The organism is Nostoc sp. S13 (assembly GCF_029379315.1).
Classification (GTDB): Bacteria; Cyanobacteriota; Cyanobacteriia; order Cyanobacteriales; family Nostocaceae; genus Nostoc.
In genome coordinates, this window is record NZ_JAQYWQ010000032.1 from 1 (window position 1) to 57,671 (window position 57,671).

The 57,671-nt window shown below is 40.8% G+C and carries 59 protein-coding genes, 1 tRNA gene and 1 pseudogene; 32 read left to right on the forward strand and 29 right to left on the reverse strand.

Features of this window, described 5'->3' with window-relative positions:
• The 6 genes from PUQ00_RS12555 to PUQ00_RS12580 form a co-directional block, all read left to right on the forward strand.
• A partial coding sequence (locus tag PUQ00_RS12555; RefSeq protein ID WP_300416611.1) for a serine protease occupies positions 1-433 on the forward strand: 433 nt, incomplete at its 5' end.
• 20 nt (positions 434-453) lie between these two features.
• Positions 454-1,554, forward strand: a complete 1,101-nt coding sequence (locus PUQ00_RS12560; protein ID WP_300416613.1) for a hypothetical protein — start codon at positions 454-456, stop codon at positions 1,552-1,554.
• Between the two features lie 324 nt (positions 1,555-1,878).
• Entirely contained in the window at positions 1,879-2,595 is a 717-nt protein-coding gene (locus tag PUQ00_RS12565; protein WP_300416616.1) for a class I SAM-dependent methyltransferase, read from the forward strand.
• 394 nt (positions 2,596-2,989) lie between these two features.
• Entirely contained in the window at positions 2,990-4,069 is a 1,080-nt protein-coding gene (locus tag PUQ00_RS12570; RefSeq protein WP_300416619.1) for a M4 family metallopeptidase, read from the forward strand.
• Positions 4,070-4,227: 158 nt separating this feature from the next.
• Positions 4,228-4,527 carry a protealysin inhibitor emfourin gene (locus PUQ00_RS12575; RefSeq protein WP_300416622.1) on the forward strand — a complete coding sequence of 100 codons (300 nt, stop codon included), beginning with the start codon at positions 4,228-4,230 and terminating at the stop codon, positions 4,525-4,527.
• Positions 4,528-4,603: 76 nt separating this feature from the next.
• The gene (locus tag PUQ00_RS12580) at positions 4,604-5,428 is read left to right on the forward strand and encodes an alpha/beta hydrolase (RefSeq protein WP_300416625.1); all 825 of its coding nucleotides are present in this window, start codon (positions 4,604-4,606) and stop codon (positions 5,426-5,428) included.
• A 73-nt stretch (positions 5,429-5,501) separates the two neighbouring features.
• Here the strand turns inward: PUQ00_RS12580 and PUQ00_RS12585 are convergent, their stop codons facing one another.
• Both PUQ00_RS12585 and PUQ00_RS12590 read right to left on the reverse strand, forming a co-directional pair.
• Positions 5,502-5,954: a RidA family protein gene (locus tag PUQ00_RS12585; RefSeq protein WP_300416628.1), complete on the reverse strand. Its 453-nt coding sequence runs from the start codon at positions 5,952-5,954 to the stop codon at positions 5,502-5,504.
• A gap of 157 nt (positions 5,955-6,111) precedes the next feature.
• Complete coding sequence (locus tag PUQ00_RS12590) at positions 6,112-7,584, reverse strand: amidohydrolase family protein (protein WP_300416631.1); 1,473 nt, start codon at positions 7,582-7,584, stop codon at positions 6,112-6,114.
• A 117-nt stretch (positions 7,585-7,701) separates the two neighbouring features.
• Here PUQ00_RS12590 and PUQ00_RS12595 point away from each other — a divergent pair, with 117 nt between their 5' ends.
• Positions 7,702-8,496, forward strand: coding sequence for an aspartyl/asparaginyl beta-hydroxylase domain-containing protein (locus tag PUQ00_RS12595; protein ID WP_300416634.1), 795 nt, complete (start codon positions 7,702-7,704; stop codon positions 8,494-8,496).
• Between the two features lie 320 nt (positions 8,497-8,816).
• On the opposite strand, the gene PUQ00_RS12600 is transcribed toward PUQ00_RS12595, so the two are convergent.
• From PUQ00_RS12600 to alr, 8 genes are all read right to left on the reverse strand, one after another.
• Positions 8,817-11,831, reverse strand: a complete 3,015-nt coding sequence (locus PUQ00_RS12600; protein WP_300416637.1) for a hybrid sensor histidine kinase/response regulator — start codon at positions 11,829-11,831, stop codon at positions 8,817-8,819.
• A gap of 117 nt (positions 11,832-11,948) precedes the next feature.
• On the reverse strand, positions 11,949-14,801 hold the full coding sequence (locus PUQ00_RS12605) for a methyl-accepting chemotaxis protein (protein WP_300416640.1): 2,853 nt from the start codon (positions 14,799-14,801) through the stop codon (positions 11,949-11,951).
• 62 nt (positions 14,802-14,863) lie between these two features.
• Positions 14,864-15,361 carry a chemotaxis protein CheW gene (locus tag PUQ00_RS12610; protein ID WP_300416642.1) on the reverse strand — a complete coding sequence of 166 codons (498 nt, stop codon included), beginning with the start codon at positions 15,359-15,361 and terminating at the stop codon, positions 14,864-14,866.
• A gap of 4 nt (positions 15,362-15,365) precedes the next feature.
• Positions 15,366-15,743 (reverse strand): response regulator, encoded by a 378-nt coding sequence (locus PUQ00_RS12615; protein ID WP_300416644.1) that lies wholly within the window; start codon positions 15,741-15,743, stop codon positions 15,366-15,368.
• 50 nt (positions 15,744-15,793) lie between these two features.
• Positions 15,794-16,180, reverse strand: coding sequence for a four helix bundle protein (locus PUQ00_RS12620; protein WP_300416646.1), 387 nt, complete (start codon positions 16,178-16,180; stop codon positions 15,794-15,796).
• 171 nt (positions 16,181-16,351) lie between these two features.
• Positions 16,352-17,419 carry a response regulator gene (locus PUQ00_RS12625; RefSeq protein ID WP_300416649.1) on the reverse strand — a complete coding sequence of 356 codons (1,068 nt, stop codon included), beginning with the start codon at positions 17,417-17,419 and terminating at the stop codon, positions 16,352-16,354.
• Positions 17,420-18,504: 1,085 nt separating this feature from the next.
• Positions 18,505-18,586 (reverse strand) — tRNA-Leu (locus PUQ00_RS12630).
• 161 nt (positions 18,587-18,747) lie between these two features.
• On the reverse strand, positions 18,748-19,935 hold the full coding sequence (gene alr, locus PUQ00_RS12635) for an alanine racemase (RefSeq protein WP_300416652.1): 1,188 nt from the start codon (positions 19,933-19,935) through the stop codon (positions 18,748-18,750).
• A gap of 526 nt (positions 19,936-20,461) precedes the next feature.
• Here alr and PUQ00_RS12640 point away from each other — a divergent pair.
• Positions 20,462-20,959, forward strand: coding sequence for an HNH endonuclease (locus tag PUQ00_RS12640; RefSeq protein ID WP_300416654.1), 498 nt, complete (start codon positions 20,462-20,464; stop codon positions 20,957-20,959).
• 663 nt (positions 20,960-21,622) lie between these two features.
• Complete coding sequence (locus tag PUQ00_RS12645; protein WP_300416657.1) at positions 21,623-22,903, forward strand: bifunctional oligoribonuclease/PAP phosphatase NrnA; 1,281 nt, start codon at positions 21,623-21,625, stop codon at positions 22,901-22,903.
• Positions 22,904-22,947: 44 nt separating this feature from the next.
• Here PUQ00_RS12645 and PUQ00_RS12650 read toward each other — a convergent pair whose 3' ends face one another.
• Positions 22,948-23,094, reverse strand: a complete 147-nt coding sequence (locus tag PUQ00_RS12650) for a hypothetical protein (protein WP_300416659.1) — start codon at positions 23,092-23,094, stop codon at positions 22,948-22,950.
• A 50-nt stretch (positions 23,095-23,144) separates the two neighbouring features.
• Here PUQ00_RS12650 and PUQ00_RS12655 point away from each other — a divergent pair, with 50 nt between their 5' ends.
• From PUQ00_RS12655 to PUQ00_RS12690, 7 genes and pseudogenes are all read left to right on the forward strand, one after another.
• A complete protein-coding gene (locus PUQ00_RS12655) occupies positions 23,145-23,483 on the forward strand; it encodes a DUF29 domain-containing protein (protein ID WP_300416660.1) in 339 nt (112 codons plus the stop codon).
• A gap of 109 nt (positions 23,484-23,592) precedes the next feature.
• On the forward strand, positions 23,593-23,757 hold the full coding sequence (locus tag PUQ00_RS12660; protein ID WP_300416663.1) for a DUF29 family protein: 165 nt from the start codon (positions 23,593-23,595) through the stop codon (positions 23,755-23,757).
• Positions 23,758-23,908: 151 nt separating this feature from the next.
• On the forward strand, positions 23,909-24,124 hold the full coding sequence (locus PUQ00_RS12665; RefSeq protein WP_300416666.1) for a hypothetical protein: 216 nt from the start codon (positions 23,909-23,911) through the stop codon (positions 24,122-24,124).
• Between the two features lie 59 nt (positions 24,125-24,183).
• Positions 24,184-24,588 (forward strand): annotated as a pseudogene (locus PUQ00_RS32800) (PIN domain-containing protein).
• 29 nt (positions 24,589-24,617) lie between these two features.
• Positions 24,618-24,884, forward strand: coding sequence for a hypothetical protein (locus PUQ00_RS12680; protein WP_300416674.1), 267 nt, complete (start codon positions 24,618-24,620; stop codon positions 24,882-24,884).
• Between the two features lie 102 nt (positions 24,885-24,986).
• Positions 24,987-25,523, forward strand: coding sequence for a phosphohistidine phosphatase SixA (gene sixA, locus PUQ00_RS12685; RefSeq protein WP_300416676.1), 537 nt, complete (start codon positions 24,987-24,989; stop codon positions 25,521-25,523).
• Positions 25,524-25,630: 107 nt separating this feature from the next.
• Positions 25,631-26,767, forward strand: coding sequence for a citrate synthase (locus PUQ00_RS12690; protein WP_300416678.1), 1,137 nt, complete (start codon positions 25,631-25,633; stop codon positions 26,765-26,767).
• Here the strand turns inward: PUQ00_RS12690 and PUQ00_RS12695 are convergent.
• Positions 26,739-26,867, reverse strand: coding sequence for a hypothetical protein (locus PUQ00_RS12695; protein ID WP_300416681.1), 129 nt, complete (start codon positions 26,865-26,867; stop codon positions 26,739-26,741). The genes PUQ00_RS12690 and PUQ00_RS12695 overlap by 29 nt on opposite strands.
• 275 nt (positions 26,868-27,142) lie before the next feature.
• On the opposite strand from PUQ00_RS12695, the gene nuoH reads away from it, so the two are divergent.
• From nuoH to PUQ00_RS12725, 6 genes are all read left to right on the forward strand, one after another.
• Positions 27,143-28,261: an NADH-quinone oxidoreductase subunit NuoH gene (gene nuoH / locus PUQ00_RS12700; RefSeq protein WP_300416684.1), complete on the forward strand. Its 1,119-nt coding sequence runs from the start codon at positions 27,143-27,145 to the stop codon at positions 28,259-28,261.
• Between the two features lie 94 nt (positions 28,262-28,355).
• A complete protein-coding gene (gene ndhI / locus PUQ00_RS12705; protein WP_300416687.1) occupies positions 28,356-28,940 on the forward strand; it encodes an NAD(P)H-quinone oxidoreductase subunit I in 585 nt (194 codons plus the stop codon).
• Positions 28,941-29,055: 115 nt separating this feature from the next.
• Entirely contained in the window at positions 29,056-29,670 is a 615-nt protein-coding gene (locus tag PUQ00_RS12710; protein WP_300416690.1) for an NADH-quinone oxidoreductase subunit J, read from the forward strand.
• A 59-nt stretch (positions 29,671-29,729) separates the two neighbouring features.
• Positions 29,730-30,035, forward strand: coding sequence for an NADH-quinone oxidoreductase subunit NuoK (nuoK, locus tag PUQ00_RS12715; protein ID WP_006199065.1), 306 nt, complete (start codon positions 29,730-29,732; stop codon positions 30,033-30,035).
• A 6-nt stretch (positions 30,036-30,041) separates the two neighbouring features.
• Positions 30,042-30,962, forward strand: coding sequence for an NAD(+) kinase (locus PUQ00_RS12720; protein WP_300416693.1), 921 nt, complete (start codon positions 30,042-30,044; stop codon positions 30,960-30,962).
• Between the two features lie 685 nt (positions 30,963-31,647).
• Positions 31,648-32,439, forward strand: a complete 792-nt coding sequence (locus PUQ00_RS12725) for a GNAT family N-acyltransferase (protein WP_300416696.1) — start codon at positions 31,648-31,650, stop codon at positions 32,437-32,439.
• 432 nt (positions 32,440-32,871) lie between these two features.
• Here the strand turns inward: PUQ00_RS12725 and PUQ00_RS12730 are convergent, their stop codons facing one another.
• Entirely contained in the window at positions 32,872-33,267 is a 396-nt protein-coding gene (locus PUQ00_RS12730) for a RidA family protein (protein ID WP_300416699.1), read from the reverse strand.
• A gap of 281 nt (positions 33,268-33,548) precedes the next feature.
• On the opposite strand from PUQ00_RS12730, the gene PUQ00_RS12735 reads away from it, so the two are divergent.
• Both PUQ00_RS12735 and PUQ00_RS12740 read left to right on the forward strand, forming a co-directional pair.
• Positions 33,549-35,174, forward strand: coding sequence for a glycosyltransferase family 39 protein (locus tag PUQ00_RS12735; RefSeq protein ID WP_300416702.1), 1,626 nt, complete (start codon positions 33,549-33,551; stop codon positions 35,172-35,174).
• A 306-nt stretch (positions 35,175-35,480) separates the two neighbouring features.
• The gene (locus PUQ00_RS12740; RefSeq protein ID WP_300416705.1) at positions 35,481-36,200 is read left to right on the forward strand and encodes a DUF4079 domain-containing protein; all 720 of its coding nucleotides are present in this window, start codon (positions 35,481-35,483) and stop codon (positions 36,198-36,200) included.
• Position 36,201: 1 nt separating this feature from the next.
• Here the strand turns inward: PUQ00_RS12740 and PUQ00_RS12745 are convergent, their stop codons facing one another.
• Entirely contained in the window at positions 36,202-36,627 is a 426-nt protein-coding gene (locus PUQ00_RS12745; RefSeq protein ID WP_300416708.1) for a hypothetical protein, read from the reverse strand.
• A gap of 76 nt (positions 36,628-36,703) precedes the next feature.
• A complete protein-coding gene (gene cobU / locus PUQ00_RS12750; protein WP_300416711.1) occupies positions 36,704-37,279 on the reverse strand; it encodes a bifunctional adenosylcobinamide kinase/adenosylcobinamide-phosphate guanylyltransferase in 576 nt (191 codons plus the stop codon).
• A 221-nt stretch (positions 37,280-37,500) separates the two neighbouring features.
• Between cobU and PUQ00_RS12755 the strand changes: the two genes are divergently transcribed.
• The 5 genes from PUQ00_RS12755 (at position 37,501) to PUQ00_RS12775 (ending at position 41,917) form a co-directional block, all read left to right on the forward strand.
• Positions 37,501-38,328 carry a hypothetical protein gene (locus PUQ00_RS12755; protein WP_300416714.1) on the forward strand — a complete coding sequence of 276 codons (828 nt, stop codon included), beginning with the start codon at positions 37,501-37,503 and terminating at the stop codon, positions 38,326-38,328.
• 267 nt (positions 38,329-38,595) lie between these two features.
• Complete coding sequence (locus tag PUQ00_RS12760) at positions 38,596-39,528, forward strand: glycosyltransferase family 2 protein (RefSeq protein ID WP_300416716.1); 933 nt, start codon at positions 38,596-38,598, stop codon at positions 39,526-39,528.
• A 16-nt stretch (positions 39,529-39,544) separates the two neighbouring features.
• Entirely contained in the window at positions 39,545-40,501 is a 957-nt protein-coding gene (locus PUQ00_RS12765) for a glycosyltransferase family 2 protein (RefSeq protein ID WP_300416718.1), read from the forward strand.
• Between the two features lie 270 nt (positions 40,502-40,771).
• A complete protein-coding gene (gene hpsU / locus PUQ00_RS12770) occupies positions 40,772-41,362 on the forward strand; it encodes a hormogonium polysaccharide biosynthesis acetyltransferase HpsU (RefSeq protein WP_300416720.1) in 591 nt (196 codons plus the stop codon).
• Between the two features lie 66 nt (positions 41,363-41,428).
• On the forward strand, positions 41,429-41,917 hold the full coding sequence (locus PUQ00_RS12775; protein WP_300416722.1) for a hypothetical protein: 489 nt from the start codon (positions 41,429-41,431) through the stop codon (positions 41,915-41,917).
• A gap of 277 nt (positions 41,918-42,194) precedes the next feature.
• On the opposite strand, the gene PUQ00_RS12780 is transcribed toward PUQ00_RS12775, so the two are convergent.
• Together PUQ00_RS12780 and PUQ00_RS12785 are read right to left on the reverse strand one after the other, a co-directional pair.
• Positions 42,195-42,590 (reverse strand): nuclear transport factor 2 family protein, encoded by a 396-nt coding sequence (locus PUQ00_RS12780; protein WP_300416725.1) that lies wholly within the window; start codon positions 42,588-42,590, stop codon positions 42,195-42,197.
• Positions 42,591-42,627: 37 nt separating this feature from the next.
• Entirely contained in the window at positions 42,628-43,635 is a 1,008-nt protein-coding gene (locus PUQ00_RS12785; protein WP_300416728.1) for a zinc-binding dehydrogenase, read from the reverse strand.
• A 794-nt stretch (positions 43,636-44,429) separates the two neighbouring features.
• Here PUQ00_RS12785 and PUQ00_RS12790 point away from each other — a divergent pair.
• Positions 44,430-45,152, forward strand: coding sequence for a class I SAM-dependent methyltransferase (locus PUQ00_RS12790; RefSeq protein ID WP_300416731.1), 723 nt, complete (start codon positions 44,430-44,432; stop codon positions 45,150-45,152).
• 8 nt (positions 45,153-45,160) lie between these two features.
• On the opposite strand, the gene PUQ00_RS12795 is transcribed toward PUQ00_RS12790, so the two are convergent.
• From PUQ00_RS12795 to PUQ00_RS12820, 6 genes are all read right to left on the reverse strand, one after another.
• Positions 45,161-45,583, reverse strand: coding sequence for a DUF202 domain-containing protein (locus PUQ00_RS12795; RefSeq protein ID WP_300416735.1), 423 nt, complete (start codon positions 45,581-45,583; stop codon positions 45,161-45,163).
• Positions 45,549-45,764 carry a hypothetical protein gene (locus tag PUQ00_RS12800; RefSeq protein WP_300416738.1) on the reverse strand — a complete coding sequence of 72 codons (216 nt, stop codon included), beginning with the start codon at positions 45,762-45,764 and terminating at the stop codon, positions 45,549-45,551. Before PUQ00_RS12800 ends, PUQ00_RS12795 begins: the two co-directional genes overlap by 35 nt.
• A 134-nt stretch (positions 45,765-45,898) precedes the next feature.
• Positions 45,899-46,204, reverse strand: coding sequence for a helix-turn-helix domain-containing protein (locus tag PUQ00_RS12805; RefSeq protein ID WP_335030387.1), 306 nt, complete (start codon positions 46,202-46,204; stop codon positions 45,899-45,901).
• Between the two features lie 204 nt (positions 46,205-46,408).
• Positions 46,409-47,071: a hypothetical protein gene (locus tag PUQ00_RS12810; RefSeq protein WP_300416741.1), complete on the reverse strand. Its 663-nt coding sequence runs from the start codon at positions 47,069-47,071 to the stop codon at positions 46,409-46,411.
• 79 nt (positions 47,072-47,150) lie between these two features.
• Positions 47,151-47,861, reverse strand: a complete 711-nt coding sequence (locus PUQ00_RS12815; protein ID WP_300416743.1) for a cadmium resistance transporter — start codon at positions 47,859-47,861, stop codon at positions 47,151-47,153.
• Entirely contained in the window at positions 47,858-48,061 is a 204-nt protein-coding gene (locus PUQ00_RS12820) for a histidine kinase (protein WP_300416746.1), read from the reverse strand. Before PUQ00_RS12820 ends, PUQ00_RS12815 begins: the two co-directional genes overlap by 4 nt.
• Before the next feature lie 149 nt (positions 48,062-48,210).
• Here PUQ00_RS12820 and PUQ00_RS12825 point away from each other — a divergent pair, with 149 nt between their 5' ends.
• Positions 48,211-49,203 (forward strand): LysR substrate-binding domain-containing protein, encoded by a 993-nt coding sequence (locus PUQ00_RS12825; protein ID WP_300416749.1) that lies wholly within the window; start codon positions 48,211-48,213, stop codon positions 49,201-49,203.
• A 201-nt stretch (positions 49,204-49,404) separates the two neighbouring features.
• On the opposite strand, the gene PUQ00_RS12830 is transcribed toward PUQ00_RS12825, so the two are convergent.
• From PUQ00_RS12830 to PUQ00_RS12850, 5 genes are all read right to left on the reverse strand, one after another.
• Positions 49,405-49,773 carry a pentapeptide repeat-containing protein gene (locus PUQ00_RS12830; protein ID WP_300416753.1) on the reverse strand — a complete coding sequence of 123 codons (369 nt, stop codon included), beginning with the start codon at positions 49,771-49,773 and terminating at the stop codon, positions 49,405-49,407.
• A complete protein-coding gene (locus PUQ00_RS12835) occupies positions 49,763-50,077 on the reverse strand; it encodes a hypothetical protein (RefSeq protein ID WP_300416756.1) in 315 nt (104 codons plus the stop codon). The genes PUQ00_RS12830 and PUQ00_RS12835 overlap by 11 nt, the downstream gene beginning before the upstream one ends.
• A 118-nt stretch (positions 50,078-50,195) precedes the next feature.
• On the reverse strand, positions 50,196-50,720 hold the full coding sequence (locus tag PUQ00_RS12840; RefSeq protein ID WP_300416759.1) for a hypothetical protein: 525 nt from the start codon (positions 50,718-50,720) through the stop codon (positions 50,196-50,198).
• A gap of 220 nt (positions 50,721-50,940) precedes the next feature.
• Positions 50,941-51,537 (reverse strand): hypothetical protein, encoded by a 597-nt coding sequence (locus PUQ00_RS12845; RefSeq protein WP_300416761.1) that lies wholly within the window; start codon positions 51,535-51,537, stop codon positions 50,941-50,943.
• A gap of 203 nt (positions 51,538-51,740) precedes the next feature.
• Positions 51,741-53,093 (reverse strand): OB-fold nucleic acid binding domain-containing protein, encoded by a 1,353-nt coding sequence (locus tag PUQ00_RS12850; protein ID WP_300416763.1) that lies wholly within the window; start codon positions 53,091-53,093, stop codon positions 51,741-51,743.
• Positions 53,094-53,752: 659 nt separating this feature from the next.
• On the opposite strand from PUQ00_RS12850, the gene PUQ00_RS12855 reads away from it, so the two are divergent.
• Positions 53,753-54,718, forward strand: a complete 966-nt coding sequence (locus tag PUQ00_RS12855; protein WP_300416766.1) for an SGNH/GDSL hydrolase family protein — start codon at positions 53,753-53,755, stop codon at positions 54,716-54,718.
• A 343-nt stretch (positions 54,719-55,061) separates the two neighbouring features.
• Here PUQ00_RS12855 and PUQ00_RS12860 read toward each other — a convergent pair whose 3' ends face one another.
• Positions 55,062-56,189: a response regulator gene (locus PUQ00_RS12860; protein ID WP_300416768.1), complete on the reverse strand. Its 1,128-nt coding sequence runs from the start codon at positions 56,187-56,189 to the stop codon at positions 55,062-55,064.
• Positions 56,190-57,671 lie beyond the last annotated feature (1,482 nt).

Below are 57,671 nucleotides of genomic sequence, written 5' to 3' on the forward strand. Positions count from 1 at the left end.
AAACCTCTCCGTATTCTCTCTTAGTCTTGTTCAGAAATCAAATAGGAGTCCTATAGATATGACTTTTGTTAGTGGTCATAATCGCCCTGACTACGCTTTAGTCAAAATAAGAGATAATCCTCTGCAACAAAAAGCTATTTGTAGCAATGAAACATTAGATAGCGGTCAAGATGTTCGTATTATCCATCATTCGCAAGGAAACCCGGTGATAATTTCCGACTTGGGACAAATTACGCAAGTAGGAGAAGATTACATTGACCATAATGTGAAAACTGATGACGGTTCCTCTGGCGCACCAATTTTTAATCGCCAATGGGAATTGATTGCAATTCATCAAGGAAATCCTGGTATAAGACGTTCTGTAACTCCAGATTCAACAGGAGGTATTCCCATTCGTGCTTTTTGGAATCAAATTTCACAGCATTTAGCTTGATGTGACAGAGGAATAATTTCATGAGATTTATCCAGAGTTTATCTGAAACTTTCAGCCGTGAGGCTCCAAAATATAAAACCCTTTCTCTACCGAAATATCGAGTTGATGTAGACTACGATGAAAAACCTATTTTTGCAGGTGAAGCCTATTGTCGGATCTGGCTAGTGGAAATGCGCTTGGCTAAAGATGTAGAATGGTTCAAGCAAAGATATCCGGTGGTTCATGCTGCTGTCCGCTTCAATCACGGTGGAAAATCCGTAATAATTCCCTATCTAGCTGCACCTGGACAATTAGAAAAATCAATAGCGGATAATCTGGATAAAATCATTCAGTGCAACTACCCTTTGACATCCTTATTTCCTTTCAATGATGGATTAGTTGAGTTACAAGCAGGTTTATTTAGCATAGTTAATAATGACTCCATCGGTAAATTTATTAAGACGATGGGCAGATTTTCTGAATTGCTACCTGTGCCACAACTTTCAAGTGTTATAAAGCTAGCAGAACCAGTATATCGGGGTATTGAAGATTTACTCGATATTGGTGAGCGTCGTTTAGAACTAGGCTACCAACAAACATTTTCTGAAGCTGATGGAGGTGGTAGTAATTCCCTGAAGGCAGGTTATTTTGCTGCAATTTTGGCGCAGGATAATAAGATAAACAGCGATAATCTTTGTATTGTAAATGATAGCCTCTGTTTTGGTTCACCTGGAACAACTAAAACTTTTGAGCGTGACGGCAAACCTTTAGAAGGCTATAGTTATATGCTTTTTCGTATAGAAAAGCGCAAACAGCAAGATTGGGAGTCATTAGAAACTATAAAAGAGCTAGTTACTCAAGCTCAAAATGCTATTTATTCAGGAGAATATGAGAAAGTAAAGAAATTTATTTTACCTGCTATTGAAATAGCTATTCTCCAAAGTCCTGATGTAACTAAAGCTGACCGAGGCAATATGAGATTAAAAATTGGAGAGGAATTGAAGGAACTTGGTTTGCAATCTACAAAAGTGCAAAAGCGATCGCTTTACTCAATTATGCAGCGACCTTTGCCACAGATTGACGCAGTGACAGAAGCTGAATTAGCTTCTCTAGAGCAGCTTTTCCAGCAAAGTGGTCAATAAAGTAGGCTCTAAATTTGTTGTGTAATATACTACAAATAGTCTGCACGGTCAGCGTCGAAACAATGCAGATTATTCAACAGATTGAGGTGTAATCGATTCGTGATTTTTCAAAAGCTCCTTAAGAGCCTGTGGCTGGAAATTACCTCATTGCGGCTCTGCCGCAAGTTAAGATAAGAGGTGGAGCCTCACATTAGGTATTTCTAGTCGGAGACTGGGAAGGAGACATATTATTTTAATACTAAAAGTTCCTTCCACCGATGTAGTATGTACCTCGTAATGATGGATGATTAATATTGATTAGTGTATCTATTTTTTCCAATCCCCATGCAAAATGTATTTCCCGGTGAGGTATTTGCCAACACTGCTGATTTTGACACTGGTATTCGCCAACTGTTACCGCGATACGATGAGATACTGGAAGTAATTATCCGTTGTGTACCTTCGACAAGTCAGCGGATCTTAGAATTAGGTTGTGGGACAGGGGAACTTAGTATCAAGATACTCAATCGCTTTTCAGATGCCCAAGTAATTGCCTTAGATTACTCACCTCGAATGCTGCAATTTGCCCAAGATAAAATCACAGCAGCTGGATATCAACAACGCTGGACTGCTATACAAGCAGACTTTGGCGACTGGGCAAATAATCCAGAGAAGTTGGATATTGGTAGTGAATTTGATGCTTGTGTTTCATCCTTGGCAATTCACCATCTTCAAGATGAGATGAAATTGAAGTTGTTTGAGCGAATTGCTGCTAGCCTCACTCAAGACGGTTGTTTTTGGAATGCAGATCCTACCTTACCAGAATCACCAGCTTTAGCAGAAGTTTACAAGGCGGCACGAGAGGAATGGGCAGTTAAACAGGAAATTAGTTTGATAGAGATTGGCGCTAAACGTGGCGCAAGTAGCACCCAAGGTTACTCCAGTCAAGACCAGCTAGCTAGTTTAGATGCTCATTTACAAATGTTGAGCAAAGCTGGATTTAAGACAGTTGCAGTACCTTGGAAATATTATGGTCTGGCGGTGTTTGGTGGCTGGCTGTGAAAATCTTAGGTTTTGGATGCCTGGATTTAGGATTTACCAGTATCCAATGGGTATTTATAGGATTAATAGCTTGATAGTTACAAAACAGCAATAAATAAGATTATTTCCCTTGATAAGAACTAATATATAAACGCATTAGGTCTGTAAAAGAGGTCTTGTTAACTCACGCAAGAATTTTGTCTGAGACTTGCGGTAATTAAGCTCTCCTTGTGTTTTTAGGCAATATTTCTAGATCAAAAGTACCCCATAAGAGTACTATCCATCCTCCATAGACCTATCCGAAAATACAAAGTAGCAAATTTTCTTTAGAAAACAAACCAGGTACACGCGATTTGGATTCGTTTTTCTGCTCCTTTGTTTGCCATCACTTAGTTTCAAAAGGAGAATATCTTGGATGGCTCGAAATAAAAAGAAATCATCTGGGTTCAAGTATGAGCATCCACTTGACTCTAGATGCCCTATTTGTTGTATTGTCCCGCCCCATATGCTAAAAAATGTTGTGGTGAATGGCAATCCCCAGCAGCGTACTTGGGCTTTTCATACATTAAATATTTCAGCACAATTTCTGGGACGGAGAAACGTCGTAGGTAATATCTCGTTTGCGCCTTCTCCGGGTGAAAAGCGCCGCACCATCTACGATGCCAAAAATGGGCAGCAACTCCCTGGTACGCTGGTGCGTGCTGAAGGGGATGCTGCCAGCAGTGATGTAGCAGTTAATGAAGCCTACGATGCTGCTGGTGCTACTTATGACTTGTTTCATGAGATATTCGATCGCAATTCGATTGACGACAAAGGACTACGTTTAGATTCCACCGTGCATTATGGCGTTAAATATGACAATGCCTTTTGGAACGGCGACCAGATGGTTTATGGTGATGGTGACGCAGAACTGTTTCAATCCTTCACGAAATCAATTGATGTGATTGGGCATGAGCTAACTCATGGTATAACCCAGTATCAAGCGGGTTTACAGTATTATGGCGAACCAGGGGCACTGAATGAATCCTTTTCTGATGTTTTCGGTTCCCTGGTGAAACAAAAGACCAAAAATCAGACTGCACAAGAGGCAGACTGGCTGATTGGTGAAGGTCTTTTGATACCGACTGTCAAAGGTGTTGCCCTCCGCTCCCTGAAAGCACCGGGAACAGCATACGATGATCCAGTATTGGGTAAAGATCCCCAACCAGCCCATGTAAAAGATAAATATACGGGTGTTGATGATAACGGTGGGGTGCATATCAACTCAGGAATCCCTAACTATGCCTTTTATCTGGCGGCTGTTGAGATTGGTGGCTATGCCTGGGAAAAAGCTGGTAAAATCTGGTATGTAGCTTTACGCGATCGCTTGCGTGCCGAAGCAGATTTTAAAAAAGCTGCCAGCGTCACTATTCAAATTGCTGGCGAACTCTACGGTAATGACAGTAATGAGCAAAAAGCCGTGCAGAAGGCTTGGCAACAGGTTGGAGTTATTTAGAGACGCGATTAATCGCGTCTGTACACGAGTTAGGAGTTTTTTCTTAACTTCTAACTTTTTAGATGTATTGTTTGTTATTGCTAAATTGGGAGCTGAAAATTATCATCTCCCAGTCTTTGTATTTATTGCAACTAAATAACACAACGGAAAGCAAAAAAATGCGGGTATCATTTGAACGCACGGGCGGCTTTGCTGGAATTAGCAAGAAGATAACCGTTGATACAGACACTCTCCCGCCACATGAAGCTGCCACACTTCCCCGACTGGTGGAAGTTGCTGATTTATTTAGGCTACCTGAACTAATTACTTCGCCAAATCAAGAGAGCGATCGCTTTCAGTATAAGTTAACAGTAGAGGATAACGGTAGACAGCATACGGTGACTGTCAGCGAGGCAGCATTGCCAGGAACCTTAAGACCCCTGATTGAATGGCTACAAAATGTAGCACAAAAAAGGTAATTTGCTGAAAAAGTTAAATTAAGGCTGACTTAACAATTCAAAATTAAAAAATAAATTCTAAATGCATTGTGGTGTGATGAATAAACCAATCAAGCGAGCTTTTTTAGACACCGAAGATGGACAAATTCTTTACCGTATTGGTGGCGAAGGAGAGCCTCTTTTACTACTACATATGAACCCACGTAGTAGTGATGAATACCGCGAATTAATGCCAATTCTGGCACAAAATTACTGCGTGATAGCAATGGATTTTATGGGTTTTGGAGATTCTGATAAACCGCCAAAGTTGTATTCAGTGGCTGACTACGCTAAAACTGTCATTGCTTTGTTGGATGAGTTAGGTGTTGAAAAAATAAATATTCTGGGAAACCACACGGGAGCTTTTGTTTCTGGAGAAGTAGCAGCAGCTTACCCAGAACGTGTTAATAAATTAATTTTATCTAATGTGGCTGGCTTTGGTGAAGCTGGAAAAGTAGATTTAATGAGGAGGTTTGATGAAGGTTTCGTCATTAAAGAAGATGGTTCGCACTTGATGGAAAGATGGTTAGCTCGTGCAAGATATGTAGGTTCTGCTGAGTTAAATCATCGCTGGGTTTTAGATGATTTAAAATGCTTTGGCTATCCATTGTATGCAGTTTGGGCTGTGGGAAATTACTGCATTGAGGCTGCCAAAAGATTTAGTTTAATTAAATGTCCATCTCTCATTCTCTGGGGAATTGATGATGTGGAAGAATTTGAGCGATTGGGTTTAGCACTAGCACAAGATAGATATTTTCTCTCTCAAGCTCTTCCTCATAGTAAAGTTATCGAGTTTTCAAGCGGAACTATTTGCATGATGAACCAAATACCAGAAAAAATTGCAAAGGCAGTACTCGAATTTTTGGATAGTCCGAATCTTTAAAGACAGTAATATATTAGTATTTTTTAGTGGAAGATTTATTTTAGTTTCTAGATTGTCACCCACTATGAATCTTCTATTTAGATAAAACAGCTGTACACTTAATCTCAACTATCAATTCTGGTGTAGATAAACCAGTAACGCCGATACCAGTCCAGGTAGGATAGTTATTAGTAAAGTAGCGGTCTTTTACTTGCATAAACAATTGTAAAAATGGAATGATATGCATTGGTTTATCAAAAGCAGTTGCTTCAGCTTGGAATTCCCCTAAGCCAGTACCAGTGACATGGTAAGTAATCATTTCTACCACATCATCAAAGGTATATCCTCCTGCATCCAGCACCTTTTTAACGTTTTCAAAAGCCTGAACAAACTGGGCTTCTATGCCTTTAACAATTTGCAAATTTTCATCTCTGCCTACCTGCCCAGATATGTACAAAGTATTACCAACTTTAACACCAGGGCAATAATGAAATTTTTCATATAAAATTTCCATGCCCTTGGGAACGATTACTTGGCGAGTAGACATCACGAATTTCCTTATACTTATAATGTTTTTTTGAATGACAACGAGTATACAGTTTAGCAATAAACACTAGTTTAGATCAATTTTAGATGTCACCATAGCAGAGAAATGAGAAAGTAATTGATTCAAAATTCTTTTTAGTTTATGCATTCTTATTTGTCTATATTTTAGAATTTAAATAACGTCCTCTAGGCGCACCTATTACCTGTCCTCGATGGTAAATTATGTTCCCCCGCAAAAACGTACTTTTCACCCGCCCAGTTAACTCTACACCTTCAAAAGGTGTGTAACCTTGTTGTGACTCCGACTCAGCCGCACGTACCACAAAACTTTCATTAGGGTCTACTAACACCAAGTCAGCATCATAGCCAATGGCAATATCGCCTTTTGTTAACAAACCAAAGCGCCGGGATGGGTTCCAAGACAGCAACTTAGCCATGTGGTTATAAGACATTCCACGCTTACTACCTTCACTAAATACACCAGAAAGTAAATATTCTGTACCGCCAAAACCAGACTTTGCTAACCAAATATTATTCGGGTCTTTAGCACTTCTTTTTTGTTCAGCAGAACAGCAAGCGTGGTCGCTAACTATCCAATCTACTTGATTGTTGAGTACTGCTTGCCATAAGTATTCCACATCGGCACGAGGACGAATAGGAGGGTTGACTTTTGCCCAAATTGTATTAGGAGTATCGACATCTAATAACAAATGTCCGACAGTAACTTCTCGCCGAAAATTGATATGGGGAAAAGCAGTTTGCATAGTCAAAGCTGCTTCCATTGCTTTACGCGAACTCAGGTGCAACAAATTGATATTTGTACAGTTAGTCTCGTGTGCCAAATAAGAAGCAATGCAAATTGCTAATCCTTCGGAATGAGGAGGACGCGCTGCACTGTAAGCGTGTAATCCACTTAGACTAGAATCGTTTTCAACTATTTTGGTATAAGCGTTGAGAATTTCTGCAACTTCACAGTGCAAACTCAAGCTAATAGTATCTCGCGCTTCTGGATGTTTTTCTATCAAGCGAGTTAGACCACGCATAATAAATTCAAAATGGGCGAAATCGTATCGTTCCTCTTTGTTAATCATTAAAAAGAGGTTTTGCTGGTCTGATAAACCATGCAAGCCATAGCCGCCATAAAACATGAAGATTTTAAACGAAGATATACCGTGTTCCTCAAACAATAGAGGTATTTCGTCGATATGCTGGCTAGCTATAGGTGCGATGTGATAGCTGTAATCTACAAAAAAATTACCTGCGGATAACGCCAACACCTCTGGAAAAAAATCGCGGTAGGAGCCGCCTTTGTTAAGATAATACTGCCCTGTACGGATGTAATTTAAGCTGGAAGTTACGCCTCCCATTGCGGCTGCTTTGGTTTCAGTCACAGCATCTTTGTCGAGGGGTTGATAGATACCGATGTGCATATGGGCATCCACGACCCCAGGAAAGCCCAGCAAGTTTTTGCCATCAAATACCTCTTTGCCTGTGTCTGCGCTAATATTAGAGGCAATCTGAGCAAATTTTCCATCCTTAATGCCTAAATCAAGTAGTTCGATTGCATCCTGATGGGGACGAACTACCCAGACATTTTTGATAATTTGATCTAATACGGGAGTTTCAGACACAGTTGACCTCACACTAAAATGAGTTTAGTCAGGAATTCCAACATCATACCGGGATGCAGACCAAGTACTATCACTATGTAACGGTTTTTTATTCAATTATTTTCAGGAGAAAAGACAATGGAAAGTTTTAATGAGTATCATATAGACCCAAAAAAATTTACTTTTCTCAAAAGCTTTCAAGATAACTGGCAAGTGATTAGAGATGAGTTTACACGCTTTATTAAGCAGGCATCTAATGAGGAGTTAAAACTCACTTACAATATTCTGGGCCCTAAAAGTATAACAATTAAAACCAAAGGTGATGCAAAATACAGTGCTTTTGGGATCTTATTTCAAGGCATCTTTATTGAAAAATATATTCAAGCACATCAAATACAATATCCTGATTATGGGCCAGATGATGCATCAGAAAAAGCACTTGGATTAAGAGAGAAATATTTCCCAAATTTGGCTAAAGTAATAGAAAAAGTCAACTTTATCGATGATGAGAGCATCAGAAATGTGTATTTTGGTACATTCCATCCAGGCTTGGATATCAAGCTACATGTAAACTATAACCCTCATATGAATCGTGGCTATCTAGGATTAATTGTGCCAGAGGGGGATGTAGCTATGAAAATATGCCATGAGCAACTTTATTGGCATGAAGGAAAATTTTTGGTTTTAGATCATAGCTATCCACACTGTCCGCATAATTACACTAATTATGACAGAACTGTCTTGGTTGTAGACTTTTTTAAACCGGATAAACCTAGAGAGGAAGTTATCCGATTTGAAAAAGAGCAAGTTACACAACGTATGCAAGATAATCCTTACAGCTTAGGCGTTTTTGGTAAAAGCGATAAAGCTAAAGTAGAAGATTTTATTAAATATGGTTTAGCTCATCAATTAAAGTGGGATAAAGCTTTATAAGCTTAGAGGATATCTAAAGAAGGGCGACTAGAAGCATTGGAATCTCGCCTGCATTAGAGAAAATCGGTTTGACGCGAAAAAAAGACCTATGGCTATCTTCAGTTAATGTCAGAGTATTTGTAGTCAACTTTCGCCGTTCTGCCAACAATTCACGGCAGAGTTTGCGCCAGTCATTAGGAGTTAACTTTGTCCCATCCTCTCTTGGGGACGGCTGTAGTCAATTTGAGTTTATGTAGATATCTGTATAGCCGCGACTTCTAGTTACTAAGGCACCTACAACAATATCAGAAACCTAATCATGAATTAACAATTATCAATTTTTAATTAGACGCGTTCTTTCCTACTACAGGATGAATTATTTCCTCCAGCGTTTGGAGTAATTCTTGCTCGTTGTAAGGTTTAGAAAAATAAGCCCGCGCACCCAATTGCATCGCCAGTTGCCGATGTTTATTGCTACTACGAGAAGTCAGCATAGCAACTGGGATATTTTTTGTATCAACGTCTGAATTTATCTTACCTAAAAAGCCATAACCATCTAGGCGAGGCATTTCAATATCGCAAATTACTGCCTCAACTCTCAATCCACTATGGAGCTTTTCTAAGGCATCTTGACCGTCTTTAGCTTGTTCTACTTGATACCCTCCTTTTTCAAGAGTTAGGGCCAAAAAGCGGCGAACATTAATCGAGTCATCTACGATCAAAATTGTGCCTTTCTGCTTAACAGATGCTGCTGATATTTTGTCTTCATCAAATATGAGAAACGGTGTCTTTAACCTTGCCGATGGTAATTGAGTGCCTTTGGGACTTTGCCGATTCGTAGCAATCGAATACAGCAACTCATTGATATTAACTAGTGGCACTACTCGACCATCACCGAGAATTGTGCAGTTGCTGAAACCTTCAGGTAGAGGAATATTTCCCTCGACTTGGCGAATAGCAACTTCTTGTTCACCCCAGCAACGGTCTATTTGGATTGCTACTGGCTGATTATTACCTTTGACTAATAACACGCTGCTAGTATTAATTGCTGGCGGTGTTTCCAATTCTGGGCTATCGTAGCGCAGGCAATTAAACTCTAAATAAGGAGTCAGGCGAATCAGTGGCAGCATGGTTCCTTGCCAATTTAGAACTTCGCTACCTGCCATTTGGAAAACTTGATCATTTTGGAGTAAAGATATTTCTGAAATCACATCTGTGGGAAATGCCAATACCATTTTGTTAATTTCTACTAGCAGAACTCGGGCAACAGAAAGTGTAAACGGTACTGATAGGGTGAAAGTAGTACCAACTCCTGGCTCCGTATCAACTTTGACATCTCCTCGAATCAGTTTAAGGTTATTGCGAACTACATCCATACCGACACCGCGACCAGATAATGCTGTCACTTGTTCGGAGGTAGTAAAACCTGGTTCAAAAATTAGTGATAACAGTTCTTCATCACTAGCATTAGCAAGTAGAGAAGCATCCAATCCCATAGCTAGGGCGCGGATACGAATTTTTTCCAGAGAAATACCCCAACCATCATCACGTATGGTAATTAGGGTGCGATTACTGCGATGGATAGCTTTAATTTCAATTAATCCTTGTTCTGGTTTACCCAAAAGGCGGCGGGTGGCTGAATCTTCGATACCATGATCGAAGGCATTCCTTAACAGGTGCATTAAAGGTTCGTTTAAAGCTTCCAAAATGGTGCGTTCAATTAAAGTGTTGCCACCTTCAATTTTTAACTGTACATTTTTCCCATATTCCACATTTAGGTCGCGTAAAGCTCTAGGAAAACGTTCGATTAAATCGGACAGAGGCCGCATCCAAATATGATTTAGTTTGGTCTGTAACTGTTTCGATGTTTTGTTTAGTTTCCGAGCAATTTGGTCTGTATCATCTACACTTAGTTGCACATCAGTTGTGATTTCCTGTACCTGAACAATGGTTTCCATAACTTCCTGCGATCGCAGGTTTAATTCGTTATAACGAGCCATTTTTAAGGCATCAAATTCTCTGTTTTTACCTGGCGTTTGGTGGCCATTTTCAGCTTGCGACCGCACCTCAGCAGACATGGCAGCTTGAGGAGAAGTTTTCTTGTAGGCTGTACGTAGTTCCTGGTTTTCTCGGTCGAGAACTTGGACTCGCTGGTTGAGGTTACGAACGAGTTTACGTAATTTTTCTAGTTGCGAGTTTAAGCCATTCCTCTGAACAATCAGTTCGCCAAATAAATCATTAATTTGCTCTAGTTGTTTGCTCGGAACTCGAACGGTATTTTCATGAATCTCCCGCTCTTTCCCAACGCCAACTGGCTCTGCTTTACTTTCGCTAAATCTGGTATCTATAGGATTATTTTCTTTAGCAAATATTGTATTTTCCTCGGTGACATTGACAGTATTTACGTTATCTGTAAATTCTGTATCCACAAATGTAAAATTAGCAGCAATTGCTTCATCTTTAGTCCAAATTTCTGGAGTGATTTTTGGTTGCCAAACAGATGTTGACGCTACTTCTGTATCTGTGGCGATAAGTTGTGGTATTACTTCTGCTTGTAATCGTGGCTGAGATTGTGTATAATTACTCAAATCAATTTCTGTAGGCAAGTTATCTAGTTGATTTGTTAATATCAAAGCTTGCGATCGCCGCCATGCTTGCAATGCTAACTGGGCAATTTCGGGAATGCGTTCGCTGCTCACAGTTTCCAATTGCTGCGTTATTGACTCACAAAGCTTGGTAAAAGCTGCCAATTGGAGCATTTCCCCCAAACCGCCCAATTCAGCTGCCATCATCACAACTTCTTCATGCAATCCAGGCTGTTCGCTATCTGCCAATATAGATTCTAGACGCTGCAAACACTCTTCTACTTCTGTTCCAAATAGCAAGGGGATAACGTTTTGGCCATCTTCTGGGGATAGCATGGTTGAGGCATCCTCAGGGTTGGGGTCGCCCAAGCGATCGTGCAACTCATCAAAAATCGGGTAACAAAAAGTTTCTAACCACTGATCTTCGACAACATTTCCTTCTGCAAGCAATTCTACAATCTGACGTAGCCAATCAACTCCAGATAGCAATAAACTTTGCAACTGAGTATCAATTTCTAGAGAATTCTTTTTAGTTTTTAAAACTTTAAAGGAATCTTCCAGACGGTGAGCTAAATCACTTAGTGATCTAAATCCCATCATCCCCGCGCCACCTTTGATAGAATGAGTAGCCCGGAGCGCAGCATTAATTTTATCTAAATCGATGCGATTAGTAGTATCGATTTCCAGCAATACCCCTTCTAGAGTATTCAAGTAATCAGTTGCTTCTTCCAGAAACTGCATCTGGATTTCTAATTCTTTGTCTTCTAACATAGTTTTTTCCTTAGTCATTGGTTATAGGTCATTAGTAAAAGGACAAAGGACAAATAACAAAAGTCATTCATCATTGGTTATTAACAAAGGACAAAGGACAAATAACAAATGACAAACTTAACTAACCTTGAAAGTCTCGACAGTCTCTTGCAACTGCTGGGAAATTTCCACAGTTTGTTGCAGAGATTCAGAAACTTGGCGAGAAGAATCGCTGGTACGCTTTGATATAGCAGCGATATCTTTCATCAATTGGCTAACACTTTGCGATGTTTCTACCTGAGATGTAGTTGCAGTGGAAATCGACTGTACTAAGGAGTCAATTTGATGGGATACATCCAAAATTTCACTCAGACTTTGTTTAGCTTCCTCCACAATCTGAGTACCTTCTACTACTTGGGTGGTTCCTATTTCCATCGCCTGCACCACTTCACTGGTTTCTCGTTGGATATTTTCAACAATTTGTTCAATTTCTTGGGTTGCTGCGGCACTGCGTACTGCTAATTCGCCGACTTCTTCAGCAACTACGGCAAAACCTTGACCTTCTTCACCCGCACGCGCTGCTTCAATACCGGCGTTAATCGCTAATAAGTTAGTTTGAATCGCAATTTGGTTAATCAAGGAGACCACGCGGGAAATTTGTTGAGAAGATTCTCCCAAACGTTTGACTTTTTTAGCCGTTTCACCAACGGTTTCCCGCAAAGATAGGATATTTTGGACTGTCAAATCCATTGCGTGTCCACTCTTGGTGGCGGTGTGAGCAGCATGGTTGGCAATGAAAGCAGCTTTTTCGGCACTTTCAGCTACGGATTGCATGGATTGGGTCATTTTGTCAACAGCATTGAGGGTGCGGTTGATTTCGGCAGCTTGTGTGAGTGCTGACTCTGCTAAGTCGCGGATCGCTCCTTCGTTAAAGCCAATGGCAGTATTCACCTGGGTAGCAGCTTGTTTAACTTGGGTAACAATATCCCGGAGGCTTTCCACAATGGAGTTGAAAAAGTCGGCAACAGTGCCTATTTCCCCAGGAGTCACGTCTGCACGCACTGTCAAGTCGCCTCTCGCTGCACCTTCTACATCACTGAGCAGTTCTAAAAGTTGCTGTTGCAGTGTTTCTTTTTGTTGCCGTTCGTCGTCTGAACCGATTACGCCCGGATTTCTGGATTTTTCTATCTCTTTTAATAACTTAGCTTGTTCTAATGCATAACCGATTTGAGTTGCTATCTGTTGAAACAAGTCAATTTCGGGCTGTTGCCAAACACGAGGAGTTTCGCAATCATGAGCAATTAATAAGCTTAAAAGTTGCTCTTGGGCAAAAATCGGTACGACCAAACTAGCTTTGACAGCAAATTTTTCCAAAAGTTGGATGTAACCGTCGGCATTTTTCAAGCTTTGGTCTTGATAAATATTGGCGATGGCTTCGGCAACGGCAACAACTTTGCCGATCGCTTGCACCTGTCCATCGTGATAAATTTGTAGATAACGTTCTTGAAAATAGGGGTCGTCAATTTGCACACCGAGCATTTCCGGCCAATTACCACTTACCGATTCAGCAACGACAACGCCATCCCAAGTATCTGTATTCAGACTATAAATAATTACGCGGTCTGTTTTTAGCGATCGCTCAACTTCCTTCACTGCTGCGTGATAAATATCTTCAGTTTTGAGACTTTTCCGAATTCGTAGGGTAATATCTGCCAGTAATTTTGCCCCTTCAACATCGAGTTCTTGTTCCTTAACTAAGACCTGCAATTGTTCGGCCATCTGGTTGATATTTGCACTCAATAACCCTAATTCGTCTTCTCGTTCAATTTCCAGACGGGTATTAAATTTACCTTCACCTAGCTTCGCTAATGCCACACTTGCATTCAGAATTGGCTGTGTAGTCAGTTTCGCTAACCGAGATGCGATCGCACCCACAATAAATGCTGTCAGTGCCGTACCGATGGCTATAGTCCACAATAATTGTCTTTGCGGCTCAAATACAATTGCGGTGTCTGTAGATAAAAGTACTTGCCAGTTTAAATCAGGTAAGCCATCTAACTTACTAGATGGTACGTAGCTGACTAGTTCTTGTTTTTTGTGAGTTTTAGGAACTTCTATAAAACTATCTATCTTTTTGGCTGCTAGCAGTTTAGGTAAACTAGAATACTCTCCCTTTGCCTGTTTCCCTAAAAATTCCTTTTGTGGACTCAAGAAAACTGTTCCCGAAGCATCGAGCAAATAATATTGTTGTCCATTGGCTACGTAGTTTTTGATTACTTCCTCTAAAGATTTTACCGGCATACGTGCTTGTACCACGCCAATAGTTCGGTCTGTCCTTGTCTCTTTCACGGGTGCAGCTAGATAAATACTCACTACACCAGTATTTTTTGCTGCTTCCGGTTTGCTGATTATCGGAGCATCTTTTTGCAAAACGTCTTGAAAATAGTTACGGTCTTTTTGATTGTCCAGAGGTTCGCCTCCAGATTGCACAATCAAGTTACCTTGGCGATTAAAAACAGCAACGCTATCATAAGCTTTGTAAGCTCCAACAACGCTATTTAGGACTGCTTGCTTTTCAGTGATACTGATACTAACTTGGGGACTTGTCAAAAATGGCAAACTTGATATTACCATAATATCCCCGTAGCGTTCCAACATGAAACGGTTAACTTTATCACTTAAGCCAGTAGCTTCGGCTTGTTGAGATTGAGTAATTTGCTTAGTAATTGATTTATTGGCAAAGCTAAAAGCGATCGCGCCTATGCCCAATACTGGTATTGTACCGATTGCGATCGCTAAAATAGTTGCTTTCTTAACCAATCCTAGCCTTGTAAAATAGGCAATAGCCTGATTCAAAGAAGAATTATTCGCAGTTCCAGTAGTCGGCTTAATTGGGAGCTTGGCTACAGTCCCAATCGTTTTTTGAGATGAAATCAGTGATGCTCGATTTTGAGCGCTATTATCTTGATTTGTGTTGGTTTTATTAAACATAAAAGTATTTCTCCTAAGTATGTGAATAAGAACACTAAAAATCTTTTTTTTAGTACTACACCCTAATCACTACGGAGAATAGAAGACTGTACAATCGTCTCTGCATCTAATACCAGTAATATTTCTTCCTGTTGCACAACGCACCCACATAAATAAGGAACTAAACTGGATGCTACTTGTCCTATAGGAGAATGAATAGAATCAGCTACGAACTTGGTTGTACCTTTTATTTCTTGCACAACCAAGCCTAACACCAAAGATTTCACTCTGATAACGATCGTATTGTACTGTCGCAGTCGATAATCTAGAGATTCTAAATTCAGCATTCTTGGCAAATCAACTACCCAAATTATCCGACTCCGCCAATTCATTAAACCTAATATGCACGGGGACATATTAGGCATGGAGGTGATAGATTCAACAGGCACAATAATTGCTTCTTGCGTATGCCTCATCGATAAAACAGCAGTAGTCTGTTGATTTAGCTGAAACTTCAGATAACCATCTACTAAGTTATTTTGGGTTGCTTTTGAAGAAAGAGTAACGTTTGTACTAGTCATTGATTCAAATTACCACTGATTTAATAGTACGTAGGAGATGTTCGCGGGTGTAAGGTTTAGTTATATAGGCATCTGCACCTTGTCTCATCGCCCACAAACGGTCAATTTCCTGATTTTTGGAACTACAAATCACAATCGGCACTTTTGCAGTAATCGGATTTCTTCTCAGAGAGCGGCACAATTCAAATCCGCTCATTTCTGGCATCACTACATCAGTAACAATCACATCTGGTTTTTCTAACACAGCTTTTTCTAAAGCTTCTTTTCCACCAGAAGTTTTAATTACTTTGTAACCACTCTCTTTGAGATAATGACTCATTAATTCCAATTCACTGGGAGAATCTTCTACAATCATAATTGTGCCAAGCAAAGTCAGGCTCACTATTCAATCTCCTAAATAAATAAATTAAAATATTAATCAGGAATCAGGAATCAGGAATCAGAATTCTGAATTCTGAATTCTGAATTCTGAATGGAATTAGCATAGCTTGTTAGTAGCTTACTAACTTCCTCAATTTTAAGTATTAATCCCGAAGTATCTCCATATCCCAAGTCATTTGAAAGAATTAGATAATAACGACATTCTTCCAAAGAGCCTTGTGCAATATTTAAAAAACGTCCTTTATCTGCTAATCCTTTTTTCTTAAATCCTTCCGCTATATTTGCTGCTATAGAAATTGCTGCCCGTCTGAATTGAGAGGTAAGCCCATATATTTCTGATTTAGGAAAGTGAGCAGTAAATGGGTATACTAACAAAATAAATTGATGTGCTTTCTGCCAAACTATCAAGTCTTGAAATGTCTTCGCTGGCTGTCTCATTTATTCTGACTCCTGACTCCTGAATTCAGAATTCAGAATTCTGACTCCTGACTCCTGAATTCTGAATTCTCACTCCTGACTCTTGACTCCTGACTCCTGACTCCTGAATTCTGAATTCTGACTCCTGACTCCTGACTCCTGACTCCTGACTCCTGAATTCTGAATTCTGAATTAACCAAGATGCTTAAAAACCATTTTTAGCAATTCTGATTGTGTAAAAGGCTTGGTCAAATATCCTGATGACCTGACTATCTTAGCTTTTGCCCTGTCGATAAATCCTGTTCTACCTGTCACCATAATAATAGGTGTATTTTTAAAAGCTGAATGTTTCCGCAATAAAGAACATAATTCGTAGCCATCTAAACTTGGCATTTCAACATCTAACAAAATCAGATCGGGCTTACTCCGAAGAATTTGCATTAAAGCTTTTACCGGATCGTTGATCATCACAACTGAAAACGTGTTTTCATCCAAAAAGTGTTTAATAGAATTTAAAACTGTTTGGCTATCATCAATGCAGGCAATTGTATATAGTTTTTTGCCAACAGGTGGCTGAGTAATTTTATTATTCTCAGGAATATCAAAATTGATTGTTCTCAGCAATTTTTGCCCAACTTTTATTTGTAGTTGTGGCTGAACTTGAGACGGTTGTTTTGTAGACAGAACTTGCGAACCCCCACCAGCCGGAATTGATGACTGAATATTTTGCCGATTTCGTAACTGCTTTTGACAGTGTTCAACAAGTAACCGCAAATCTAGGTGACAGAACTTTGGTAGTTCATTCAAAGAATTTTCTGGACTGAATTCATAGCTACCTTCTTTTAAACACAGAAATGACTCCAGCACTTCTTTTGCCAATTCGTCTATCAGGCTTGCTGCCTGCACAGAGGTGATATAGTCCTGACTTACTAACCAACAAATAGCTTGGTAATCTGCATTTGGTATTGATTGATGTTCATTCTTCGTCTCAAACATCAGCCGCATCTCCACACGAGTGGCGCTGTTGAGAGCAAAAATTTGCTGATTCAAGCGTCGCAAGTGACTGTCAAGGCGCTCAAATAGTTTATCTGAATAGGAGGCATAAGTAAGTTTACCGTCCTCTAGATAGATTGACCAAGAAACTATCTCAGTAAATACCTTTAAGCAACCTGTAGCACGCCGACTGGTTAATTGTGCCAACAGAGATAGCGGATGTAGTTTCTGGAACAACCTGTAGCTACCTATAGGAGTTGTGCTCATTTTGCTTTTACTTCAGCTAAATTCGATACGTGTAAGCTAAATTCGTGAAGAGTTATTCCACAATTGAAATCAAGTAAAAGGTATCAAACCTTTGTATTTTAAAATACATCAGTTTCCATGTAGCTTTGTGGTGAAACTCAACGACAGTAGCGTTATTTTTAGATGAGCAAATCTTAGTAAATTCATAAATTGTGATTAATTTATTTACAGTTACTGAGATTTATAAACATCTTTCGAGAATAAGACATAAAAATGCCAAGAGTAGATGAAGCCACTTTCCATTGAGTAACCCCGATTTGACCACAGAAATAATACTGATTTTATTGACGGTAATATATTTGAACTTCTGTATTTACACTTAAGTAAAATCTAGTTTTTAACCAGTTAAGGACTATATGAAGCTACTTTGCTTCGAGTAACTTCAATTTGACCACAGCAATAATACTGATTTATTGACAAAAATAAATTTATTTTTTAATATTCATACTTAAAAGCGTAGTTGATACAGAATGTAAAACTTATCTTTTGTAAGGTGTTTTACCACAGAGAGTACGGCATCGAAAGCACTCGGAATAGTGCGTTAGAAAGGTAAAGCACCCTACTAGGGAAATTTTAGGTTATTAAATCCATGTTTTTTAGAGGATATTTGTAAAGTATCAAGTTGCATAAACATCCCTCTAAGTAGGTGGGCGGAAAAATTTATCAGTACGTTCGCACAGCGTCTCGTAGAGAAGCAATCGCAATGGTTTTGACTACTTTATATTTTGTTACATAGTTAGGTTTATTTGTGGCTATCTACTTAACCGCCAAGGGCTATTTCGTTTATATAGCGCTTCTCACTTAAGTACAATACAGACCTAACCCCTTCCCTACAAAGGAAGGGGAGTAAGATTCAAAGCCTCTTTCCTAAAAGGAGAGAGGTCAAACTGTGTTGCATCCAAGCAAGAACCGCTATATCTAAGACTATAGCTGGCTCAACATATTTTTACTTAGAAAATACTTAAATAGGCTGATACTATCCCTAAAGTTTTAACTCAAGTGTTAGTACCAGCCTAGATAAGGCAATTCAATTTATTTATTCAAAGTGCGGATGAAAGGACTTGAACCTTCACTCCTTTCGGAACTAGAACCTAAATCTAGCGCGTCTGCCAATTTCGCCACATCCGCATCATTTTACTATTATACCATAAGAAATTATTTATGGGAAGGGAGTGGGGAGTGGGGGAGTAAGAATTTTAGATTTTAGATTTTAGATTTTAGATTAAAGAATTGAAATTTAATCCAAAATCGTCAATCCAAAATCCAAAATTGAATTGCCCCATGCCCAATTACATGACTGCAACCCGAGGCAGACGATGCTTGAACCCGCAGAGGATTTCCCAAGAAATAGTGTTTAGTTGTTCTGCCCAATCGTCTGCTGAAATTTGTTCTTTTCCCTGTTCTCCTAGTAAGGTGACTACTTCTCCTTCTTGGATATTAGGTATAGCACTCACATCCAGCATTAACTGATCCATTGTAATTGTCCCGATTTGCGATACCCGCCGACCGCGAATTAACGCCTGCATTTTGTTGGAAAGACTGCGAGGCACACCGTCAGCATAGCCAATTCCGACGACGGCGAGGCGAAGTTCACGCGGGGCAATAAATTGATGACCGTAACTAACAGCAGTTCCTGGGGCAATTGTTTTAACTTGTGTGACTCGTGCTTTAAGTTGCAAAACGGGCTTGAGGTCGATCGCATTTTGTAAATGGGTTGCTGGGTAGAGTCCGTAAAGGGCTAAACCTAGTCGTACAATGTCGTAGTGCAATGCCCGATCTGTGAGTGCAGCTGCTGAGTTTGCCAAGTGCAAGCAGGGCGGTTGAATTCCCATTGCTTTGATTTGGGCGATCGCTGACTCAAATCGTTTATGCTGTTCTTCCATTACCGTCGGATCAGGACTATCTGCTGTTGCCAAATGAGAATAAATACTGGCTATTTCAAGATGTGGTAATCGTTGCACTAATTGCACAAATTCACCAGCTTGCTGCCAATTAGTTCCCAATCTGGACATTCCCGTATCTAATTTGATGTGTACGGGTATGGGAGAACCATAATTCATGGCTTCTAAAGTGTCGGAAAATACCAAAGCTTGTTTAGGGCTACAGAGTGTGGGCTGAAGTTTCCAATGTGCGATCGCATGAATCTGCTCTGGTGTATGAGTTGCCCCTAAAATCAAAATGGGCGCTTGAATTCCGCCTTCTCGCAATTGAATAGCTTCTGGAACTGTAGCGACTCCCAGCCAACTAGCTCCCGATTGGATTACAGTTTGGGCGACTGTTACCGCTCCATGTCCATAAGCATCAGCTTTTACTACTGCCATCAACTGGGTATGCGGCGATAAAAACTGCACCAATTGCTGTACATTATACGACAACGCCCCTAAATCAATTTCTACCCAAGCGCGTTGGGAAAACCAAGCGTAGGTATCACACTCCTGACTATCAGCAAAACTTGGGGTTTGTTTATGACTCAACATTTGTACTGACTCCTATCCCACCACGGCTAAACTTCCAAATTATCTATCTATACACGCTCATTTAAGCGATATCAGATTAAATAGGAAGTTTACCCTTCATATTGCAATTGATACAATATGTTGCGTTACTAAAGAAAAAATTAAAAGTTAGGAGTAAATCTGAAGTAGATGTGTTATTGCTTTAACCTAACGCACCGCTCCAGATGGTACGTTAGGCGCTCATACCATGTTTTTTGTGAGAAATCATCTCGAAAAATGCGCCTAACACAACGCCAGCGACTGGCTCGACTTTTCGTTACATTCTTCTCCACGAGACGTTGCGCGATCGCGTTAGCTTACGGTTACGTTTTTTTGCGTCAGGTTAGAAGTTTTACTTCCAAACTCCTAACTCCTAACTCCTAACTTCTAACTCTCAACTCATAACTTAATTTCCGAATTATCCCGAAAGTATAATTTATTATCATCTCCCTAGCAGGGTGTATTTGTGTTAACATTTATGTAAAGCTAATACCCTGAGCGCAGATAAATGGGGAAGGTTTTAGTCTTAAACGCCTCTTACGAACCTCTCAATATAACGAGCTGGCGTCGCGCTGCGGTTCTGTTAATCAAAGGCAAAGCAGAACGCGTGGAACACAACGGTAAATTCGTTTATACGGATTTCCCGTTGCCGACCGTGATCCGGTTGCGTCATTATGTACGCGTTCCTTATAAAGAAATTCCTCTGACTCGCCGAAATATATTGCACCGTGACGGTCATGCGTGTCAATACTGTGGTTATACAGGGGATGAGTTGACTCTAGACCATGTAATACCGCGATCGCGCGGCGGCGGCGATACCTGGGAGAACATTGTTACCGCTTGTGTCCGTTGCAATGTTAAAAAAGGCAGTCGCACTCCCCACGAAGCTCATATGCCTTTGCGTCATCCCCCCCGCCAACCTTATAGCAGCCTCTATTTTGAGGTCAGCAAACATCTTAAGAGTGGACTTCACACAGAGTGGCAAAAGTATGTTATAGGTCTTTGATATGACTTAACCTAATTCTAAAATCATCAAGAAATAGTCACAGGTTTGCGTTTGTACTTATTTTTAGAGTCTCGCTAAAGCTGTGTTAGATACATTTGATTTAACAAATTGTCTGTTGGATCAGGTTTGTGCAGGTATTGTCATACACATTTTTCGGCACAAAGCAACACATTCGTCTGCATAAATCCAGGCAAAGGTGAGTTCGAGGAACCTCTAAGAGCCTTGAACTTTAGTTCTGTCTTGTTATCAAACTCCAGACGTGCTGTTGCTCGTGTCTCTACTACTCATTTAGAAGTAATGTCTATATATAGGTAGCAATTAAGTTACAGTTTCTAGCCCGAAAGTAATAATATAGAAACTATACCCTAAGTTAGAGATAAATCCCGGTGATTTAATTTATGGAAGAGAAAAAAGCGAAATAAAACAGATTAATGCTAGCAGATACAGCCCGATATACTAAACTTCATTGTTTCCAGTACTTTTACGCCCTCTAGTGGAATTTAGGTGATTGTTGAGCGCTATTACTGACAAAAAATATACTCAGATGTATAGTGCAATGTCTTGATATTTTTGCGAAGATCATAATAATGTGGCTAAATTCAGTCAATTGCTGAACCTAGTATTTCTGAATTAAAGGAGCCTCACACTTAAAAAAAGTTCCCTATGTACTTCAATCCCGTTACTCAGTTTGAGAGTTTGTCATTGACCACAGAGCCAAACCCAGAGGAACCTGAAATCGAGAAAGCGCCAGTGGAAGTTGCATTTAAGAGTCTGTCATTACCGCCATCGGTAGGTGACGGAGCTATATATATCAGTCACCGTGGTAATTCTCTGGCACAACAAAAGTCAGAAGAACTGCAAAAAACTCTTTTGGCACACCGACACGATCGCCAACTGATAATTCTACAAGATTTTCCTGACCCTGATGCCCTTTCCTGCGCCTGGGCTTACCAGTTAATTGCCCAGCAATATGATATCAAATGTGAAATCATTTATGCTGGCGCATTGAGCCATCAAGAGAATATTGCCTTAGTGAGGTTGACTAATTTACCTATCCAACGCTGGACGCCGCAAACCTTGAAAACCAAAGATTTGTCATCTTATCAAGGTTTTGTATTAATTGATAACCAGGGAACCACTTCACAGCTACTGTCAGCGGTGCGGCAGGCTGGAATTCCCCTAGTAGCCCTGATCGACCATCACAGTATACAAGGTGATCTCCAATCAGAGTTTGAGGATATCCGTCCCTATGTAAGAGCGACTGCAACAATTTTTACTCAATATCTCCAAACAGGATTACTGGCATTAGATAGCAGCATAAATCAACACGTCAAATGCGCCACTGCCTTGATGCACGGCTTGCGATCAGATACAAATCGGCTAATGCAAGCGCAAGAAGAAGATTTTATGGCAGCTGCGTATTTAAGCCGATTTTATGATGCCCAATTGCTCAACGCCATTTTACAGGCGAACTGTTCCAAGCGGGTAATGGATGTGATCGAGCGATCGCTAAAAAATCGCATCGTCCAAAATAACTTTTCCATCGCTGGTGTTGGTTACTTACGCTACGATGACCGCGATGCCATCCCTCAAGCGGCTGATTTTCTCGTCACCGAAGAAAACGTTCACACCGCCGTAGTTTATGGCATTGTTCACGATGAAGACGAAGAACTAGAAATAGTCATTGGCTCCTTGAGAACCACCAAACTCACCCTTGACCCCGATGAATTCATCAAAGAAGCCTTTGGGCAAGATAGCGCAGGGCGCTTTTTCGGCGGTGGAAGGACAAGCGCAGGCGGCTTTGAAATTCCAATGGGCTTCTTATCTGGCAGCAACGAAAATCCCGCCTATGCGAAAATGAAATGGGAAGTATTCGACACTCAAATTAAGCAAAAACTACTGAGGTTAGTCAATCCTAGAGACAACCCGATTCAGTCGGAGTAGAGGGAGGCGAGGGAGATGGGGAGAACTCCTAACTCATGTAGCAGTCAAAGTGCTTGGTCAGATAGCATCCCTAAGTCATTCGTGATAAACATATTTCCCGACTTTTCTAAAAAGTCGGGAATCTTGGTTTTATCGGAGAGGTTGAACTGATTGAGGATGTAGTTCGTGCTTAATGTTAAGTAAGTAGGCACAAATAAAATTAACTCGCGCGTACCTATTTTATTTGCGAAGAAGGAGCGCCATGAAGTCTACAGAACTGCAAATGTTACAAACTCTGCATGAGCAAGATTTTTATGCTTGGGTAGAGCAGACAGCAGAGCTTTTGCGATCGCACCACTGGGACACGCTGGATTTAGAACACTTAATTGAGGAAGTGGTGGACTTGGGTAAGAGTCAACAGCGTGCTTTGCAGAGCGCGTTACGGTTGGTGTTGTCGCACTTGCTGAAGTGGAAGTATCAACCCGAACACCGTAGCCGCAGTTCGCAAGTGACCATTACCCGTGAGCGACTGAATCTGGATGAATTGCTGCAAGAAAGTCCTAGCTTGCGCCGTTTTTTAAATAGACTTATCCGGAAATGAGAACTTTATTTGGCTGAAACCTAGCTCTGGAGAGGGTTTTAGAGGTTCCTGTTTTATATAAGCTAAAAAGCCAGCTATGTAAGGGTTTCAGCTATTTTGAGGTTTATTTGTGGATAAGTCTATTGAGCCGGAGTGGATTAATATTACTTATCAGCGATCGCGGCGAGAGGCAATGGTCGAGACTGGTTTATCAGAGGAGAACTTTGCGATCGTCTGTCCCTTTTCTGTCGATGACATTTTAGACTTAGACTTTTATCCTAATGCTGATGAATAACCGTAACCCCTTGTGGAATTTTCTATGAATGGAAACGTTTTTAACTGGGATTATACATCACCTGAATAGGGAGCGATTAAAACCGTAGGGTGCAAAATAACTTTTCCATTACAGGCGTAATTCCCAAATTGAGTAAATAAGAGGCATAGCCATGACACAGCAAGAATTGTCAAAATTAAGAACATTGCCAGAACTACACAAACAAGTGCTGCAATTACCCATTAGAGAACGTTGGTATTTAGTTCAGTCTGTTCTGGCATCAATTCAACAAGAAACCCTATCGTCTATTCCTCTCAGTCCCACCTTAGAACCTTTAACCGACCTTGACCCCTGGACTCAGAGTTTAATAGGTGTAATCCAGCTATAACAAAAAAATCCGACAGAAACTTATGTGGATTATTTAGAGGAAAAATACAGTTGAAACGGGTGTTGTTCGACAGCGATGTGTTGCTGGAGATTTTGGCACAGCGTCAACCATTTATCGTAGCTTCCGCACGAGCATTAAATACAGTAATGCAGAATAAAGTACAAGGTTATGTTTCAGGTCATGCAGGAACCAATATTTTCTATATTCTGCGTCGTCAAGTTGGTAATTAAGTAGCGCGTGAACTATTAGCAAAGTTATTGCAGCACCTTCAAGTTGCCAGCGTAACAGATGAAGTTATTCGGCAAGCTTTGAATAGCCCAATTAAGGATTTTGAGGATGCGGTAACGAGTGCTGCGGCGCTTACGGCAGGTTTAGAAATAATTGTGACGCGAAACACACCCGATTTTGTGGCTTCTTTAGTTCCGGCAATGCTGCCAGATGAGTTTTTGACAACGCTAATTTGAGTGAGTTTATTTTTATGAGAGGTATAAAAATGACACAGCAAGAATTATTTAATGAGTTTTTATCCCTTCCTGCGGAAGCACAGCGTCAAGTCATCGACTATATTGCTTTTTTGCGACAAAGATATGCAGCAGTTGAATCTGCCTCTCAGTCGGCTGATATTGACTTGATCAATGATAGCTTTATTGGGATGTGGAGCGTAGGTGGAGCCGGTCGTAGACATCGCCAAGATTTAGCTGATAGCACTGCTTGGGTACGTGGTGTTCGAGAAAATGAGTGGTCAAAGTCACATGACTAACTCAACCATCGTTGATACTGATATTCTAGAAGTTAATTTACACTGGGCGAAACTCTTAATTCAGCACGGGCTACGCCTAGCTACGCTAACAAAATTAAAAGTATGAAACTATACTTAATTCGTCATGGCATCGCCGAAGACAAGGGATTAGGCATCAAGGATGAGGAGCGCAGCCTTACCAAAGAAGGACGGCAAAAAACTGAGAAAGTTGCTCAGAAACTTGTTAAATTGGGTTTAAGCTTTGATTTAATTCTCACCAGTCCTTTAGTGCGGGCCCGCCAAACGGCTGAAATCCTCATAGCAGAAAAACTAAGCTCCCAGTTAGAGGAATCTAGCCACCTTGCCCACGATGGTCAAATTTCTAGTTGGCTCAAAGACTGGTTAGAGCCGAGGAATTATTCCCAAAATACCCAACTGGCGCTGGTTGGACACGAACCTGATTTGACCAATTGGGCAGAAATTCTCCTATGGGGCACCGAACTTCTGATCGGCGGAAGCCGCCGCTCAGAGTTCTCGGAAGTCAAAGCAAGCTTAGTCTTGAAAAAAGCAGGTATGATTGGGATAAAACTACCAGAAACAGGTTCTCCTCTGGGTCGTAGTCAGATGTTTTGGTTGACACCACCCAAGTACCTGCTATAACAGTTTTTCAACATTTCCAATTGTTGTTAGAATAGCTACTGTTATGGCGACAATAATTTCTGGTAAGTTAGCTTGATCAGATATTTCAAAAAGCAAATGGTGTTGCCATGATGGTGTGCGAATACAAGCCTGGTTTAGAAGGCATTCCCGCCGCCCAATCAAGTATCAGCTATGTTGATGGGCAAAAGGGAATACTCGAATATCGTGGCATCCGAATTGAGGAACTAGCAGAAAAAAGTACATTCTTGGAAACTGCTTATCTCTTAATCTGGGGTGAACTGCCAAGCAAGGAAGAACTGGAAACATTTGAGCATGAAGTTCGTTACCACAGGCGGATAAAGTACCGCATTCGGGACATGATGAAATGCTTTCCAGAAAGCGGGCACCCAATGGATGCCTTGCAAGCCTCTGCTGCTGCTTTAGGGTTATTTTATTCGCTCCGCGATTTACATAATCCTGTCTACATTCGAGATTCGGTGGTGCGCCTGATAGCAACCATTCCCACGATGGTGGCGGCATTCCAACTAATGCGAAAAGGCAATGACCCGATACGTCCGCGTGATGACTTAGATTACTCCGCCAACTTTCTATATATGCTCGATGAGCGAGAACCCGATCCTCTGATGGCGCGAGTTTTTGATATCTGCTTGATACTTCAGGTCGAGCATACAATGAATGCTTCTACTTTCAGTGCCAGGGTGACAGCTTCTACCTTGACTGATCCTTATGCTGTGGTTGCTAGTGCCGTCGGAACTTTGGGTGGGCCTCTGCATGGTGGAGCCAATGAAGAAGTAATTCAGATGTTGGAAAAAATTGGCTGTGTGGAAAATGTCCGTCCCTATATAGAGGACTGTCTGCAAAGTAAATCTAAGATTATGGGCTTTGGACATCGTGTGTATAAAGTGAAAGACCCACGAGCCACAATCTTACAAGGACTAGCAGAGCAACTGTTTGAAAAGTTTGGGCATGACAAGTTCTATGACATTGCTCAAGAAATGGAACGAGTGGTAGAGGAAAAACTTGGTAGCAAAGGGATTTATCCCAATATTGACTTTTACTCAGGTTTGGTGTATAGAAAGATGGGGATTCCCACAGACTTGTTTACGCCAATATTTGCGATCGCCCGTGTTGCCGGTTGGTTAGCCCACTGGAAAGAACAACTAGCAGAAAACCGGATTTTCCGTCCTACCCAGGTTTACAACGGTCTGCACGAAGTTAGTTATACCCCCATTGACCAACGATAATGGGGCATTGGGCATTGGGCATGGGGCATTGGGCATGGAAAATCGAACCAATGCCCCATACACTATGCGCTATTTGAACGGTCTTCAGAGATAAAATCACTGCGTAAGTCCTGAAAATATATAGTCTCTCCTTGTTCCTTTGTTTCCTTGTCCCCGCCTCTCCTCAATAGCCAATCTCAATGCCAACCATAAGTAGAAGTTCTCATCTCCCTTCAGAGGGCTAAAACCATCCAAGGATATACTAGGCATGGGAATTAGCAACAAATCTTCAATCAAGCGTCATCTGGGCAAAAATTAAAAATGGGTGAATTTACAGGTATTAATTCAACTAATAGTTGTAATTCATTATGACTCGATGTCTTAAAGAGCGGAAACATGAACTCAGGAATTGACCTCCAAGGAACTTTTATTGAATCCCTCCGGGATTTAGGTATACCAGCAGGAACCGCCAAAGCCATTTGGATGCCACTGCCAATGATACTGATGCTAATAGGGGCAACAGTGGGGGTATTAGTTGCTACTTGGCTAGAACGAAAAATTTCCGCCGCCGCACAGCAGCGAATTGGGCCAGAATACCAGGGGCCTTTTGGGTTGCTGGTACCTGTAGCGGATGGTTTGAAGTTGGTATTTAAAGAAGATATAGTCCCAGCCAAGTCTGACCCCTGGCTGTTTACCCTCGGCCCAATTATTGTTGTAATTCCGGTGTTTTTGTCGTTCCTGATCGTCCCCTTTGGGCAGAACATCGTAATTAGCAATGTCGGCATGGGCGTATTCTTGTGGATTGCCTTATCAAGCATTCAACCCATTGGCTTGCTGATGGCTGGCTACGCATCTAATAATAAATACTCCCTCTTAGGGGGGTTGCGGGCAGCAGCGCAATCTATTAGTTATGAAATTCCTTTGGCGCTGGCGGTCTTAGCGATCGCTATGATGTCTAACAGCCTCAGCACCGTTGATATTGTCAATCAACAGTCTGGCTACGGCATCCTGGGCTGGAACATTTGGCGACAACCAATCGGTTTCCTGATCTTTTGGATCGCCGCCCTAGCTGAATGCGAACGATTACCCTTTGACTTACCCGAAGCGGAAGAAGAACTGGTAGCAGGCTATCAAACTGAATACTCAGGCATGAAATTCGGTCTGTTCTACCTGGGTTCCTACGTTAACTTGATCCTTTCTTCCCTACTAGTAGCAATTCTCTACCTGGGCGGTTGGGACTTTCCCGTTCCCCTCAACCTCATTGCTGGTTGGCTGGGAGTCAGTGAAATAAATCCCGTGTTCCAGATAGTAACTGCGGCTTTGGGTATCATTATGACCGTGTTCAAAGCCTATTTACTAGTGTTTGTCGCCATCCTGTTACGCTGGACAGTGCCACGGGTACGGATTGACCAACTGTTAGATTTAGGATGGAAGTTTTTATTGCCAGTTGGTTTGGTTAATCTCCTATTAACCGCCGCGCTGAAACTAGCCTTTCCCTTCGCCTTCGGCGGATAAAGCAATTTTAGATTTTAGATTTTAGATTTTGGATTAAGTCTGAAATCTAAAATCCAAAATCCAAAATCCAAAATTGAAAAGAGAGAGACACAAAATGCTAAAGTTCCTAAAACAAGTTGGTGATTACGCCAAAGAAACGGTACAAGCTGCGCGATACATTGGTCAGGGGCTTTCTGTCACCTTCGATCATATGCGGCGGCGTCCAATTACCGTACAGTACCCTTATGAGAAACTGATTCTTGGCGAACGGTTTCGCGGTAGAATTCACTTTGAATTTGATAAGTGTATCGCCTGCGAAGTTTGTGTTCGCGTTTGTCCGATTAACCTGCCTGTAGTAGATTGGGAATTCGACAAAGCCAGCAAAAAGAAAAAACTCAACCACTACAGCATTGACTTTGGAGTTTGCATCTTTTGCGGTAACTGTGTGGAATTTTGCCCTACTAATTGTCTATCCATGACAGAAGAATATGAGCTTGCGACTTACGATCGCCATGAATTGAACTATGACAGCGTGGCGCTGGGTCGTCTGCCTTATAAGGTAACAGATGACCCAATGGTTACACCACTGCGCGAACTAGTTTACCTACCCAAAGGCGTCCTCGAACCACATGGACTGCCCGCAGATGCGCCACGTCCGGGTGCGCGTCCAGAAGACCTAGTAGAACAAACAGAAAAATAAATAAATGTCATTTGTCCATTGTCATTTGTCCATTGTTATTTGACTAATGACTAATGACTAATGACCAATGACCAATGACCAATGACCAATGACAATTGACTAAGGACAAAAAACAGTGAATCTAGCGGAAGGAGTACAGTTAGTATCACTTGGCATATTGGGCGTGATGATGATTGGGGCAGCCATTGGTGTGGTGCTGTTCTCTAGCATCGTCTATTCTGCCTTTATGTTGGGGGGTGTGTTCATCAGCATAGCGGGAATCTACCTGTTGCTAAATGCTGATTTTGTTGCAGCTGCACAAATACTAATTTACGTTGGGGCGGTTAACGTGTTGATTTTGTTTGCCATTATGTTGGTGAACAAGCGGCAGGATTTTGTAGCATTTCCCAACACTTGGGTGCGTAAAGTACTTACGGGTATAGTTAGTGTAGGATTGTTTGGTCTTTTAAGTACGATGGTGCTGGCAACGCCTTGGGCCTACTCAACTACTCCTGTGGTGGGTGGTGAAAGTTCTATAGTTTTAATTGGAGAACATTTCTTCACTGACTTTTTACTGCCTTTTGAACTAGCTTCCATTTTGCTGCTGATAGCGATGGTAGGAGCAATTATTTTGGCACGTCGCGAGTATTTGCCAGACCTGTTGGCACCATCCAAACTGGGGCAAACTGTTTTGACTTTGCAAGAACGCCCCAGAGAACTGGTATCAACAACCAGCGAAACAAAAGAGTAAGATTTGCGACTTCATTCGCAGATAAACAGCGAGATTTTTGAGGAGGAATACCCAAATTCATGCAACTCCAGTACTTTTTATTACTAGCAGCAGCTTTATTCTGCATCGGCATCTACGGTTTAATTACCAGCCGCAACGCTGTGCGGGTGCTGATGTCAATTGAGTTACTGCTCAATGCTGTTAATCTGAATTTAATGGCATTTTCCAACTTCCTTGACTCAACATTAATTAAGGGTCAGGTTTTCACAGTATTTGTGATCACCGTGGCGGCAGCCGAGGCGGCGGTGGGTTTAGCGATCGTGCTTGCCATTTATCGCAACCGCGATACCGTCGATATGGAGCAGTTTAATCTCCTGAAGTGGTAATTGTGCGTGCAACTCAAGCAGGTAATCATTGCTTATAAAGCGCGGGATGCCCAGAGTAAAGAATGGGCAGAAATCTGTGCTAAACAACTAGAAAGTCGCCAGTGCCAGGTGTTGATGGGGCCTAGCGGACCGAAAGACAACCCTTATCCAGTCTTTTTGGCTTCGGCGGCTCAACCAATCGATCTCGCTTTGGTACTCGGTGGTGATGGCACTGTTTTAACCAGTGCCAGACATTTAGCCCCAGCTGGCATCCCAATTCTGGGAGTGAATGTGGGAGGTCATCTGGGGTTTTTAACTGAGTCTGTGGAAGAGTTTCAGGATACGGAGAAAGTTTGGGATCGGCTGTTTGAGGATCGCTATGCTATCCAACGGCGTATGATGTTACAAGCTGCGGTGTATGAGGGTCATGGGTCTAATTTGGAACCAGTGAGTGAGCATTACCTGGCTTTGAATGAATTTTGTGTCAAACCCGCCTCGGCTGACCGAATGATTACCTCAATTCTGGAAATGGAAATCGACGGTGAGGTAGTCGATCAATATGTCGGGGATGGGTTAATCATTGCTACTCCCACAGGTTCTACTGGTTACACCGTTTCCGCCAATGGGCCAATTATGCACGATGGTATGGAGGCGATTACCATCACTCCTATTTGTGCAATGAGCCTTTCTAGTCGCCCCCTCGTTTTACCCCCTGGTTCTGTGGTGAGTATTTGGCCTTTGGGGGATTACGATCTGAGTACCAAACTGTGGACAGATGGAGTTTTAGGGACTTCAATTTGGCCAGGACACCGCGTTGATGTGCGGATGGCAGATTGTCGGGCTAAATTTATCATTTTGCGCGAGAACAATTCCTACTATCAGACGCTGCGGGAGAAGTTGCTTTGGGCAGGTACAAGGGTTCACTACAGCAATAATCATCGTAATTAATTCAGTATTTTAGAGTGCATTTACCGCAGATTGCGTAGACGTAGCCCACCGTAGGCATCGCAACCAAAATTATCCAAGCCCCTGGATTCATCCGGGGGCTTCCTGCCCCGATTTTGACTTTCTTTGCTGATACCGTTTGACTGTAATAATTAATCATACAAATAGGTTCGTAGGGGCACAGCAATGCTCATCCGTGTCAACTTAAGATGAAAGTTAGTCTAGAACCAGCTTTTAGAGATTGTCTCGTTCCCAGTCGGAGACTCTTAATGCATTCCGAGAGGCTCCGCCTCAAGACTTGCGGCAGAGCCACAATGAGGTGCATTTCCAGCCAGAGGCTAGAAACGAGGTTTTAAAAGGGTTTTGGCTTAAGTTGACACCAATGAGCTTTTTCTGTGCCCTTACGACAAATCTTCTATATGTATCAGGGTTTATGTTAATTGGTATGACTTGCATTTATAGCGTATATCAAAGGAAAATTTTGTATCTTATTGCCAGATTTTTTAGGAATTAATGCCCATAATAAAAGCACTATACCCCTAATCCAAGAGAGTAAAAAAACTCTTTAAAGGTTCTTTTATCAAAAACCGTCTCAATCACGCTTCCACACATTAATGAATAATGTGAGCTATTTGTATAGTGGCTAAATCCTAGTAGGATATTTTCGTAAATCTAAGTAGGAAGATAGATGAAAGTTTCTGGACGCAACATCAATTACCCACTGAATTTTCCCCCTATTGAAGATTTTCCCGTCCTTCAAACTGAAAAATACATCCTACGGCTGGCATCAACTGAAGGAGAATTAGAATCAATTTTTCGGTTGCGCTTTGAAGTTTTTAATCTTGAACTAGGCTTAGGATTTTCTGCTTCTAACTTTACCCAGATGGATATAGATAAGTTTGATACGGTTTGCCATCATTTAATCCTGATTTCCAAACAGACGGGTAAAACCATTGGAACTTATCGGATGCAAACCTATACAATGGCTTCTCAAAGACTAGGCTTTGATGCTGCCGATATATTTAATCTTAATGCGATTCCCAATTCTGTGCTTCAGGCATCAGTTGAAGTTGGGCGTGCATGTATAGCTAAAGAATATCGCAATAGTCAGGCACTTTTACTACTATGGAAAGGGCTAGCAAACTATCTCATCTGGACTAAAAACCAATATTTCTTTGGCTGTACATCATTACTAACACAATGTCCTTGGCAAGCTATTTACGCTTATGATTATTTTCGGCATAATGGCTTGATGCATCCAAGTATTTTAGTTTATCCAAATTCACAATCTTGTCTAGAAATTCCTCAAAATTATCCAGACATATCTAATTTTGAAATTCCTAAGATTTTGCAGGCATACTTGAATATTGGAGCTAAAATATGCAGTATTCCAGCTATTGATAGGCAGTTTAAGACCATCGATTTTTTAATTATATCTAATAGCAAAGAGTTTGCTAGATGGCGTTACCAAATTTTGTAAAAATTTTATTTTAACCTAACGATAGCTAGTTACAGGCAGCTACAGTAAAAAAGCTTGCACTACGGAGACTAGGATAATAGGAATATTTAAGCCTAGTTTATAGCGGTTCCCATTCAGGTGCGGTACAACATTATATTGCCAGGTGTAGGGGCTGTTCTGTGCCCATTGGTGTCAACTTAAACCAAAACTCTTTTAAAACCTCGTTTCCAACCAGAGGCTGGAAATGTTGCTCATTGCGGCTCTGCCGCTCTTTCTTGAGGCGGAGCCTCCCAAAGGCATTCCCAGTTAGAGACTCTTAACGAGACAATCTCTAAAAGCTATTTCTAGACTAACTTTCACGTTAAGTTGACACCTATGGGCACAGAACAGCCCCTACGCGTGTACCTCACGTAAAAGAGAACCGCTATAGTATGAGATAAAGTTTGATGTTCATCACTCTGAATCTAGAGCGATCGCATCAACTTCGACTTCAATTAACATCGCTGGATCAACTAGGGATTTCACTTCTACCATCGTTGAAGCTGGTGGATTTTCGCCAAATAATTCTTGATGTGCCCGTCCAAATTCAGCCCAACAGCTAATGTCTGTGACAAACATCCGAGTTCGCACAACATTACTTTGATCAGCACCTAAGTCTTGTAAAGCTTTTTGGATAATTTCAAAACAGCGCTTTGCCTGTGCATAAGCATTGCCAGGAGCAAAAACACCTCCTGTAGTATCAACTGGTGCAGTACCAGAAATATAAATGTGACTTCCGACTCTTATGCCTCGACAGTAACCTACTTTTGACTCCCAAGATGCACTAGAAAATGTCCGCTTAAGTTGCATAATAAATCTAATTTATTACCAATTTATGATATTTTACTCCACATTCGCATCTCGGCTACAAAATAAAAGTCAGTTTTGCGGTATTTGATACAACCTTGTGTAATTGTTTTCAGAGTTAATAGAAGAGAGATATTTATTGTCAATCTTTCAAATCAGATGACTCTCACTCAAAGTAGCTTGGCTATGTCTGATGGACAAACTTAGATATAATTCCTAGCGAACGCACTTTATTCAGTCCGTCTGAGTGGATTATTTTAGATAAATTCTTGGGAACATTACTTATGCGCCATCTCAAATTTGCTCCGAGTTGGTTGCGATTTTTAATTATTTTCTTATTGGCGATGGGTATATCGTTTCGCTTTGTTAACCTTGATGGCAAAGTTTACTGGCATGATGAAACTTATGCCTCATTACGGATTTCTGGTTACACAATTAATCAAGCAAAACAGCAACTTTTTAATAATCGTGTTATTGGCAGAGAAAATTTTACCCAGTTTCAAGGTGCAAATCCAGAAAAAAGCTTAAATGACACAATTATGTCTTTGGCAAAAGAAGATTCTTACCATCCACCGTTGTATTACGTAATAGCGAGATTGTGGATGGGAATCTTTGGTAATTCGGTGATGGCAATTAGAAGTTTATCTGCCTTCATCAGTTTGCTGGTTTTCCCTTGTGTTTATTGGCTATGCCGAGAATTATTTAATGTGCCATTATCGGTTCCTGGTGTAGCGATCGCACTCATGGCTATCTCTCCAATTCATCTAGTATACGCCCAAGAAGCACAAGAATATATTCTCTGGTTAGTCACCATATTACTATCCAGTGCATCACTGCTGCAAGCAATGCGGCTGGAATCACAAGATAAAGATGAGCTAGGAAAAAAACGACAACGACCAGATTTATTCGCTATCTGGAGTATTTATGCAGTCACTTTAGCCATCAGTCTTTATACATTTATTTGGAGTGGATTTGTAGCAGTTGCTCACGGAATTTATCTGATGATCACTGCAAAATATAAGTTAACTGAAACTATCAGAAATTATCTGATAGCATCGCTAGTAGGTTTTTTAGCTTTCATGCCTTGGCTAACGATTGTGTTCGGTAACTTTTTTCAATTTTTGATTTCATCAGATAAGACAACAACGCAGTCATTTTCAATGCCTGTCTTTCCATTTTTGCGAATGCAGTTAAGTCGGATTTTTTTTGATATAGACCTTAGTTCAAACAATCCTCTAGGCTATTTTATTACACTATTTTTTTTAACTTTGGTAGGATATTCAATTTGTTTTATTTGTCTAACAACTAACTATAAAGTCTGGTTTTTTGTAATCACATTGATTGTAGTGCCAGCACTACCCTTAATACTGCCAAGTTTAATTGCTGGGGGCATACGATTATCTACAGAACCATATTTAATACCATCTTATTTAGGAATCCAAGTGGCTGTTGCTTACCTACTAGCTACGCAACTATATAATGGCAGCGTGTCACGCCGGAGCATTTGGCAGATAATCATGGCATTAGTGATTATTTGTGGTCTGATTTCTTCTAAGGTGAGTTCCCAGGCTGAAACTTGGTGGAATAAGGGTATGAGCTATGACAATCCACAAGTTGCCCAAATCATCAATCAAACGACTCGTCCACTTTTGATTAGTGATGCTTTGGGTAATAATTATGGAAATGTCTTTTCTCTGAGCTATCTTTTGGAACCAAAAGTACGATTTCTGTTGGTGAACAACCAAAAAATTCCCAAAATTCCTAATGGGTTTACTGATGTATTTTTATTCAATCCTTCAGATACTTGGCGCGAAAGAATAGAAAAAAAGTATAAGTTAAAGACAGATATTGTTTACAGTGACAACTATTATTCAGTCTGGAAATTGCTGAAATCTCCTAAGTTGCGCTAACGTCATATCCCATCTAATAATAAGTTATTTTCCAGTTTATAGTGTAGTAATGTAGGGACACAGCAATGCTGTACGCCAGTTCGCCCAAGTCGGGAGACCCGCCCACGCGACTGGCTCCTGTATTCCATGCAATTGAGAACCGTTATAATCTTTTATCAGATATTCAAATATTTGCTTTCTTAAAATCAGCTAAGAATAACAAGAATAAATATTAAACAGATTCTCATCTGAAATTAATTTAAGTGATAGTAAGATGCTTTAGATTGTCTTTTGAGATAAATTTAATGATTTGTTGAAAGGTGTTCTATGCAAATAACAGATTTTCTTGGTCTTTTACATCCAGCGATCGCAATTATATTCGTGTTTCCACTCATCGGTACAGTGGTTAATTTTGCTTGGCAAACACGCCAACGCAGATTGCAAATTTTAGCCGGGAGTAAAAGCAAAATTCCCCCAGTTGTGGGTGGAGAACATAAACAGTTAGGTGAAATACTAACAAGTGCAGTTGTCGGATTAACTTTAATCGGATTAAGCTACCCGATTGGCAAAAATATTCTCAAAAATCACTTGTGGAATAAAACACCTTTTCAAGTCGTTTTTATTGTGTTAATATTTGCTGCTACAATCGCCTCTTTAGTATTACTTTATCGGGCAAAACAGCGAGTGTGGCGGGGAGTTTTTGCCACTTTAACTGGTGCAGGTTTAGTAATTCTAGGCTGTCAGGATGGAGTATATCGCCTCACCAAGGAGTGGTATTGGTCACATTATTATATTGGCATTACCGCAGCGCTGCTGATGATTTTTTCATTAGCAATTGTTCAAGATATTTATCAAGATAGATCCAATCGCTGGCGGATCGTCCATACGATTTTAAACTGCATTGCTTTGTTGCTATTTATTGGACAAGGCATGACAGGAACGCGAGACTTATTAGAAATTCCCTTGAGTTGGCAAGAACCATATATTTATCAGTGTGATTTTGCTAATAAAACTTGTCCAACGCCAAATTCCCAACCACCAAAGTGAACTAAGAGATTTCCAAATTATCTACAAGCCGATCGCGAATTGCTTTGAGTCTGTCTTGAGTCTTAATTGGTTCTCGCGGTGCTGGTAATTCGGTATTAGGCCAGTTAGGTAAATTATTGCAGGGACATAACAACGTCGGCATCCCGACGTTTCGCGCGGCTACTGGCATATTGCAACGACCACAAGGCAGCATATCCCATGCTGGTGTCAAGAGTTCAGCAATGGTTTCATGTGTACCCTCCAGGTAACAATCACCCGATTCCGGTGAGATAATTTTCTGCCAGCATTCTTCAAATTCTTCACTATAGCGATCGCCATTTAGCACCGATAGGGGCAAAAAGCTTGCCTTACCATTGCCCGTAATCACTTTCTTACCCAACTGGAACCAGTAGGCAAGATATCCTCTAACTTCTTGTTTGGTTGCCATAATACAATTTTAGATTTTAGACTTCGGCTTTGCTCAGTCGAACGATTTTAGATTTTAGATTAATTTGAATCAAGAGTTAAGAATTTTGACTCCTGAATGTTCCGGCATCACCTCTATTTGGTAATGGATAACCAAGGATGCTGAGATTGAGAACATGACCACCAGTAACTAAATAAACAGTATCGCTGAGTACACCCAGCTGGCGCACAAAAGAACCCAGGCGATCGCGGAACGTCCTCCCCAGAGGATAAGCTGGTATCACACCCCAACCCACCTCTTCTGCTACAAACACCATATCAGCAGCAACCAGCTCTACCGTCTCTAACAACTCTGCAAGGATGTTTTCCCAGCTAGATTCATCCTGTTCCAGGAGATTAGCAACCCAAGTTCCTAAAGAATCAACTAAAAGGCAGGTATAAGGTTTGGCATCGGCGAGGGTAGCAGACAGTTCTACAGGTACAGATAAAGTTACCCAGTCTTGGGGACGACGTTGTTGGTGTTCTAAAATGCGTTGATGCCATTCTTGATCATCTGGGTTATCAGTGGCTGTTGCTACGTAAACAACTGCTTTTCCTGACTGCATGGCCAGAGTTTCTGCCCATTCACTTTTACCAGATCGTGCTGGCCCTGTTACTAAGATGATTTTACCCAAAGTTGTTTCCTGACTATTTTAACAATATTTCTACGGTTGCAATTTATCACCGCAGTTTTTTACTTCATTGGTGAGATTTTTGATTTTAAATAACTTTTAAGAGATAAAATTAGCACCAGCATCATTAATGCTCTAACTGGCAAAAGCCAAAAATCCCAACAACCCAACCCCATTCTTAATTATTTAATACCACTGGGTACAGCAAACTTTAGGATGTCTTTATGAACGCAGGCTTAAAACGCATAGAAGCAACTCTACATGATTTAGGGAATCGCGGCACTGCCTCTGCCGCCGAAACAGGTGATTCGACGACAAAACGACCTTTCTCTTTTAGAATCAGCGTCGGAGCCAACGAACCCACAGAAAGTACACAAACTCCATCCTCAGAGGATGGGCAACTCAATACACAAGGACAAACAGTTGACTTAGGCAAAAATACTGAGAGGGATTATCCCCCTGAACAAAATTTCTTTCCTCACCATGACTCTGTGCAGACCTTTCAAGCAGAAGAGAATGGTAGCAAAACACCCAGCTTACCTAAGTTGAAAACTCCGAGCTTTAGTAGCCATCGCCACGGTGCTAATCCAGCATTGGCGATGAATCTATTACAAGAAATTCAGGAAACTGTCGCCGGTTGGCAAACAGAATTACAAAATATTTTGAAGCAAATTCAGGATATTTACTTAGAAGGGCCAATTGTCAATGGCTGGTTAGAATCAAATCCCCAGGAAGCAGAAGCGGGAGGAACCGCAACACTGCGCCATGCAGAAGTTGACCACCTGATGAACTACGTAGAAGAAATTTGCGCCACTGGTGGGAAAGTATCATATCAATCATCTATTACTGGCTATCGCCTCTGTGGGGTGGACGATGCTGGTAAAGTCTGGTCGCGCCCATGTCCATCTGATCAGGTTCCCAGTGTTAGTATGGCGATCGCTCGTTATCAAAAGTTACGTCAACTGTTAGGGCGCAAGCAATCCTTGGAAACCCGCCTTAGTCAACTAGCCCAAACTCTTGTAGTTTTACACAGTCATATTCAGCAAACGTGAAGTTTTAAAGATTATTTCCGAAGAAACTCGGTTGGTGGGTAAGTAACTTTTGGTTTAGATTAACTTTCAGTAGTTGTGCCTTGGATTTAAGATTTTAATCTAAAATCGTTCGACTGAGCGACTTGCCTTGAGCGTCCCTTGCGCGTCTGGTAGAGAAGCCGACTTGTGCCGAGCGAAGCCGATTTGTGCCGAGCGAAGCCGATTTGTGCCGAGCGAAGCCGAGGTAAAGGAGCCGAAGTTCCAAATCTCAAATCCTAAATTAAATCTATGCCAGACACCCAAATCTCTGCCATTATCTGTACCCACAATCGAGATACCTATTTAGGAGCTGCAATTGATAGTCTTTTAGGGCAGGATTTTGCTGCTGACTTTGAAATTGTAGTAGTTGATAATGGGTCTAGCGATCGCACCCGTGAGGTTGTAGAACAAAGAAGCCATAATCCGCGCCTAAAGTATGTCTTTGAACCCACTATTGGTTTATCTGTCGCCCGCAACACGGGTGCAAAAGTAGCTAGTAGTGATATTTTGGCTTATCTCGATGACGATGCCGTTGCCTGCGATCGCTGGCTACAAGTTTTATATTTTGCCTATTACAATAATTCTAAACTAGCGATCGCAGGTGGCAAAGTCACTCTCATCTGGCCCCCAGGAATCCAGCAACCACGGTGGCTATCTCCAGGGTTAGCTGCAAATCTGGGTGCATACGACTTGGGTGACATTACTATATACATTGAGCAACCTGGCTCAACACCCAGAGGCTTAAATTACTCCATCCGCCGCAGTTTCCTAGAAGAAATTGGCGGTTTTGATATTCATCTTGGTCGAGTCGGGAAAAATCTCTTATCAAATGAAGAACTGCAAATGACCGAATTTGCCCTACAGCGTGGTTGGCAAGTCGCTTATCTTCCCGAAGCGCTAGTCGCTCACAATGTTGCTCCAGAGCGCCTCCAACGGTCCTGGTTTTTAAACCGAGGCTGGTGGCAGGGTATCAGTGAATGCTATCGAGAACAACTCGCTGGTAAAGCTGGTATCGCTCAGTTGCACCGAGGTAGCGAACGGTTTGTGCTCGGCTTATATAAGGCATTGCAATATTTCTCTGATCCAGCAGAACGGTTTGACAAACTTGTTTATGCTTACGGTCAGATTGGTTACTTAAATGCTGCTATTCAGGGTCTTTTATTTACATCAAATAAGAAATAACCTAATTTATACTCATATGTCATCTAAAATACCAGTTTCAGTTCTAATTCCGGCAAAAAACGAACAACTAAACTTGCCTGCCTGCCTAGCTAGCCTCATCAGAGCAGATGAAATATTTCTAGTAGATTCTCAAAGTACCGATAACAGCATTGAAATTGCTAAAAGTCACGATGTAAATGTCGTACAATTCGACTTCAATGGACGCTGGCCTAAAAAGAAAAATTGGTCTTTAGATAATCTCCCTTTTCGCAACGAATGGGTGCTAATTGTAGATTGCGATGAGCGTATCCCCCCCGAACTTTGGGAAGAAATTGACCAAGTAATTCAAAACAAAGAATATACAGGTTATTATCTTAACCGTCGCGTATTTTTCTTAGGAAAATGGATTCGCTATGGTGGGAAATATCCCGATTGGAATTTACGTTTGTTTCAACATAAAAATGGTCGCTACGAAAATCTACATACAGAAGACATTCCCAATACTGGTGATAACGAAGTTCATGAACATGTGATTTTGCAGGGGAAAGTTGGGTATCTCAAAAATGATATGCTTCACGAAGATTTCCGCGATCTTTACCACTGGTTAGAACGACACAACCGCTATTCCAACTGGGAAGCTAGTGTTTATTTTAATATTCTCGCAGGTAAAGATGATAGCGGTACCATCAGTGCCAAACTATTTGGTGATGCCGTGCAACGCAAGCGCTTTTTGAAAAAAGTGTGGGTACACCTGCCATTTAAACCCTTTTTGCGGTTTATTTTGTTTTATATTATTCAACGCGGTTTTTTAGATGGCAAAGCCGGATATACCTATGCACGCTTGCTGAGTCAATATGAATATCAAATTGGCGTTAAACTTTACGAATTACGCAACTGTGGTGGTCACTTAAATACTGCAACTACTCAAAAGGAAGGAGATGAGGAGCAGGGGAGCAGAGGAACAGAGGAAAAGCTATTGACTATTGACTCCTAACTCTGCCAATTTTAGATTTTGAATTTTGGATTTTGGATTCAAGGAAAAATTTAAAATCTAAATATAGTTCGATTGAGCGCTCACGCCGAAGTCTAAGACGATGTTTTAAAAGGGTCTTTTGCTCTCATAGTTAGCACAGCGAAGTATCTCAGTGCATAGCTAAAACCTTAATGTTTTCATCGCACTTAACCCAGTGGTGAATAGCAAAATTATACCTTTCAGGACTTTTAAAACATCCTCTAAAATCTAAAATCTAAAATCTAAAATTGAATGACTAATGACCAACCTTTCGTAGATTTACGCAAATATGACCAATCTTGGTTTGACCGGGGTCGTCCAGGTTGGTATATTTTATTATGGTGGTTTGTACAAGCGATCGCCTTTAGCATTACTCCTCAACCCTTAAATATTCTCCGTTGTGCTTTGCTACGATTATTTGGCGCTCGTATCGGCAAAGGCGTATTAATTCGACCCACCGCCCGCTTTACCTACCCTTGGAAAGTCACCATTGGTAACTACAGTTGGATTGGAGATAACGTAGTTTTATACAGCCTCGATCAGATTCGCATCGGTGAACACTGCGTAATTTCCCAAAAAAGTTACCTATGTACTGGTAGTCATGATTTCCAAGATCCGGCTTTTGGGTTGAAAACAGCGAGTATCACCATTGACAATGGTGCATGGGTGGCAGCAGATTGTTTTATTGGGCCGGGAGTGCAAATCGGGGCTAATGCCGTGATTGGCGCTCGTAGTAGTGTTTTTACTAATATGCCCTCTGGGCAGGTTTGTTGGGGAAGCCCATGTCGTCCCAAGACGGTTCGGATAAAACTTGATCCCCATTCATCTCCATCTGCCTTCTGAATCCCAAACCAATACACTAAGAGCAGTGGTAATATGTTTTCATGGCTGCTCTAATCCTTGCTATTGATGAACAAACTATTGGATGAAACGCTGTCAATCAAAATTGCTGAAAGCATAAACAGCAGAGCTAGCACTCCGTTTGATAATGCTTACAAAGCAGCATTGTCCACTGAGGGAGCAAGATATATTCAGGGATTTTTAGCTTTTCCTGGGAAGCCATACAGACCGATTGAACACAGTTGGATTGAGCTAGACGATATTTCGGACAATAACTCCCTTGTACGCATTATCGATCCCACATTACCGCACCTAAACAAAAATCCCCAAGAACTCTGGTATTTTGCAGCACAAAGGCTGACCGTTAAAAAACTGAAAGCCATCATTGAAGAATCAAAGGAAGATTATCCAGAAGATGATCCATTACCAATCTATGGTGAGCCACCTTATGAATATTACGGTGATGTAATGTTAGGTGGTCAAGACTATTTAGCAGCATATCAAGCCGCAGAGGCTAAGTGCAGAGAAATCAACGAACTTAACCCTGAGAGAAACTAACAAAAGTGAATTAATTGAAGAAGAATTCAGAAGTCAGAATTCAGGAGTCAGAATCAAGACGCTCTCTACGAGACGCTAAAAGCGAACGCGGACACGAGAAAGCGTGACGCTATCAGTCGGGGATTAAGACCCGCGACTACGAAAGTTGACCACAAAACAAGAAAATTTGGTGGGGGTCTTAAACGCCGATTATTCATCCACCAGTCGTACAGAATTCATTCTGAATTCTGACGACTGGCACCTTTATTCTGTTCGGTAATTCGTAATTACGAATTATTTAATACGATTTACCATCGCTGCCAAAGTATTCCCGATAGGCACAAATTTTTTCTCCCCGAATATCCCAGGAAACCGCTAAACGATTTTTGTAAGGTTCTCCCAACAAACGTCCCTCATCCCGAAACTCAAAAATAACGGTTGTGTCATTGCTAGTAAAACGGTCTAGAGTCAGGGTGAGTCCGCCTTGGAATGATTCAGAAACGTACTCGAAAAACTCTCTAGCTCGTTCTTTTCCCACATTTAACCCGTGGAATTTCCCCACAGGAAACCAAAGGGTAAAATCTTCTGTGAGCATATCTAGAAATGCTTCCCAATTTCCTGTTGCTAGACCATGCGTAAAATGCTCAAATGCCTGTTGAGCAACTTTTAAAGTATTTTCTGAATCTTGTGTCATTCTCACCTCAACCGGATATAAACTAATATCGTGTTACTTAAAATCTCACAACCACTTTGCCACAATTCTGACCACTGAGCAGATATTCTACAGCGTCAGGTATTGATTCTATGCCTTGAAACTGTGTTGGATCAACGGCAATTTTAAGTTTGTCTGTGTAAAACAGGTTTAAGAGGCGATCGCGTGCCTCTGGTATATATTCTTTATAATGAGGCATGAGAAAGGCTCTCACAGAAGCAGATTTCCAAAATAGCTGCTGATAGATGCGTGGTTGTGTAATTTGTTGTACATTATTTGCGTATTCGGAGATAAAACCAACCACTACTAAACGTCCCCCCATTGCCAAGTTTTCAACGCAAGTATCAAATACGGCTTTACCTACACACTCAAAAATGAGATTAATCCCATTGGGGTATTCTTGCTTAAGGATTTGATTGAGATTTTCAGTGCGATAATTGATAATGCGATCGCACCCTAATTCTCTCAATAACTTTGCCTTCGCCTCAGAACTACAAGTCCCAATGACATGATTACCAGCTAACTTTGCCAATTGCACCGCAATATGACCAGTTCCCCCTGCTGCGGCTGTCACTAAAACCACTTCATTACTTTTCATCTCTCCCACTTGTTCCAATGCCACCAAAGCTGATATAGCTGTAGGTATTAGTGTTAGTAACTCTGGCGTTGCTTCTTGCACCTTCATTGCTAAGTTTGCATCGATAACCTGATATTCTCGATAACCGCCACCACGCAATGTAGTTATGACAGCATCACCGATTTGAAAATCTTTGACATTTTCACCGATAGCGACAACTTTTCCTACAGCTTCCACACCTAAATCAAAGGGAGGAATTGAGTTAACATAGGGAACATTACCACGACAAAGTAAGGTGTCAAAGCCACCGTTAACGCCAGCAAATTTGTTTTGAATTAAAAGTTGACTAGCAGCAGGTTGTGAAATAGGAATCTCGACAACTTCAACAGCAAATTTAAAATCTGGATTTAGTTGCTTTGCGATTAACTTTCTATAGGTTGTTGGGTTCATATCTAAATATTAGGTTTAGCTTATTACTCAATTATTCGTTTTAACGTAGATCGCAATCCTAAATAATTCGTGAAAATCTCTATTAATTCTCGCTGCGGTTCGTTAGAAAAAATTATAATAAAGTCAGCGAACGCAGACTATTGGTTTTAAACCGTCGTGGTGCGCGGAGCACAACACAAGCAGAATAGGCAGGTTTTGATTGTGTAGCCGCGATTTCTAGTCTATTCGTGTCAACTTAAGCAAAACGAAACCATAAGATGTATCACTAAGAACATCAATCAAAATGTTCTTAGTGATACATTATGAGTAGAAAACGTCTAGCGCCAAGGGAGAAGCACTGGCGTAAAGGGCTGTTCTTGTTAGGTATTGCACTCAACACAGAAGCGCTATATTTGATGCTTTTGGGATATTGACTACACCTACAAAGTCGGACAAACTCCCGCAGAAAATGAGATTGGAGTGCGATGCTTGTCAACTTAAGCCAAAACTCTTTTAAAATCTCGTTTCCAGCCTCTGGCTGGAAATGCAGCTCCTAATGGCTCTGCCGCAAGTCTTGAGGCGGAGCCTCAATGAGGGGCATTCCCAGTCGGAGACTCTTAACGAGATAACGAGATAATCTGTTAAAAGCTGGTTCTAGGCTGGTTTTCACCTTAAGTTGACACCAATGATTGGAGTGCGATGCCTTCTCTACCAGACGCTACGCGTAGCTTGCTTCCCCGTAGGGGTACGGTAAGCGCTTACGCCATCGCAAAGCGAATTTGACTACAATCCTAAGAAAGAGCAGCAAAAACCTAATGTCTAAAAAGTCCGATTCGCAGTTCCAAAATCTTTTTGCTTCACACAAATCAACCAACTGGGACGAAAGATTAGCCCAAATAGCCTATCGCTTTAACCGAGAGTATCAAGGTGAAACCTTTGAACTCCCAACAGAAGTACAAGCGATGCCGATATTCCGAGAGTGGATTGGTGGAAGTTTCTCAGGGAGAATTGCTTCCCCTTTTTGGGAAATCGCTCAACCTCAAAAAAACCAGCACTGTATAGATATTGGCTGTGGTATCAGCTTTTTAATTTATCCTTGGCGGGATTGGCAAGCATTTTTTCATGGGCAAGAAATCAGTAATGTGGCACGCGATACCCTTAATTCTCGTGGCCCACAATTAAATTCCAAGCTGTTCAAAGGTGTTGAGTTAGGAGCAGCTGATCAGTTACACTACTCATCAGAGCAATTTGACCTGGCGATCGCAACCGGATTTAGCTGCTATTTTCCACTCGAATATTGGGATGCTGTACTGGCAGAAGTCAAACGAGTGTTAAAACCGGGTGGACATTTTGTGTTTGATGTTCTCAACCCAGAACAGCCGTTAGCAGAAGATTGGGCTGTTCTAGAAACCTATTTGGGGGCTGAGGTGTTTTTAGAGCCTGTTGCTAAGTGGGAAAAAACAATCAAAGCGGCTGGTGGTAAAGTAGTAGCGCAGAAATCAGGGGAATTATTTGAGTTGTATAAGGTACGGTTTTAAAAATACTATTACTCAGGGATAAGTGGACTTGATGGATCTAAAGAAGTTGTAAAAACAAAATAGATTACCCCAGTTCCGAGAATCATCACAGCGAGACTGAACAGCAATACCCATCGGTCTGTCGGTTCATAAGTATCTTCTTCGATATCACGACGCACTGAGAAATAGTGTACCGTTGACAGCCACACCGTGATTAAACCCACCAGCGAAAAGACTAAACCTAACTTCCAGCCGTTACCAGGATGGGGTATCAAAGGTACTTGGAAAGCACGCAAACGCACAATCACGACACCAAAACCCAAAAGAGCGATCCCTGTCCGCATCCAAGCGAGGTAAGTACGCTCATTTGCCAAATGATCTCGAATTCGGGACGGATTTAGTCGTCCTGGCTTTTTTTTATCTTCTTCTGTAGGTTTCAATTTTAACTGCATTAATAACACCCTTATCCCCAAAGCGACTCTTATCAAAAAAAGGCGGAGGTAATAGCAAATCTCCTTCCAGATGATTTGCACCCAGCGCAATATTTGCGCTAATGAAATATACCTCTTGTGATTGTACATTTTTTTCAAAATTTATTTTAATGCATATATCTAATAATTTTAGGACTTGCACAAGAACCCTCAAAAATTCCTATTCCTTCTCTACGAGACGCTCCGCGAACATCTCCTTTGCATCTTTCTCTAACGAGATGCGCAAAGGACACGGTTCGCTGTTCATAATTTTGCGTGAGTCCTGAATTTATTTGTCTAGATGATGTCTTTACTTTCTCTAGCAGTTTCTACTTCATGAAAATGATCTATTGACCACTGACACAGTAGACAGAGTGGCTCAACTAAAGTTTCTCCCAGTGATGTCAATGAATACTCTACAGTAGGAGGATTAGTAGGATAGACTTTGCGCTTCACAAGACCATCTCTCTCTAAATCACGCAAAGTACGAGTTAGCATTCGTTGTGAAACGTCTCCAATTTCTCTATGCAACTCACCATAGCGTTTCGTACCTTGAGATAAAACGTAGATGTGCTCCCTAGTGAATAATTCGTAATTCTTAATGACGCTCCTACGTCACTAACGCTGCGCTAACGTAATTCGTAATTGATTGTACAGAGCAAGTGTAAGTAAGAAGGTGTCATTAAGAAAACAGCCAATATCAAAGAGATTTTTCAACGGTACTTGTCCTGTTTTTTCTCTGAATATTGGCTATTACCCTATTTAAATTGAGAACAATCATTCAAAAATAGACTATGGAGTTCTATTTCAAGACTGATTATTAGGCGCATTCGGAACTCGTGTATTTATGAGAGCCTGCGATATATCTGGGATAAACCAGTTAGCCTCTTTGCCGGTGATCACTTTCACAGTCGGAACATTCAATTCAATTGCAGCAGTATCTGAATTCGTCTTAATTACCAACTGAGTTCCATCAAGTATTTTGAGAGCAGTTGGGCCTGTCAATTTTTGACCTTGCCCATTCGGACTAGAAGCGAAATTTGCTACCTTGACATCATTCGCTAGATAGATGCCATCACAATCCCAGTTATTTTGAGTGGACTGACCATTAGCTAGAAAATACAGACCATTGTCGTATACGGCATCTTCATCGTCTTCATCATTTGCTCTTTTGCCGTATACTGCTATGGTATTACCTGTTTGGTTGTCGCATTGACCCCAGTTGATTCCCGTCTCTAAAGCATATTTTTGCAGTGTTAATTCTTCGGTTCTCTTTTGAATTTCTTCTGGTGTGAGACCTTCAACTTGAGTTTGAGTATCTTTTGTCTGAGACAGTTCCTTCAGAGCTTTAGTTACTTCGATATAGTCAGGGTTTTTGCTAAATTTTGGCCGATCAGCAAAAGAAGGTTGAGCAAAAGCTAGATTAGCGAAAATCATTAAGACAATTAGCAGAGATTTCCAGATTTTCATGTTTTGACTCCTATTAATGGGTAATATATTTTGCAATTTAGAATTGATTTTGCTCAGAAAATCCATGATACACCTGTTTTTAGATACTTAATTTTTTTTGTTCTTCACTCGACGACTGAGTATTGAAACTTAAAATTAATGAAAATATATAACTAGAAACTACAGATAGAAGAGTCCAAATCCCATTTTCTGTGACAATAAATATACCTAGTCCAATCAATATACAAGGTACAAAAGTATTGCCATTCTCAGTTAAAAAGTTTGCGATCGCAGGCAAGTAGGTTAACTTATAAGCGGCATAACACCACACACCCACTAGCGAAAAGAATATACTTAGTATCACTAGCAGACTATCTAATTCCGAATTGGCAAACAGAGGTACGTAGACGCTAATATTATCACTACCATTGGCAAAGGCGATCGCAGCTACATTGCATGTTTGCGGAGAGATAAAACTGGCAATTATAGAGGGACAAGCCGGCTCGGTTTCTTCTTCGACTGCCTCTGGGGCATCCTCTTCGCGTTTTAGTAAACTACTCATACCAATAATTATTGGCATTAAACCAAGTAGTCTAATCCAGTCCTGCGGTATGATTAGTCCACCGAAAAAACCGGGAAGGCTAGCAAGGATCAATCCAGCAAAACCAAGATACTGACCAGCAAGGATGTGACCACTACGGAACGTTTTATTTATTTGCGAAAAAAGCAACGTCAGAATGACAATATCATCGATGTTGGTGGCAGTAAATGCCGTAATCCCTGTGGTAATTGCAGTTACTAAATCGCTCATTTTTGGAAGTCCTTATTTTCATGCTTGGGCATGGGGCATGGGGCATTGGGCATTGGGCATGGGGCATGGGGCATTGGGCATGGGGCACTTAGTACTGAGCGTTTCCGTTGGCGCAGCCTCTGGTAGAGAAGTATTGGGCATTGGATACTTCCCCTTGCCCCCTTGTCTCCCTTGTCTCCCTCATCCCTTGCCTCCCTCATCCCTTGCTCTCTACTCGGCCGTTTAGGTCTGTGCGAAGCCTTGATTTATACTTTAGTCAAAGTAACCGATAGAATCAAATGCTTTTGTTTGTCAGAATGATAAATGAAAGTGATTAAAATTTGGACAGCAAGTTACAGGGATACCATAAATGGCAGGAATGACGCTTGAACAGCTAAAAATCTTTCAGGCTGTGGCGCAGCACTTACACTTTACTCGCGCAGCAGAGGAGCTTTATATTACACAACCTGCCGTCAGCGCAGCAATCCACAACTTAGAACAAGAATATGGTGTGAAACTATTCCATCGGATTGGTCGCCATATCGAGATTGCTGAGGCTGGTAAATTATTGCAAGTGGAAGCACAGAAAATTCTCGATCAAGTTTCCTTGACCGAAAGGGGATTGCGAGAATTGAACAATCTGCAACGAGGTGAATTGAAATTAGGGTCGAGTCTGACAATTGGTAACTACTGGCTACCAAGTAAGATTAGTGAGTTTAAGAGCCAATATCCCGGTATCCAAATTAATTGTAGCCTTGCCAATACAGAAGAGATTTGTGTAGGAACGGCGACAGGACAGTTTGATTTAGGCTTGGTAGAAGGAGATGTGAAGCCAGCGCTTCAGAATACTCTGGAGTACGAAATAGTGGGGAGCGATCGCTTACAAATTGTAGTAGGTCAAAAACACCCTTGGTTTGAGTGGGGAGAAATTGACTTAAGCCAATTGACTCAAACCCTTTGGGTGATGCGAGAACCAGGTTCTGGAACCCAGCAAAGGTTTGAGGAAGCCCTACAAAATTGGGGAATCGATCTCAGTGAACTGGATGTAATTTTAGTGTTCAACAGTGGAGAAATGACAAAAGCAGCGATCGAAGATGGTGTCGGTGCAATTGGAATTTCTGAGTTGATGGTAAAAAAAGAAATCCAGTTGGGAACTCTGCGGGCAATTCGAGTTATTGATAACAGAGAAAGCAAAGGTGCGATGCCTACGGCGGGCTACGCCTACGCAGAAATAGTTCGACCTTTTTTCAAACTCAAGCATCGTCAGCGTTTTCAAACTGCTCTTTCCAAAGTCTTTGAACAAATGTTGATATCGTCTATGTCAGATAGCTCACATCAACACCGATCAAAATCAGTTATTTAAAACAACCTAAGTCCAACAGCTCATGTACTAACCGCCTAATTAGCTTTATAAAGAAACCTCTAAAAGGTTTTACTACGCAAAACCGTCCCTCTCCGACTCGGAGAGGGACAGACTTGAACGAAAGTTCAAAGCTCTTAGAGGTTTGGCGAACTCAGGTTAAAGTAATACCTTCGCCAATTTAATCTGAATCCCCAATCCCTTTCACATCTTCCGCATATTTCTACTGATGGGGTCAAAACCTCTAGAAAACCGAGTACTTTCATCGTAGTAAGCGCCAGTCAGATTCGCTCCATACAACTTGGCATAATTGAGTTTGGCTCCCCGGAGATTTGCTTCGTTCAGTTTGACACCGCTCAAATTAGCTCTGGTCAAGTTCGCTGTGGCTAAGTTAGCTCCAGTCAAATCTGCTCCCCAGAGTTTAGCTTTAGCTAGGTTAGCTCCACTCAAATCTGCTCCCCATAAATTAATTCCAGGCAAATAGGCTCCAATCAGCTTGTACCGACTCAAGTTGAGGGCTGGAAAATATCTTTCCCCGGCGGCAAAACGCCGTTTTAATTCCTCAGCATTCATGCGTCGCGTTAACCTTCCTTAGCAATACAGAAGTTATTTGTTCCCATTCCTGGCTTAGTTCTCCTAAAAACTCTGGCTGACCACTGCGTTGATACCAGAAACGGGCATTGTACAAATCGCCTTCTTTGCGGTGCAGGTAAGCATGAACCCAGGCACTATCGGCATCGCTGGCATTTCCAAGTATTTCATGAGCTTTGTTCCAATCACCCTTCTTGTCATACCACATTGCTTGCAGCCCTTTTGGCAGTGTCTCAGGACATGGGCGCTGCCTTTCGATCAATTGCAGGAATTCGTCTGTATTCACGATCGCCACCCAACAAGAATTAAACTTCTATTTCTAAGATACTTCTTAGCTTGAGGTTAAGGGGAGTAGGGGAGCAGGGAAGAAATAACCAATGTCCAATGCTCAATCCCTTTCACACCTACTTAACTAGAATAAGTTCAAACTCGAAAGTACTGATCAAACGGTCATCAATATAAACTTCTATTCTATGCTTACCAACCGGATCGCCAGGAGCGATCGTCCAAAAATTCTCAATCACACCGTTTGGAGTCGACTGTGTGCGCCGTGTCACAGATGTAGTGCCGTCTGCTGATATTGAGAAGTCTTCACCGTTATCTGTACCCCAAGTTTCTGGAGGTTTTGGTAAATGCAAGACTTCGCGCCATTTAACTTCACCTTGGTAGTCTTTGAGTTTAATTCGCCATCCGTAAGCGGTTCCTTCCTGAAGTGGCACTCTTGTTGTCTGGAAAATGGTAACGTTACCTTTGGAGTCAACTCTCTTCAGCCCGAACTCGGTGTTAATAACAGTAATCTGTTTTGTATTGGTTGGCGCAGGAAATGATATAGGATTTTCTACCGAAACAGAAGTAGCGTTGATTGGCTCAGAACCTATGACCCCAGATATTAGCGAAGAAGCTAGCACAGCAGCAGCCCAAATTCTCATTAGTATGGTTTTCCTGTCAGACTTTTGGTACTTATTCAAGTAATCTGACATGTTTTCCGGGTCAACGTTACCTATGGTTGGACAAAGACGAAATTGCTTTTAGGAATCTGGTGGATTTGGACTCGGACTTACGTAGGTGTAGCCTGCCGCAGGCATCGCTCAACAAATTCTCCAAGGTTATGGGGGCAAATCACCCTAAAAAGTATATTTTGGTCAAAACTCAACCTTTCAAATTAACCTTCTCCTCAAACTTTGATCCATCTTGATGAGATAAAAATTTTTCACTACTGTGATAACTTCTTCGCCATTTTTCGAGATGATCTATAGATATTGATTTAGATGTGACATTCACACCATTTCCTCGCCAAGCAACTTCTGAATCTGTTGTGAAAACCCCGCACTCTAATTGATCTAGCCTCATATTCCAATATTGACTAAATCGACCTTTTAAAGTAATAACTTGCTCAAATACCTTGTTTCTGTGTTTATTTCTTCTTTTTCTTTCTGTCGCTCCTGTTGCTTCTGTATCAATAAACTTAGTTTCAATTAAAAACAGACTACCTTTAAAAGTCAGGTAGACAAAATCACACTTCCCTAAATCTGTATAATCTGAAATTGGAGATTTTTCAAATAACAGTAATTCAGCGCACGAGGGAAACAAGTCTTTAATATTCAGAAATAAATAAGCTTGCAATAGAAGTTCCTTATCATAAGGAAACAAGATCACTCCTTCAAAAAATTTCTGAATGTCCTCCTGAGTTTGGGGTTGAATATTTTTACAGTACGAAACAAATTTATGTAGCTCGTTCACGATCATCAAGTTCCTAACTCCTTCCCCCGGTCGCAGCCTCAAGGGTATTAGCATAAAAAGATACCACTCCCTCAAGGAAAATATCATCCGCATAAGTAACTAAAAAAACTATCCTAATTCTGAATAATTAAGGCAATTTACTGTTGACAGTTCAGCAAAACTAATTCTTAATTTACCTTACAGTATTAGTGGATTTTTTACTTCTGGTCTCAGCTACTAGTCAGCGATTTTATATGAGCAGTAAAACTGGCGTTTTGCAAAGCTTGAACAGTTATTCTAGAATCTTGTACGCAAAATTGCCAACCCAAGCGAACAAGTTTACGAGAATTTTCAGTTTGGATAATTCCGATGACTGGCATTTTTGCCTTTTCTTTGTCTCCTGACTGTTCTTGCAAAATTGTTTTCAAGCGATGTAGGTAATCGATATTATTTGCTTGCTGGGGATTTAACTCGACCATCACCATTTGTACTGTTTCCACTGGTTCTGCATCTTCAAGGATAAATTGAGTTTGTTCGTCGCGTCTATCTACTTTTCCCCAAATAATCAATCTGGTATCAACTTGGAGTAGGGAACTAATACGTTCATAGGTTTTAGGAAAGACTACAGCTTCTGTTTGTGTAGTTAGGTCTTCTATTTGCAAAATTGCCATCTGATCGCCTTTTTTAGTAACCACTTTTTTCACGTTATTCAACATCACAACTGCACAAAGCCTTATTTCTTCTTTTTGTTCTCCCAGTTGCGAGAGGTTAATTGGCGTCAAAAGTGGTGCTATTTGCCGTAAGGATTTCAGTGGATGATCTGATACATAAAAGCCTAATAATTCTTTCTCCATCTGCAACTTTTTCTGTGGAGGCAAATCCATCACAGGTTGAGATTTAGGAACAGTTTCAAAGGCATTATTTGCTCTTTTATTCTGAGTTGAAGAAAATCCGTCGCCTAATAAATCCAAAAGATTCCCTTGACCACTAGCTCTGTCTTTAGCGCGAGATTGTGCCCAATCATACACTAATTCTAAGTCGTTAATTAACTGTTGCCGGTTGCGTTCAATTTTGTCAAAAGCTCCACAGTAAATCAGTGATTCTAGAGTCCGGCGGTTAACAGCACGTAAATCGACGCGATCGCAAAAATCAGCGAGGGATTTAAACTCTCCTGTCTCACTTCTCGCCTCCAAAATACAGACGATCGCATTCTGTCCCACGTTACGCACCGCCGAAAATCCAAACAGAATCTTTCCCGCTATCGGCGTAAAATCAACACCAGAACGATTAATATCTGGCGGATCTATCGAAATCCCCATATTTGTACAGTTAGTAATATATCTCTGTACCTTATCGGTATCGCCACTGTTAGCCGTTAACAGTGCCGCCATATATTCCAATGGATAATTAGCTTTTAAATATGCTGTTTGATAAGTTACATAACCATAGGCAGTCGAATGGGATTTATTGAAACAATTGGAAGCTATTAAGCCATTTTTGATCGCAAAATTATGATCACGCTCAACCCCAATGTCATAGACATTTTGTTTGCCTAAATATTTACGTGTCGCTATTTTGATCATCTTAACCTACCCCGGAAAAAAAAAATTGTAAAATTAATTAATTCATAAATCCATGACAATTGTAGTTGTATTAATACTTATAATACAAAATTCTCTCACTAGAAAACACTGCTACACTCTTACACAAAAGTAGCCCAAATATATCAAAATTTTGGCAAACTATTAACTAGACAGTTAATAGCTATATAATTGCTGCTTTTAGAGGTTATTAAACATATTCCAATACATTAGACATCTCCAGAAATTAAATATGGGTTATCTAGAACCCTTGTAGAGACGCGAAATTTCGCGTCTCTACATTCTTTTTTGGAGATGTCTATAGTAATGCGCTTAGTCAGATGACTGGGGAGTGGGGAAGAAGCAGGGGAACTCTTAGAGGATGTTTGTCAAGTATCAAAGTATACTAAAAAGCTCAGCTTCCATTCCTCTAAGAGAAAGGCCAAGAGGCTTTGAAACCTCCATACTCCCTTGTGGAGAAGGGAGTATGGGGGTTAGATTTACGAGCTTTTGGTGTTAGCAATAATACTTTTAAAACATCCTCTTAGCTGGGGAGAAAAGTTTTCCCTTCTGCACCCCGCCCGCCCCTCTGCCTCTTTCCAATGCCCAATGCGTCAGTTACTATCGTTGAAAAGCAACTCAGTATAAGAGGGTGTCGGTAGGTGAAAGTGGCGCTGATCGTAGTTTTGGCGGTGGTTCTGGGATTGTTTGTAGTAGTCGAGATCGGACTGCGATCGCTCTTTGGCTTTGGTAATCCCCTGATTTACATTGGCGATGAGCAGATTGGTTATTTATTGGCTCCTAACCAGCATACTCGTCGTTTTGGTAATCGCATTGAAATTAATCAGTATTCGATGCGAGGTAGTCCGATAAATAAGACACCTGCACCTTCTGGGCTGCGAGTTTTACTGTTAGGTGATTCTATTGCGAATGGTGGCTGGTGGACGGATCAGACTAATACAATATCCACGATGATCATGCGTTCTCTGGCATCATCCACTGATAGTAATTATCAGGAAGTAGAAGTGTTGAATGCTTCAGCTAACTCTTGGGGGCCAAGGAACGAATTAGCTTATTTACATAAGTTTAGCAATTTTAACGCCCAAGCGGTAGTGTTATTAATTAATACCGATGATTTGTTTGCGACTTCTCCCACTTCTTTACCGGTAGGACGCGATCGCAACTATCCCGATAGTAAACCTCCTCTAGCATTAGTGGAAGTGTGGCAACGTTATATCGTCAAAGAAAAGCCAATTCCCGAAATGAAAGCAGTGCATAATGAACCGGGCGATCGCGTTGGAATTAATCTGGAGGCGATCGGTAAAATTCAAGCCCTGACTCGCCAAACGAACAGTCAATTTCTATTAGTCATGACTCCCTTACTGCGAGAAATTGGTGAACCAGGTTCCCGCGATTACGAAATTAAAGCTCGTCAGCGATTAAACGATTTTACCAAAGCAGAGCAAATTAATTATATAGACTTTTTACCGATATTTAATTCAACTACCAGCCCGCAAGCTTTATATCATGATCACATTCACCTCAACTTGCAAGGTAATAAATTTGTCAGTGAAGTTATGGAGCGATCGCTTTTAGAAATACTAGGGCAGCGGTCACTTGGTCACTAATAATATGGGCTACTATAGCATTTGGTGTTCTGTTAAAGTACAGTATCAGTGACTAAAGCTATTGCTAAATAAAGGTTTTTCTGTATCTCATGTGAGTGATAACCCCTATAAGTAAGTGGGCGTGAATAATTAATGGCTTTTCTTCTAAGATTATTTCTAGAGCTTCTTTCGTACCAGTTATCTTAATGATATCGTAACCCCTATTACTGAGAAAATGACTAACTAATTTAAATTCACTCAGGTAATCTTCTATAACCAAAATGGTAGCGTTCCAGCTAATACTCAACCTTAAATCTGCTAAAAAATATGTTAGCTAAGTGGAGTTATTGATTCTGTTACAAAATTAAACTATATGTTGAAAAATGACTTTTAGTAAATCTCCTTGTGTAAAAGGTTTAGTTAAATAGCCTGAAGCTCCAACCATTTTAGCTTTAGCTTTATCTAGAAATCCTACTTTTCCTGACACTATAATCACAGGTGTGTTTTTAAAATGTGAGTGTTTCCGTAGCAAAGAGCAGAGTTCATATCCATCTAAATTAGGCATCGAAATATCCAACAAAATTATGTCAGGTTTTGTGCGAACAATCTGCATTAAAGCTTTTAAAGAATCGGTGACTCCCACAACAGAAAAAGTTTGCTCATCTAAATAACTTTTAATAGCATTTAATACCGTCGGACTGTCATCAATACAAAAGATTGTGTAAAGTTTTCTGTCAACAGGCGGTTGGATGATTCGCTGACCCCTATGTTCATTAGTATTAATAGAATAAGCTGGTGGTTTATAACCGTTTGTTTTAGGCAACTTTGGTGTAGTTTTGGTTTGAGGTTGTAGCTGATTTATTTGGAATAATTGTGAGGGGTGCGATTGAGAAGTTGGTGATGTCTGATGATAAGCTGCTTCTCTACCAGAGGCTTCTCTTTCAGAGACGCTAACGCGAACACCAACGCTTCGCGGCGTTTGACATCGTTCAACTAGTAAACGGAGATTGAGATAACAAAACTTTGGCATGTCATCCAGAAAGCTGTCAGGAATAAATTCATAACTCCCCTCTTCTAAGTTCAAAAATGACTCCAGAACTTCTAGCGCTAATTGCTCTATCAGTATCGCCGCTTCAGACGGACTGATATATTTCTGATTGACTAACCAGCAAATAGCCAGATAATCTGGATTCGGTATTGCCTGATTTTCAATACCAGTTTCAAATATCGCCCGCAACTGTTCGTCGATTCCGCGAGGGAGAGTAGAAATTTGCTGACTCAAGCGTTGCAAATTCCTATAAAGCGGCTCAAACATTTTTTCTGAGTAGCAGGCATAAATTAGTTTACCCTCGTCCATATATATTGACCAAGAGCCTGACGTGCTAAATACCTGCAAACAACCAGTAACCGACTTACCAGTGATTTTTTTTAACAGAGATAAGGGCTGGAGCTTTTGGAAAAATCTGTATCTACTAATCGGAAGTGTCTTCATTGGGATCGCTCTGGAATAAATAAAATTAACATTCGTACGCGAAATTAGTGAATTACCTTTTCGCAATTCACCGCTACTTTGTTGGAAGTACTGTCAGATACATATAGCGCTAACATTTGAGTTAGTACAGAGATTCCACACCCCCTAACTCTGAATTCACCAATCTCTATTAAGCTATATCCACGAGTTACAACTAAACCAATTCATGCTATCTCCCAATAGCAAAGTTGCCCGACTAGTTGCCAGGATATAGTATTTCAAAAATTAGATTGGTTTTCTGTATCTTTCGCTAATCTAGCCAATCTAACAATAACTCAAGTATCACATACAGACAATTGGCTCTCGCCCATCAGTCACAAAAGCATCATTATTATCCGTATTTTTCAACCTAAAATTGCAGCTACTTTAGTTCTTTTGCAAAAGTTTTTTTGCACCTAATGCTAAAGTCTAGAGCGACCAAAGCATACTGCAATTTAGATGAAAATCGGTCTTTATCAAGGCTTTTAGGTATTAAGTCCGTGCTAATAGACTATGTTTTTGTAGCCGCGACTAAAGTCATTGAGTACTTTTCCAAGAAGTTTATTGTTAAGGGTTACTTCATTACGAAAAAAAGTATTATTAAAAACTAAGCATTCCCAAAATACCATATCTTACTTAGGTTTGCAATTATAAGTGGGCGTTAAAAAATCAATTTATGTGACGAAATGTAAACTCAGCGAACAGCTTATAAATGACTAATTCCACCGTTTTTACAAAACTAAACATACATAGGTTTTATCGTGCCAACTTACTTAGAGCAACTTTTAGTATTAGGATTGGGCAAGATTATCACTTGTACAACAAGAATGGTAAACCTCCGACCAAGGATGAGTTAGCTGATAATTGCCGCCATGATGGTATGTGGTGAGATGCACAGGCGACCGGATCAGCAGAAGGAAATCTCTCTTCATAAGTACTGGAAACGGGTTCTAATGTTGTGTGGGGCTAAATAGCCACCCGGCACAATTTGGAGTGACAAATTCAAGAACTTACAGCGAAATTCTTGATTGGTAGTACATGCCTGGAAAATAGCTATTTTCAGCTAGATGGTAGATAACAAGTAACGTACTCACTAAAATTCAGATTACTCTAATTTTAAAAAAAAATTAGCAGAAATATATAAACTTCATGATAAGTCAGTAAAGGAAACATGAAAACTAATTAATATCATCTTCCAGATAATTATCATAAATATTTATTTTTTTGGGTGTCCGGAAAGGCTGAAAATGTACAGTAAAAGATAATTTTAGATGCTTATTTAATTACACTTATAAATGAGTAAATCATTTTATGGTAGCAATTTACCCGAAAAATCTCAAGTTTTAAAAGTCACAAATATAAATACTAAATTCTCGGCGTGGGTGTAGCCTGTTGTAGAGATCGCATTCATTAATCCATAAGGTATATGTAGCAAAAAGACGCAAAGAATTTCTTTGCGTCTTA

Bases quoted from the DNA above. Each gene is read 5' to 3' on its own strand.
- PUQ00_RS12560 (WP_300416613.1), top strand. From the start codon at position 454: ATGAGATTTATCCAGAGTTTATCTGAAACTTTCAGCCGTGAGGCTCCA.
- PUQ00_RS12565 (WP_300416616.1), top strand. From the start codon at position 1,879: ATGCAAAATGTATTTCCCGGTGAGGTATTTGCCAACACTGCTGATTTT.
- PUQ00_RS12570 (WP_300416619.1), top strand. From the start codon at position 2,990: ATGGCTCGAAATAAAAAGAAATCATCTGGGTTCAAGTATGAGCATCCA.
- PUQ00_RS12575 (WP_300416622.1), top strand. From the start codon at position 4,228: ATGCGGGTATCATTTGAACGCACGGGCGGCTTTGCTGGAATTAGCAAG.
- PUQ00_RS12580 (WP_300416625.1), top strand. From the start codon at position 4,604: ATGAATAAACCAATCAAGCGAGCTTTTTTAGACACCGAAGATGGACAA.
- PUQ00_RS12585 (WP_300416628.1), bottom strand. From the start codon at position 5,954: ATGTCTACTCGCCAAGTAATCGTTCCCAAGGGCATGGAAATTTTATAT.
- PUQ00_RS12595 (WP_300416634.1), top strand. From the start codon at position 7,702: ATGGAAAGTTTTAATGAGTATCATATAGACCCAAAAAAATTTACTTTT.
- PUQ00_RS12600 (WP_300416637.1), bottom strand. From the start codon at position 11,831: ATGTTAGAAGACAAAGAATTAGAAATCCAGATGCAGTTTCTGGAAGAA.
- PUQ00_RS12605 (WP_300416640.1), bottom strand. From the start codon at position 14,801: ATGTTTAATAAAACCAACACAAATCAAGATAATAGCGCTCAAAATCGA.
- PUQ00_RS12610 (WP_300416642.1), bottom strand. From the start codon at position 15,361: ATGACTAGTACAAACGTTACTCTTTCTTCAAAAGCAACCCAAAATAAC.
- PUQ00_RS12620 (WP_300416646.1), bottom strand. From the start codon at position 16,180: ATGAGACAGCCAGCGAAGACATTTCAAGACTTGATAGTTTGGCAGAAA.
- PUQ00_RS12625 (WP_300416649.1), bottom strand. From the start codon at position 17,419: ATGAGCACAACTCCTATAGGTAGCTACAGGTTGTTCCAGAAACTACAT.
- alr (WP_300416652.1), bottom strand. From the start codon at position 19,935: ATGTTGAGTCATAAACAAACCCCAAGTTTTGCTGATAGTCAGGAGTGT.
- PUQ00_RS12640 (WP_300416654.1), top strand. From the start codon at position 20,462: ATGGGGAAGGTTTTAGTCTTAAACGCCTCTTACGAACCTCTCAATATA.
- PUQ00_RS12645 (WP_300416657.1), top strand. From the start codon at position 21,623: ATGTACTTCAATCCCGTTACTCAGTTTGAGAGTTTGTCATTGACCACA.
- PUQ00_RS12655 (WP_300416660.1), top strand. From the start codon at position 23,145: ATGAAGTCTACAGAACTGCAAATGTTACAAACTCTGCATGAGCAAGAT.
- PUQ00_RS12665 (WP_300416666.1), top strand. From the start codon at position 23,909: ATGACACAGCAAGAATTGTCAAAATTAAGAACATTGCCAGAACTACAC.
- PUQ00_RS12680 (WP_300416674.1), top strand. From the start codon at position 24,618: ATGACACAGCAAGAATTATTTAATGAGTTTTTATCCCTTCCTGCGGAA.
- sixA (WP_300416676.1), top strand. From the start codon at position 24,987: ATGAAACTATACTTAATTCGTCATGGCATCGCCGAAGACAAGGGATTA.
- PUQ00_RS12690 (WP_300416678.1), top strand. From the start codon at position 25,631: ATGATGGTGTGCGAATACAAGCCTGGTTTAGAAGGCATTCCCGCCGCC.
- nuoH (WP_300416684.1), top strand. From the start codon at position 27,143: ATGAACTCAGGAATTGACCTCCAAGGAACTTTTATTGAATCCCTCCGG.
- ndhI (WP_300416687.1), top strand. From the start codon at position 28,356: ATGCTAAAGTTCCTAAAACAAGTTGGTGATTACGCCAAAGAAACGGTA.
- nuoK (WP_006199065.1), top strand. From the start codon at position 29,730: ATGCAACTCCAGTACTTTTTATTACTAGCAGCAGCTTTATTCTGCATC.
- PUQ00_RS12725 (WP_300416696.1), top strand. From the start codon at position 31,648: ATGAAAGTTTCTGGACGCAACATCAATTACCCACTGAATTTTCCCCCT.
- PUQ00_RS12730 (WP_300416699.1), bottom strand. From the start codon at position 33,267: ATGCAACTTAAGCGGACATTTTCTAGTGCATCTTGGGAGTCAAAAGTA.
- PUQ00_RS12735 (WP_300416702.1), top strand. From the start codon at position 33,549: ATGCGCCATCTCAAATTTGCTCCGAGTTGGTTGCGATTTTTAATTATT.
- PUQ00_RS12740 (WP_300416705.1), top strand. From the start codon at position 35,481: ATGCAAATAACAGATTTTCTTGGTCTTTTACATCCAGCGATCGCAATT.
- PUQ00_RS12745 (WP_300416708.1), bottom strand. From the start codon at position 36,627: ATGGCAACCAAACAAGAAGTTAGAGGATATCTTGCCTACTGGTTCCAG.
- PUQ00_RS12755 (WP_300416714.1), top strand. From the start codon at position 37,501: ATGAACGCAGGCTTAAAACGCATAGAAGCAACTCTACATGATTTAGGG.
- PUQ00_RS12760 (WP_300416716.1), top strand. From the start codon at position 38,596: ATGCCAGACACCCAAATCTCTGCCATTATCTGTACCCACAATCGAGAT.
- PUQ00_RS12765 (WP_300416718.1), top strand. From the start codon at position 39,545: ATGTCATCTAAAATACCAGTTTCAGTTCTAATTCCGGCAAAAAACGAA.
- hpsU (WP_300416720.1), top strand. From the start codon at position 40,772: ATGACTAATGACCAACCTTTCGTAGATTTACGCAAATATGACCAATCT.
- PUQ00_RS12775 (WP_300416722.1), top strand. From the start codon at position 41,429: ATGAACAAACTATTGGATGAAACGCTGTCAATCAAAATTGCTGAAAGC.
- PUQ00_RS12780 (WP_300416725.1), bottom strand. From the start codon at position 42,590: ATGACACAAGATTCAGAAAATACTTTAAAAGTTGCTCAACAGGCATTT.
- PUQ00_RS12785 (WP_300416728.1), bottom strand. From the start codon at position 43,635: ATGAACCCAACAACCTATAGAAAGTTAATCGCAAAGCAACTAAATCCA.
- PUQ00_RS12790 (WP_300416731.1), top strand. From the start codon at position 44,430: ATGTCTAAAAAGTCCGATTCGCAGTTCCAAAATCTTTTTGCTTCACAC.
- PUQ00_RS12795 (WP_300416735.1), bottom strand. From the start codon at position 45,583: ATGCAGTTAAAATTGAAACCTACAGAAGAAGATAAAAAAAAGCCAGGA.
- PUQ00_RS12810 (WP_300416741.1), bottom strand. From the start codon at position 47,071: ATGAAAATCTGGAAATCTCTGCTAATTGTCTTAATGATTTTCGCTAAT.
- PUQ00_RS12815 (WP_300416743.1), bottom strand. From the start codon at position 47,861: ATGAGCGATTTAGTAACTGCAATTACCACAGGGATTACGGCATTTACT.
- PUQ00_RS12820 (WP_300416746.1), bottom strand. From the start codon at position 48,061: ATGAGGGAGGCAAGGGATGAGGGAGACAAGGGAGACAAGGGGGCAAGG.
- PUQ00_RS12825 (WP_300416749.1), top strand. From the start codon at position 48,211: ATGGCAGGAATGACGCTTGAACAGCTAAAAATCTTTCAGGCTGTGGCG.
- PUQ00_RS12830 (WP_300416753.1), bottom strand. From the start codon at position 49,773: ATGAATGCTGAGGAATTAAAACGGCGTTTTGCCGCCGGGGAAAGATAT.
- PUQ00_RS12840 (WP_300416759.1), bottom strand. From the start codon at position 50,720: ATGAGAATTTGGGCTGCTGCTGTGCTAGCTTCTTCGCTAATATCTGGG.
- PUQ00_RS12845 (WP_300416761.1), bottom strand. From the start codon at position 51,537: ATGATCGTGAACGAGCTACATAAATTTGTTTCGTACTGTAAAAATATT.
- PUQ00_RS12850 (WP_300416763.1), bottom strand. From the start codon at position 53,093: ATGATCAAAATAGCGACACGTAAATATTTAGGCAAACAAAATGTCTAT.
- PUQ00_RS12860 (WP_300416768.1), bottom strand. From the start codon at position 56,189: ATGAAGACACTTCCGATTAGTAGATACAGATTTTTCCAAAAGCTCCAG.